The organism is Vibrio ostreicida, from assembly GCF_013074385.2.
In the GTDB taxonomy this organism is placed as follows: Bacteria; Pseudomonadota; Gammaproteobacteria; order Enterobacterales; family Vibrionaceae; genus Vibrio; species Vibrio ostreicida.
The window spans coordinates 115344-171867 of sequence record NZ_JABEYA020000005.1 but is presented as its reverse complement, the minus strand read 5'-3'; the positions used below and the strand labels follow the sequence as shown (position 1 = coordinate 171867).

The window sequence follows — 56524 nt, the reverse complement described above, 5'->3', positions numbered from 1 at the left end:
GCTGGTGTATGATGCATGCGTTGCTCCAAACCCACGGAGGTGAGCAACATCTTGGCCCGTTCAACATTTTCGTCGTCACCTTTGAGAAGGCAAGGAAGGGTCACGTTCTCAATAGCACTAAGGCTAGGAATCAATAAGAAACTCTGAAACACAAACCCGATTGATTCGCTTCGAATCACTGCACGTGCCTCATCTGACAAGGTATCAAGACGGCTACCCAAAAGTTCAATCGAACCTGAACTCGGCGTGTCTAACCCAGCCAGCAGGGTCATCAGTGTCGACTTGCCAGCACCGGAGGTACCCACTATCGCTACCGTTTCCCCTTCTTTAATATCAAGATTTACATTGTTCAGGATTGTTAAATGCTCCTGATTAGTAGAGACTAGTTTAGATAGAGATTCTGCTTTTATAATGGATGCGTGCATGATTCGAATATTTTCCTTTGTCTTGATGAGCCTCATGACTTCCCTGCCAGTCAATGCTGCTAAGCTGTTGATTATTGGTGACAGTTTGAGTGCAGGATATCAGATGCCTCTCGAAAAAGCATGGCCCACTTTGTTAGCGGGTGTCATGGAACAAAAAGGAAAATCAGTGACCGTGGTGAACGGCAGTATTTCCGGTGATACCACAGGTAACGGCATTGCCCGCTTACCCGCGTTATTATCTGAGCATACGCCTGACATAGTGCTTATCGAACTCGGAGCCAATGATGGTCTGAGAGGGTTTCCCCCGAACCACATTCAATCCAACCTGACTCAACTTATCCAATTGGTCAAGCAAGCTGACGCTGAACCCTTGCTGATGCAAATACACGTTTTGCCCAATTACGGCAAACGATATACTCAAGCCTTCTCTGCCATTTATCCTCAATTGTCTCATCAGCTTAATGTTCCTCTTATCCCTTTCTTCCTCGAAGGCGTGATCACTCGCACTGGATGGATGATGGACGACGGCCTTCATCCTAAGGCGGTGGCACAGCCTTGGATCGCTGATTTCGTTGCCAATGAATTAATCAATTATCTCTAACCCATTGATTGCCATCTGTTCAACACTGAGATCATTCACGCTCTTGGTGACCACTCCAGTGGAAAAGAGGCTACAACGGCCGTTCAAGCGTTGTTTTATACGTACTGAATCGCGATGGGGATCAATGGCACCGCGTTGCTTGTTGTTTGTCTTATAAATAAGAACCGCGGCAAGTCACCCTTCTATTTGAGAGACAAATTGCGCTTTAGCCCTTAGCATTTCCTAATAAACACTCGTTTTTGAAACACAGCGTTCAGTGGCTAGTGATCGTGCTGAACAGTCTCGGCCCAGGAAAGTGTTGACGTAACAATGACTAAGGAAATAGGGACAAAAACGTATGTCAAAAATTGATACTATGAATTTGGTCATTCCAGAAGATATCTCGAATGGCTGGCAGAACATTGTCGATTTATTGGCTGAAATTATCTCTGTCCCGGCCGCGCTGATCATGCGTGTTTACCCGCAACATATTCATGTCTTTGCGGCCAACCAAAGCAATCACCCCTACCACGTTGGCGATGCCGAGTCTCTAGGGCAAGGCTTATATTGTGAAGCTGTTATTGGTGAACAACGTCCTTTAGTGGTCAGTAATGCGCAGCTGGAGACTCAGTGGCAAAATAACCCAGATCTCAAGCATGGCATGGTGTCTTACTGTGGCATTCCGTTGAATTGGCCAAATGGCGATGTCTTTGGAACCATCTGTGTTCTCGATGATAAAGAAAACAGCTATTCCCCCGTCTACCAAAAATTGATTGAAAGTTTCAGGGCGACGATTGAAGCTCAACTCGAATCCCTCTATCAGAACGAAAAGTTGAAGCATTACAACGTTGAACTTAAATCCAGAGTGAGAACACGCACTCAAGATCTGGTCAACCTCAACTACTGCTTGAATACTGAAATTAACAAACGTAAAGCAGCGGAACAGACCATCCATTACCAAAGATCGCATGATCTTGGTACCGGTTTTTTGAATCGCGTAGCACTTGAACAACAAGCACAAGATTATATTACTGATGTGAGTGGCAATGAGACATTCAAAGCCGCTGCGGTTCACATTGGTTTTACCAATGGTTGCCGTATTCAATCCAAGTATGGGTACGCCTGTTGGGAAGAGGTATTGATTCAGTATCATCGCAGATTAGGTGACTTGAGCCACTATGAACTTAAGATTGCGAGGCCGACATCAACCGATTTAGTGTTGTTGATTGAATCACATTGTCTTGATCATGATCTCAATATTTTGTGCCAACAACTAGTGGAAATCAGCCAGTCTCAATTTGAGGTTGAAGGTGATAAGTTGCACCTCAATGCGTACATGGGGATCAGCACAACGGATGATACTGAATGTCAGACTAAATTGTTAAAATATGCCGCTGAAGCGATGCAGTCTTGTAAAGATTCTGGTCATAAATACAGTTTTTACTCGCAGGCGATATCGGAGAGCCAAAATAACTTCAATCAGTTAGAAAGCTATTTGTTGCAAGCGGTCAGAAATGATGACTTGTTGCTGTATTTCCAGCCGAAAGTCTCTCCTACCACCCACAAATGGATCGGTGCTGAAGCACTCTTAAGGTGGCGCCACCCAATTTTGGGCGATATTTCCAATGAAGCGTTAATCCATATGGCGGAACAAAATGGGTTAATATTTGAAGTCGGCAGCTTCGTGTTGCGTTCAGCCATCACCAAAGCCGCCCAATGGATGGAATACACCGATGATTTTAAGATAGCGGTCAACACTTCAGCTATTCAGCTAGCGAATCCGAATCTATCGCAACAAATCAAAGATCTGCTTATTGCCTACCAACTTCCAGCCAGATTTCTTGAATTGGAGATCACAGAAAGCGGTTTGATTGCTGATGAAGTCGCTGCTCGAAATACACTGAACTCTTTGCACGATTTAGGTGTGACGCTGTCACTTGATGATTTTGGTACGGGCTATGCGTCTTTCAATTATCTTAAGAAATACCCATTTGATGCGATAAAAGTCGATAAAAGCTTCGTTCACCAGCTCGACGAAAGCGAAGAAGATAAAGAAATCGTCCGTTCAATTATCAGCGTTGCCAAAAAGTTAAACTTAAAAGTGACGGTGGAAGGCATAGAGACTAAAACTCAGGAAAACTTTATCATCAGTCAAGGCTGTGAATATGGACAAGGCTATTTTTACGGTAAACCTATGCCTTGTGATGAATTTGAAGTTGGACTCATCAGCCAATACTCATCTGGAACGGCAAACCTGTCCTATCAGTAGTTAATTTCTTTACTCACTGGCCATGGGTTCTTATAATCTCGGCCTCAGTTTATCTCGCTTGTGAATGTCTATGGATCTATTAACCGCCACACTAAAGAAAATCGAAAAGCAAAATTATCGTGCTTATCAGCAAATCAAAGGTCAATATGACTTCAGTGATTACACCTTTTTCATTGATTACGTTCAGTCAGACCCTTTTGCATCGGCATCAAGAGTACGTGCTGTTCGCCCATGGTCTGTCACGGATTTAGCTTGGTTAAAAGACACCTCCCCTTCTTATCAGATGGCCGCCCGTGACTTCATTGCCCGTCGTTTTTCAGAACTTGCGAAACAAGACAACAACATTAGCATCGCTTTAACCGGACAAACGGTGATGGACAGCACCGCGGTGGTGTTTACTCAAGAAGGAATTGAACTCAGGTTTCGGGTTAACCTGCCTGCTGAAGGTCGTTCAGTGCTGGGTAAGAAAGCCATTAATATGCTGACTTTTCATCTCCCTAAGTTTATTCGCCGTGCGACGATCGAGCGTGAACTTGATAAACCGGCTTTAATCCATCACTGCGAAACCATTGAAGATCAAGACGCTATTCGTCGTCAGCTTGATACGCTGGGTTTGGTGGCCTTTGTGGGGAATGGCTCTGTGTTACCAAGGCTAGCGGGCAACAGCGATCTACCAATGAAGGACGCGATTGCTATGCAGGCGCCTCCGTCACTGCAAGTGTCGATCAGCACCCCGAATCAGGGTGAATTGCAAGGTTTAGGCATCCGCAGTGGGATTACTCTGATTGTCGGCGGGGGGTTTCATGGTAAGTCAACCCTGCTCAACGCGATTGAACGCTCAATCTACAATCACATTCCTGGTGATGGTCGTGAAAAAGTGGTCACGAATCCTAATGCGATTAAGATCCGCGCTGAAGACGGCCGATGTGTTCATAGCCTTGATCTGTCCAACTACATTAATCACCTCCCTATGGGCAGAGATACTCGAAATTTCTCGACGCAAGACGCGTCAGGGTCAACGTCACAAGCGGCTTGGTTACAAGAATCGATTGAAGCGGGTGCGCAGAGTATCTTGATCGATGAGGACACTTCCGCTACCAACTTTATGATCAGAGACGAGCGGATGCAGGCATTGGTTGCCAAGGGTGATGAACCGATTACCCCTTTGGTCGATCGCATTGGGCAATTGCGTGATGATCTGAATATTTCGACGCTGATTGTGATGGGCGGCTCTGGTGACTATCTTGATGTGGCTGATACTGTTATCCAAATGCATGACTATCAGGCTGTAGATGTCACAGAAAAAGCCCAGCAAGTGATCAAACGCCATCCTACGCAACGGAACAATGAATGTGAAAACACGCTCGCGACTTTTCGACCAAGGGCGTTGAACAGAGCGGTATTGCTTGCTCTTTTGTCGGAGGGGAAGTTTAGAGTGTCAGCGAAGGGACTGGACAGCTTACGATTTGGTAAAGAGTTTACGGATCTCAGTGCACTTGAACAGTTGGAATCCAGCTCAGAAATTAATGCGATTGGCTGGCTTTGGTTTCAATTGGCGCAGATACCGGGTTGGGCTAGCAAACCAGCGCAAGATATCCAAGCCATTCTTGACGGTGACTGGGCCGAGCAGATGCCTAAGCAAGGTGATCTTGCAAAACCAAGAACGGTGGATGTCATGGCCGCATTGAATCGATTGAGGAAGGCCCAATTTAAAGCCAATGCCTAAGCGTTAAAAAGCGCCCATTTGGGCGCTTTACTAAAGTTGTCTAAGTCTAATGACGCAGTACGTGCCACGCCTCGCACAGTATCCGAAAACGATCACTGTTACCATTTTCCCTATCGGGGTGCCATTTTAAAGCCAGTTTTCTCCAAGTTTTTCGGATTTCCGTCGGACTGGCATCATGGGGTAACTCAAACAGAGACAAGGCTTTCGCTCGGTCCATATCATTGCCGTTTGTACTCCCGACAAACTCCCGATAACGAGTCCAGAACTCGTTGAGTAGGCGCTTAACTTCACCTTCTTCAGCTTCGTAGTTATGCCAGTCTAGGTAATAGTCTCTCAGAGGGTCGGCCACATCGATCTCATGGCCAAACACTTGGGACTGTGGCAATAAAGCAATATCCATCGCCTGTACTTGCAACCAATTGTCCGGATAAAGGGTTTCTTGAAGTTGATACAGGGCATTCATGATTAGGAAATTACGCTTAAAGAGATCTTTATCGGGTGCGTCGTCTAGCACAGGTAAGAGCTCAAGCTCATTAAGGTGGGCGGAAAGTGTATGTACTTTCCAGCCTGAAGGTTGCTTTCTGAGGACTTCCATTATGGGCCACAGCAAAGGGTTTTCCATATACTGCTGAAACTGGGCTGCCACTTCCTGATGCTCGTTCATAGGCACTCTAATAGGGGTTTATTATTAATCAAAATCCAAAACAGGCCGTTTGTCGAGTGAATATCTCATATTTACTGATCATCGCCCAAAAAAAGAGCCAGCGATGGCTGACTCTTGTGTTGTTGCTCACTGCTTTTAAAGGACGCCTAATTCCCGTAAGCGCTCTTGTAGATAACTTTTTGCGGTGTGACGTTCAGAAAGAATGACATCAGGTTTCGGGTGCAAAAACAACGGCAGAGAGATGCGCGATTGTTCCTGACGAGCACCGGTTGGATTGATCACTCTATGGGTGGTCGACGGAAAATACCCGCCTGACGCTTCCTGAAGCATATCGCCAATATTTATAATCAGGTTACCAAAGTCACAAGGCACATCAATCCATTCGCCTTCTTTACTCTTCACTTGCAGTCCTGGCTCGTTGGCTGCAGGTAATACTGTGAGAAGATTAATATCTTCATGCGCCGCTGCTCGAATAGCACCGGGCTCTTCTTCGCCTGTCATTGGAGGGTAATGCAAAATACGAAGTAAGGTCTTATCACTGGCGTTAATCATTTCAGACAAAGCCACTGAAAACTTATCCTGTACGTCTTTGGGGGCGTAGTCTTCGACCCACCCTAACAGCTCTTGAGCGAATGCGTTGGCTTGATTGTAGTAATCAAGAATTTGCTGTTTCAACTCTTCAGGTATTTGTCCCCATGGGTAAACGTGAAAGTATTCTTTAATGTCTTTTACGTTGTGGCCTTTAGCCACTTCGGACACGCTCGGCGGAAAGTATCCATCCTGAGTATCGACGTTATACGTAAATTCGTTCTTACGTTCGGTCAAAAAAAACTGATGCCAGTTTTCATAGATAGACTCGACAAGTTGTTTTGGAATCGGGTGGTTTTTTAACACACCAAATCCAGTTTCTCGCAGAGAGGCAACAAACTGCTGGGCAGCGTCTTCAGCAAGATAATCGACAGTTTCCAGTTTCATGGCTTTACTTTATTGTTTATGTAATAACAAACCCAGATTTTAAGGCGTACCTCTAGATAAAATCAAATATACTTGTTCTGGCTCTCACGATTTGGCCACTAACTGTGCGATATTCAGGTGTTTCAACACGAATGGTTAATTTCTCTGTGACCAAGAAAGGCACATTTTTAATTGAACGTTGTTTTATTTGATGCCATGATGTGATTGATTGTTACTCAGGGAGCGCCTTATGGATTCATCGAGAACCTCGTCACTCACGCTATATGGCTTAACATTGATCTATTTGGCTGTGTTTGTTTTTTCTGCCATTTCGCCATCGTCGCATGCGGTATGGATAGCCGAAATTATTCCCGCTGTTGCGATTTTTGTTTTCATTTGGGTGGCATCACTCCGTTATCGATTTTCCAATACCGCCTACGTATTAATGTTTATTTGGTTGGGCTTACATACGATTGGTGCTAAGTACACCTTCGCTCATGTCCCATTTGACTGGTTTAATCAATTGATTAACTCGGAGCGTAATAATTTTGATCGCGTTGCTCACTTTTCAATTGGTTTGTACGCCTACCCGATTGCGGAATACTTACGCAGTAAAAAACAACTCAGTCGTGGTTTTTCGCTGGCATTTGGTTTGTTTTCAATCATGTCTTTGGCCGCGGGCTATGAGATCATTGAGTGGTGGTATGCAGTACTGGCGGGAGGAGAGCAAGGTTTGGCATTTCTCGGTTCCCAAGGTGATATCTGGGATGCACAAAAAGACATGTTGATGGACACCTTAGGCGCCATCACCGCGTTGACCTTACTGGTGATTCAGTGGCGTGCATTCCCTTCGAGCCAAGCTAAATAAGGATTAAAAGCTTCGCTAAACGGAACGTGAACCACCTGAGGGCCATCGTCGTCATGGATGGAAACAATCACGGTTTCCAGACTCTGATAGCACGAGATTTGAGTTTTTGTGAGCAGCAAGGTTTCTTTATCCCGACACACTTCACCCTATCAGACAGAGTGACTGTCAATGGGCAACGTCTGGATGTATGCGGCCAGTTTTTGCTTGAGAAGCGAGTCAATGATCTTATCGGTGATTTTACCATTGTTGGTCGTGGTGAATGCGATAAAATACTCATAATGTTCCCCTATTTACTGACGATCACTGGATAACCCTGCTCTCTCAATTCTTTGACGAAACTGGATCCGGCGCCAGTGTAGGTGACCCAAACTTTTTTCTTTGCTCGGGTAAGAGACACATAAAAAAGTCGCCTTTCTTCGGCATAGGGGAAAGCGTCGTTCGACTTCGACAGGGCACCATCAATGTGAACCGCTTTTACTCGTGCGGGAAATTGACCTTCATCTACCGAGAGAATAACAACAAAATCCGCCTCTTTACCCTTACTCGCGTGGCAGGTCATAAACGCCAGTGACAACATCGAAAATTGTTTTTTCCATTCATCAAACAGTTCGGGTTTATGATAATGGTTTCTTGCCAACAATAAGACATGTTGGACCGCTTTTGCTTTGCTGTTTAGTTCGTCGAGTATTTTTTCAACAGACTGACTTGGTGCGAGGGCCACCGCCTTCGTTTTTTGTTGTTTGGCACTGGATAACCGCTTTTCAATCTGGTTTGGGTTGGTTTGAATGAACCGATTAGCGACATCGCCAATCTGACTATTGAAACGATAAGTGGTGTCCAAATGATGGAGTGTCGAATAAGGAAAGCGATCGCTAAAGCCGGTGGTTAAGTCGACATCAGCGCCAGCAAATTCATAGATAGATTGCCAGTCATCACCGACTGCAAAAAGAACACAGCCTGGATCATGGGTTTGCTGGCAAAGTGCATCCACCAAAGCCAAACGCTGCGGGGAAATGTCTTGGTATTCATCGATCATGATGTATTTCCAAGGCGGGTTAAATTTCCCTTTAGCTACGTATTGCGTTGCTCTTGTGATCATGACATTGAAGTCGATATGGCCTTGGTTTTTTAACATTTCTTGCCAAGCTTGATAGCATGGCCAAACTAAAGACAATTCGCTGTTTAGACGAGTGTAATCTTGATGATCGACCAATTTCTGCTGGATGTCTTTTTTGGTGCACCCTAACGCCGCCAATTGGTTTAGTTGACGATTAAGCCAAGCGATAAGCTTCGCGTTTTCGACATGGCTTCCAAGTTCATCGTCGCCCGCAAGGTAGGCAATCGGCCATTTTTGCAGATGCTTTTGCCAACGCTTAAAGGCGGTCGGTGTCATCCAATGTTTTTTTAACCAGTCAATGCACCAAGCAAGCTTGAGATCCTCATTCAACGCTATGGGTGATATCGTCACGGGCTCATTCTCAACTTGATTGAGAATGAGCAGACCCAATTGGTGAAATGTATTGACGGAAACATGCTCTGCGCTAAAACCAATTTTTTGTTCAAGCCGTTGTTTCATTTCATCGGCGGCATCGCGACCGAATGCGAGCATTAGGATTTCTGGCGCCTGCGCTAGGTGGCTTTGGAGCAGATAAGCAACGCGAGCGGTCAAGACACTGGTTTTTCCAGAGCCCGCACCGGCGAGTACGAGGTTATTATCATCATTGAGCAACACCGCTTGTTGTTGAGAGAGATTTAACGGCGAGGATTCAATTTGTGAAAAAAGCACCGTCCAGTTTTCAAGTTCGGTTTTCATCCACGCTTGATTTCTCTCACGCATCGTTTCATCGGTTTGCGTTATCCACGGTAAGATGACCGACATTTTTTCCGGTAGACGCAGTACCGCATCGTCTAATGTCATTTCCATCTCGGCAAAATTACGATGGAGTTTATCGAGCCAGGTGTTGACTTTTGAATGAGTGAGGAAACAAGGTTGTCGTTGAAACCCCTGAACATCCATTTCCCATTTGGGAATAAATTGATGCAATTGAGCGCATTGATGCTGATGCCATCTTTGATAGGCGGCGACCGCTGATCTGGCAAAGTCACGGCAATGCTCCCAAGGCAGTCCTTGAATTAACCAAGCTTGTTGCTGGTTACCTTCAGGGTGAGCAAAAAACTGCAATCCTCCCCACAACAGCCCTCTTGTTAGCGTTACTTTGCCATTCCAAATATTAAAGGGAATACGTTCTTGGCTGTTTTTTGAGCATAAAATCAGGTAGTCGGCTTCCAAAGAAACCTGATGATATTCATTGTGGATAAAATACTGTGCAGTCTTATTGGCGATCAGCTGCATTGCGGCTACGTCCTTCAAGTTCGGTTGTTGATATGATAACTCAACACGATTGAAGAATGAAAATATCGTGTCAACATCTTGTCTGATCGATGTCGGGGTGACTAAAGTCTTAATGATTCCAATGTTAACCGTTATGTTGTCTTGGTACACGGGTATGTTAAGTGTTTGCCTTTCCTCGACGCTCGCTCAAGTTTAGTGAAAAATCCACTCGAAAGCTTACCTCTGCCTAGTTACAATGATAACTATCCATAACAATTAAGAATCGATAACGTGTCATTGATCAGTCAGCTCCGCCTTTATTGGGTCAATAAAACCGTCAATTACAGCGTACTTATCTTAGTGACCTTGCTAGGGATTGTCATTCCAAGCTGGTATTATCCGATGGACGTATACATTATTCCATTGATTCTGGGCGTCATTGCGGCAGCACTGGCTGAGAGTGATGATAATTTCACCGGACGCCTCAAAGCATTTATTGGGACACTGATCTGTTTCGCTACCGCGTCCTTCTCTATCGAATTCCTTTTTGATGCCCCATTGGCGTTTGCTTGTGGGTTATTTGTCTCGACGTTTGGTTTTATCATGCTTGGGGCCGTCGGTCCTCGATACGCCAGCATTGCGTTTGGCTCACTGCTGATTGCAATCTATACGATGCTCGGCGCGCCAGAGAGCACCACATTATGGCAACAACCGATGCTGCTGCTCTCGGGAGCAACTTGGTACTTTGTGGCCTCTAATCTTTGGTCGGCGATGTGGCCAACTCAGCCAGTTCAACAAAGTTTGGCGTCCGTTTTTTCGGCGCTGGCGGATTACCTCGAATCGAAAAGTGAACTGTTTCATCCAACCACCAATTTGCAGCCCCAGCCTCACCGTATCCAAGAGGCAATGCTTAACGCCAAAACCGTCACCGCTCTTAACCTGTGCAAGGGAACCTTGGTCAGCCGTTCAAGGCGAGGTCAAATAGACAGCGCCAGTGACCGATATTTAAATGGTTACTTTCTCGCTCAAGACATCCATGAACGTGTCAGCTCTAGTCACTATCGCTATCAGGAACTGGCGCAACATTTCGGCCATTCTGATGTCTTATTTCGTTTTAAATACTTGCTTGAAACACAAGCGAAAGCATGCAGAGAGGTTGCACAAACGATACGTTTGGGCAGGGTGTATCAGTACAATCAAGATTCGCAAATGGCGTTGGAAGAATTGAGGCTCTCTCTGAGTCGAATTGACAATGACAATGGCCAGCAACACAAATCTTTGCTCAATCAACTGAATTACTTGTTCAACAATCTCAGTACGGTTGAAAAACAACTCAGTAACATCAGTAACCCAGATGCCCACCGTATTGAGGATGGCATTCTTGACAATACAGAAGCGCGCACCTTGCAAGCGATGTGGTCCAGACTGACAAGTCATTTCAATAAAGACTCGATGTTATTTCGCCATGCGGTCAGGATGTCTATCGCGCTGACTGTAGGTTATGCCATTATTCAGTTATTTGAGATTGAATTTGGTTATTGGATCTTACTCACCACGCTCTTTGTCTGTCAGCCCAACTACAGTGCGACGCGACAGAAATTAGTGGCCAGAGTCATGGGAACCATTGCTGGCCTATTGATTGGGACGCCTCTGCTTACGTTATTCCCTTCTCAAGAAAGCCAACTAGCGATTATTGTTGTCAGTGGTGTTGCGTTTTTTGCCTTGCGTTTGGCCAATTACGGGTATGCGACGGGTTTTATTACGGTACTGGTGTTATTTTGTTTCCACCAACTGGGCGATGGCTACGCGGTCATCTTACCAAGATTGGCGGATACGATTATTGGTTGTAGCCTCGCTGTTGCCGCGGTTGCGTGGATTTTTCCGGATTGGCAAGCAAAGCGGCTACACAATGTGATGGCCGAAACCATTGATGCAAGCCAACAGTACCTAGGCCAGATTATCGGTCAATATCGGATTGGCAAGAAAGACAGTTTATCCTATCGCATTGCACGTCGACATGCCCACAATCAGAACGCGAATTTAGCCAATGCGATCAGCGCGATGCTCGCCGAGCCAGGTCGTTACCGATCAGCGGTGGACGAAAGCTTTCGTTTTCTGACTTTAAACCACGCACTTCTCAGTTATATCTCCGCATTAGGTGCCCATAGAAAACGCATTAATGACCCAGCGACTCATCAATTGGTGCTCGAAGCTCACAGCGTAATTCATGGCCATTTGGGTGCCCTATTTCATCAACTAAACCATCAAAATCAACCCGATAGCAGAGGAATAAACCCCGCTCTGGATCTCGAAACACGCCTAACTGATTGGCGTGATGAAGATGAAAACTCAGTCAAGATGGTCCTCCAACAGTTGTATCTAATTTATCGAATGATGCCGGAGTTACACTCACTAGCGAGTAAATTTTCAGCGCGTGTCGATCGGTCCTAGATTCACGATTCTCTTACATTACCTGACAGTGTTCGGACACAAAATGACCAGAGGATAATAAAATGCTGTTTTATTAACGATATCGAAGACAGCAAAGAATGGGAGAGGTTTGTTGTTTTTCGGACCGAGATGGGAGTTGATTCGAATGCAACCGAATGTAAGCCAGACACAATTTGAGCTTCTAATAAGCCAGATCCAAAAGTTGACGCTGCCACAATTGCGCAATCTTAAAACGAAAATAGACGAAACGTTGGACGTAACGCCTGCCGTTTCGATTTCAGAAGAGGAAAAGAGACTCATCGCAAGTTTGTTTTCATAGCATAACTTGCTCAAAATGCAAACACCGATTAGACTGAAGTTATAGGGGGGGGTCTATGTCGGTGTCATCAGTACAGTCCGGATACCAAGTGATAGAACAGTCAACTCGGTTGGCTGAAGACGCTGCGCGCGAAATAAACCAGCTTGAAGACAGAAAGCCTGTCCAAGAAAGCCCGGCCCCTACTCAAGAGAATATCGCGCCAATCCAAAAAGACGACACCTATGAATTCAACAAAGTTGAGTTTAAGGAGCCCGATTCCTCACTCGTTGAGCCCTTAGTCAAACTGACTCAAGCGGAGCAATACAGCCGTGTTGGTACTAACATGTTGCAACGCGATCAAGAGATGATCGGTACGCTGCTTGATGTCCACGTCTAACCGACTCGGAGAGCCTCAAAGGTAAACACCTGTTGTTATCTCGTGTAGAGTGGTTAGAATTCTACAATAATTTCATTTTGTGCTTTCACTATGCCCAAACTCAATTTGTCTGAACGCGACAAACGCCCACTATTCACCCGAGGGCGACACTCTGATCAATTAGAACAAAAGCTCGCCCCTAATTTTGAAAGAGCGAGCTTGCGTTTAACACCCAGTCCAAATCTGTCTGAGAAAAACATCGCCAAACGTTGGGATAAGCTTAAGAAATTAACTGAGCAAGAAGCCTTGCTTGACCCCTTTACCATCGAACAGGCACATCATTACCACAAAAATATTGAGCATTTTGTTGGTACGGTCAAAGTCCCAGTGGGTATTGCTGGACCACTGCGGGTCAACGGTTTACACGCTCATGACGACTTTTTAGTCCCGCTGGCCACGACAGAAGCCGCACTGGTTGCGTCTTACCATCGTGGCTCGCAGCTTATTACTGCAGCGGGCGGCGCCAGTGCGATGTTACTCAATGAAGGCGTCACAAGAACGCCCGTTTTTGAATTTGAAGGGCTCATCGATGTCGGTCAATTTGTTGCTTGGGTGGTCACACAGTACGATCAGTTTAAACAGTTGGCAGAGTCGACGACGTCACACGGAAAATTACACGATATCAATGTCAACATTGAAGGCAGTCGTGCCTATCTGATTTTTGAATTCCATACTGGTGATGCGTCGGGACAGAATATGGTCACGATAGCAACCAATGCGGTGTTTCAATGGGTGTTAGAGCATTCCCCTATCGACCCACTCCATGCGTATCTTGATGGTAATTTATCTGGCGATAAAAAGCCCAATAGCCATACACTGCGTCATGTTAGAGGCAAAAAAGTTACTGCAGAAGTCAATCTTAGCCGCGCTCTGATAGAGAAATACCTTCATACCACACCGGAAGAAATGGTTAAATTTGGTCAAATGACGACGACAGGTGCATCGCTCAGTGGTTCAATTGGTGTTAATGCGCATTATGCAAATGCCTTGGCTGCTCTATACATTTCATGTGGGCAAGACGCAGCGTGCGTTGCTGAATCGGCTGTTGGTATTACCCGTATGGAAATGAGTCGACAAGGTGGCCTCTACGCTTGTGTTACCTTGCCTAACCTGATGCTTGGGACCGTGGGTGGTGGGACTCATTTGCCCAGTCAAAAGTCCTGCCTAGACATTTTAGGTTTGTCCGGCTCTGGAAACGCAAGAGCGCTAGCAGAAGTCGCCGCGGCATTGTGTTTGGCGGGCGAATTGTCGATTGTCGGTGCATTTTGTGCTGGACATTTTTCTCGTGCACACCAAAAGCTCGCCCGCTAACCTTCCTCCCTACTTTTAATCATTCTCAAATGCACGCAATGCCCTACTCATCAGGGCATTGCGTGTCTATATGCGCGATTTCTCACTTTAATACCTTCGAATTACATTCAATTGAACGATCGAGATCATAGTTATCTACAAAAAAGTTCACACAATACTCATAATTAGGTTTATATTAGTACTCAAAATGCTCGTACGAACATTAGGGAACATATGAATGACCATTAGTTACTTAAAAGAAAAAAATGAACAAGCCTTGCTCGATGTCATCGTCGTTGGTGGTGGTATTAATGGTGCGGGCATTGCGGCAGACGCCGCAGGACGAGGTTTAAACGTTGGTCTGTATGAGGCGAAAGACTTTGCGGGCGCCACGTCATCCGCGAGTTCAAAATTAATTCATGGTGGGCTTAGATACCTCGAGCATTATGAGTTCCGCCTCGTAGGTGAATCATTGGCCGAGCGTGAAATACTGCTCGCAAAAGCGCCGCATATTGCTTTTCCAATGCGATTTAGGCTCCCACATCGACCTTTTCTTCGCCCAGCGTGGATGATCCGAGCCGGCCTATTTCTCTATGATCACTTGGGGAAACGTACGTCTTTACCAAGCAGTAAAAAAATCCGTCTAGATAATGACAAGGTCACACTTCCTGAGCTCAAGGTTGGTTTCGAGTACTCAGACTGTTGGGTCGATGATGCAAGATTGGTGATCCTCAATGTTATGCAGGCTCAGGATCTTGGTTCAGAGGTCAGTAACTATTGTCAGGTTACTTCGGCCAAACGCGTCGAAGGTATTTGGCATGTAGAGTTGTTTGATCAACGCTCGCAAAAAACGTTGTTTCGTAAAGCAAAAGCGCTAGTGAATGCTACGGGACCATGGGTCAAAGAGTTTGTCACTGACAATATTCAGCTCCCCTCTCCTTATGGAATTCGGTTAATTAAAGGATCGCATATCATCGTGCCGAAAGTCCACGACGAGCCTCAAGCTTACATACTGCAAAATGAAGACAACCGGATTGTCTTTGTGCTCCCTTATCTGGGTAAGTTTTCGATGATAGGGACCACCGACGTCGAATACAAAGGTGATCCACGTCAAGTCTCGATTGATGAGGATGAAAAACAGTATCTGATCGATATTGCAAACAAACACTTCCGCCATCAGCTTACTCTCAAAGACGTCATCGCTGATTTCAGCGGCGTTCGCCCACTTTGCGATGACGAATCCGATTCTCCTCAGGCGATTACCAGAGATTATACGCTGGCACTGGATCATCAGGATGGCGCAGGCCCTCTCCTATCGGTCTTTGGTGGAAAGCTCACCACTTACCGAAAGTTGGCCGAGTCCGCTATGGAGCACCTCTCTTCGTATTTGGAATTGGGTAAGCCGTGGACACGAGAAGCGCCTCTTCCTGGTGGAGAACAATTTGATAGGCAAGCCTTGAGCGCGCATTTGTCTCAGCAGGTCCCGTTTATCGATACCGACACACAACAACGTTGGATCGCTGCGTACGGTAGCCGGGTAACCCGTCTACTTGAAGGGGTTAACAGCGAGCAAGATTTGGGTATCAAGTTTTGCTGTGGTGTCTATCAAAAAGAGATTGATTACTTGGTTGAACATGAATTTGGCCGTACAGCAGAGGACTTACTTAAGCGACGGACGAAATTGCACTTGCTTTGTGACCGCCACGCCTATCAGCGCATCGAGGATTATCTGAATCTTGGGTCGTCGTCTCTTGAATCACGTTGTGCCTAATGGTGCCAAAGCGCGACCCACATGGAGGCCAAGAGCCTCCATTTTTTGTCCCCAAGCGTGTTTATACGCCAGAGTTACGTTAAAAATTCGTGCTTAAAGTGCAGAAAGGCCTGATTTAAAGCAAGCTCTTTTATCGGTTTAACAATGACGTAGTCAGCACCAACACTTAAAAATGCCCGTTTGGTATCTTGCATGCCATCGGCCGTACAGGCAAAAATGGGCGTTTTCAGTTTGAGATCTTCACGTATGATCTTGGTGGTTTCTATGCCCCCTAGGTTAGGCAACTGATTATCCATTAGGATCAGGTCAATATTGTTCGAGGCTTTTAACAGCTCTATCGCATTCAATCCATCTTCAACCCAAGTAACGGCCATTCCATATTTTTCACAAAATGCCTTGGCGATAAAGGCATTGGTTTTATTGTCCTCAACCAAGAGAACGTTCAGTGTGGTATCAAACATACTTGCAGGGTCTACCTCTAGAGCACTGGTTTCAATTTTTTCTTCCGATTCGGTCAATTCAATCGGGATAACAAGTGTAAAGGTGGTACCTTCACCAATGGCACTTTCAATTTCGATCTGTCCTTGCAACATCTCGACCAAGCTATGAACAATGGCCAAACCTAGCCCGCTGCCACCGTATTCACGAGTCGTTGTTGATTCAGCCTGAACAAAGGGTTCAAAAATATGCACTAACCGTTCTTGGTCTATGCCGATTCCTGAATCCTTAACCTTGATATTCAGGACAGATACGTCGTCTTGTGTACCACACATCAGTGAGACAGTGACTTTTCCGTGATGGGTAAATTTAACCGCATTGCTCACCAAGTTAAATAAAATCTGATTTAGCCTGACTTGATCACTGTGCGCAAACGTGATGCTATTAACATTGCTGAGCACATCAAGTTCGATGCCTTTTTCACGACAAAGTGGGCTATAAATTTTTTCTACCGCTGTGACCAACTCAATCAATCTGAAATCAGCGGCTTGGATGTGAAATTTGCCCTGCTCAATTTTAGAAAAATCGAGAATATCGTTGAGTACCGCCAAAAGATGTTCGCCACTATTGCACAACACTTCTACGTGTTCTTTATTGTCTGCATGGGTGAGTTTTCTTTTTAACAGCTGGGATACTCCGAGAATCCCGTTGAGAGGTGTTCTGAGTTCGTGACTCATTTTTGCGAGAAAATCAGCTCTGACACGCGCTGACTCTTCCGCTTCTTTACGCGCGGTGTAACTTTGTATTTCTGCTTCTATAAAACTGGTGACATCCTGCCCCTGAGCCATAATATTGTTGATGCCACTATCGATAAAGATCGGTGACAAATTCCACCGATAGGTTTTTGAACGTATGGTTATATTAATGCCTGTGAGAGTGGTGCCTCTGGCACACATCAGGATATGGGGCTTGAGCTTTTCAACCAATAACTGATAATCGTTTTGTTCGTGCTCAGGCTCTCGGCGAAAACTGCTCTCAGCGGCCGGGTTTGAGCGGACCAAATGACCATCAACATTCCACAGTGTGATGGGAGAAAGAGAAAAATTAAACAAATCAGCAAATTGCTTTTCCTGATCGCTCAAACGCAGAAAAGCCAGTTCAAAGGAGTGGCCAATTTGATTGAACTCTTCTATTTGTGAACCGCAGAAATGACCCACTTGATCTTCTTCGACAGAACGCTCGGTATATTTCATTAAATTATTCAATTCACTCGACACACGCTGTCCCAGCCATAGGCGGCTATAAACCGCAATGATCACCAATAGGCATGCGGCCACACCAACCCAAACGTAATGACTTTTAACCAACGTCATCACGGGCTCATTGTCTTGTAAGGTATAGAGACTTAAAAAGGTCGAGACATTACTGATAGTAAGATCGGTTTTCGAGACCATAAATTGATTGGCAGTCAAAGAGTTAGACGATTGTTCTAACCACTCGATGTGTCGGAAATCTTTATTTTTTGTACTCGACGCAATCACCTCTGAACCAACGGAAAGCAGTACATGGTCTGCATTACTTCCTTTCAGAATCGCGTTAATCAAAGCAAAGTTATTATTGAGTACCACTGCGATGTGCAAGAAAGCGATCACCTCGCCTGTTTCCATCTGAATGATTGGGGCTCGGCGAGCCATCAGGTAACGTGTACCCAGCAAAGAAGGCGTTTGAGACAAATACCAGCTACTCCCAGCGCGCATATCCTCACTGAGATGGGCAAGATGTTCTGGAGAGATCCCGTAAAACTGATAGTTAGAGTCATCCCAAATCATCTCTGAGTCTAACGTAATAAAGCGAAAATCGGGGGCTAATTCAGGGGTCGCTTGATCCGTGCCATTAAAAAAGCGATCCAAGCCAATAATGTCCTGATTCATTACAGCTTCAATCAAAGATTCATTACGGCTGTAACTGTCCTGTTGAATCTCTAACGTTTTCATCCGGAAATCGAATATTTGTTGGACAAGGCTTTGCGTTTGTAGCTTAGAGCGGGCGACTTCATGAGAAACCACCTGACGATTTACCTGATAGTTCTGAAAAACCATCACCATAGACAGCACGCCAATAGTGAGGAAAATAGAACGAGTAAGTAAAGTGGCAAGCCTATTTTTTCTACCGCTCTGCGCTAACAATGCCATTATTGATCCGAATACCTAAATGCTCGTTTTTTGAATTCATTCACCTTGGCTGGGCTGTCCTCTTTAGTGACTAATTCAAAGTCACCAGAGTAAACGTGAGGGACATTCTTACCTTCCAAATCCCATTTAATCCCTTCGGCCATTGCGATCCCCGTATCATCATTCATTCTCATTGCTGTGACATCCAATTCGCCATTCGCTATCGCTTTCAATTCCGCACTTCCCCCTCCCCAGCCATTGATAATAATATCGAGTCGATTCTTCTCTTTCAACGCATCGACTGCGCCAAGAGCGACATCTGTCGAGCAGGCATAGATAAAATCAATATTGGGATCTTTCTCTAACGCTTTGAGTGCGGTTCTAAACCCAGAATCACGGCTGGCGTTCGTATAATAAGACGAAGAAAGTTGATAAGAGTCGTGATGGCTCATTTCTTCAATAAACGTATCGCCTCTGGCATCACTCACGTAGCCTTCGGAAAAATACAGTACAGAATAACGGCTTTTGTTCGGTAATGTTCGTTTAAAGTAGTTTTCCAGCAAGCGTGTCCCTTTGATATGATCGAAACCAACGTACATAAAAGGCTGCTGAGTATTCCAAGCCCTTACTGGCGTCGTAATATTTTGTAGAATCAACTTGGTTTCAGTTGAGCTTAACACGTGTTCAATAAATTTTCGGTGTCTGGTCGTGTCTAAAGTAAAAATGATGTAATCTGCTTCATTTTTAATCGCGTTGAGTAAGGAAAGGCTTTGCTGACGAATATCCAAATTTGGCCGAGTAAAGACTTGATTAATTTTATAGCGAATACCTAACTTGTCCAAACGAGCTTCAAATGCGCGAATATTTCGCACCCAATAGTCCGAGACTTGTTGACCGGGATAGACGACAGCGATAGACACGGGATCTTGTTGATTGATTGCAATCGGAACTGGCTGTTTACGCACGGTTTCCGAGAGTGCGTCGGTGAGCATTTTTTGCATAGGGTTAGAATCAAGATACTCGTCATACTGCCAGTATCCATTCAGGGCTTGTGTATTGTGTGCATAGCTCATTGGTGAAACTATGAGTGATAAAGCGAACATACGTGCTGTAAACATTGCTTGTCCTTGTGACCTTTTTCGCACGAAATAGAGTAATAATTCTAACATAAAAGAATACCGTAATAGTGTCGCGTACTATCAATTTAATAGATTAAATTGAAAAAAAACATTAAGTTATAAAACTAACAATATCAGTATGGCATTATAAATTAGAACATAAAAGACAAATTGCCCGAGAGCCCAAATTGGTGATTGTCAGCATAACTGCCCGCAAAATCAACGCTAACTAAACCACCAGGACTGATTCCAATGCCTGCGGTAATCGAGTTATCCAATGTATTTTCAAGATCAATTTCATATCCAGCTCGTATCTGAGCCCAGCCCATCGCATTACCCTCTACGCCAAAACGCAGGAACTGCGTGTCATCATCTCGATCAGAAAATCGCTCCTGTTTGGTGAGATCCCAATCAACCGTAGCAGAGACATAGTCTAGGACATACGCTGTAGAGACCGTTATCTGGGTGTCAAGTTTGTAGGTACTGATGCCGCCAACATTTAAGGTTTCCAACTCTTGAGAGAAAAGGTCCTTTATCGCGATACCTGCTCGGAATTGGTGATACAACCACACGGCGCCCAAATCGAAGTTAAAGGCATTATCTTTGGTCTCACTCTTATCATAATCACTGAGGTCGAAGTCTTTAACCGTCAAGGCTTGTTTATAGGTTCTCATGGTTTGAAATTTTGGTGAGACACCTAGAGCGATATCTTGACCAGCCAATGACATGCGTTTGGCGATGGTCAGTCCAAATTCAGTAAAACCAAATGCAATCAGGTCAACGCTAGAGTTTTCATAGCGGGTTTGAGTGTCTGATGAAGTCGATATATTGGTTTGAGCAACGATATCGGCGTAACCGTGGAGAAACACGCTGGCCGAAAATGCGTCAAGTGGGAAGGCAACTGATGCCGTAATGCCTGCATCAACCCCAAGGGGTTTATCGTTAGATAATTGGTCAAGTGCGTTATTGACAGCCGTTTCTGCGTCAGACGACGAGGTATTGGCTTCGTACTGATCAATGCTATCCTGAAGCGCGTCAATCGTGCCCAAGGTGTCATCAGTATCACGTACTCTGGCTCCCAAGCCAGGCAGCAACAATCCGATGGTATCTGAATCGGTATAGACGGCACTAAGGGCAGGGTTATAAAACGGGGCTAAGACATAACCTGCCGTTGTGACGCCGGTATTGCCCATCCCATTACCTCGGCCATCCGCCACGAAACCAGCAGCACCCACTGAAAATCCCACTAGGCTTAAGTTTATTATTGATAATTTAATCAATTTTTTCATATTTATATCAACCCGATAGTCTCTCATATCAAGGTTAATACAAAATCAATTAAAGGAAGGAAAATTAGTTGAGAAGTTATGCTTTTACCACATCTGCCAGCAAAATATGACCTGTCACTAGCCTTTCTTTTTGTTTTTTACTAAGTTGTTTAAGCTGAAATTCAATTTTGGACGCCCTTCCTCGGCACGGTCCAATTCTATCGAACCATACCAAAGATAGCGGCCCCTTGCCTCTGAGCGCTTTGGCGCCTGTGCCATTGCAGTGTTGTTGATAACGGCGCTCTACATCTGTGGTGATCCCGCAATAAAGCGCGTTGGATCGTGTCCGTATAAAGTAGACGTACCAGAGTGAGCGCGGGTCACCAAGTTCCGTTTCAATCACTGTGAACTTAATTCTTCAATCTGTTGCTTTAAATGAGTAATTTCCAATTTAAGTGCAGCGACTTCATTCTCCAGCTGGTTTACCCGAGTCTGATCAGCTGTGACGGTAGTCGAACTGATATCAGCAGTGATATCCACCTCGCCACTGAATAAGTGCATATAGCGAGATTCTCGTTTACCCGCTTCTCTGGGCAATTTAACCACTAGAGCCCCCTGCGCTCGAGATGCCATCGATTCAAGTACCGCTTCAACTTCTTTCACGTCAGAAAAATCCGCGAGTCGGTTCGTACGCGTGCGCAGTTCTCCGGGCGTTTGTGCACCACGAAGAAGCAAACTGCAGACAATGCCTTTCTGTTGGGCAGAAAGTTTAAGATCACCAAATTCGGTGTTACAAAAGCGATGCTGGAATTTACTGGAACGGCTATTAAAACCGCTTTCATCGCTCACCAAACGTCGACTGACTAAAGCATCAACGGCGTTTTGAATCTCTGAATCAGTGCATGCCATTACCGGTTCACGGTTACTTTTTTGATTGCAGGCGCTGGTTAAGCTGTTTAAGGTCAGGGGGTAATAATCTGGCGTTGTGACTTCCTTTTCGATCAGGCAGCCGATGACACGGGCTTCAACAGGATTGAGTTCTATATTCATGTTTGCTTCCTCTTTGTGACCTTGTCAATTAATGTTCAGAAAAGAGAGGGACTTTCTTTATTTGGCCATTCTCATCTATCATTCTGATTCTTGTGCGATTTAATTCTAGTTCGGTGAGCTGTTGTCGCGCCATTTCTTCTTTGTAGGCTTTGATGATTTTTCCGTCTTCAGGCTCGGGCTCTACGACTTTGGGCGTTGGAATAACAATTTGCGAAAGACGCATAATCTGGATGCTGTTGTGGTCGATTTTGGAAATAATAGCCTGAACAGTGGCCATAGCTCAATAAGCGGTTGGCGAGATCGGTGATATATTGGTCAACATATTGTCTTGATTGATCTAAACACTGTCATCAGCCGATATGTTGTGCTTTAATCGAAGGCAGTTAAGGTACACAACTTTAGGGAAATAACCGATGAATGGTGTTTTTGAAATAGTCGCTCAGGCGCGGCGTAAAAATAAGCTCAAACGGGAGCTTCTTGATAACGAGAAAAAAGTCCGTGATAACCGTAAACGCGTCGATCTGCTCGATAACTTGATCGATTACATTAAGCCTGATATGTCACCTGATGAAATCGTTGTCATTATTAAGAACATGAAAGCCGATTACGAAGACCGCGTCGACGACCACATCATTAAAAGTGCAGAAATATCCAAAGAACGCCGTGATATTAGTCGCCGTATTCGTGAGTTAACAGAAGAAGATAAGCAGGTTAGTCAGGGTAAGAAAAAATAGTCTTACCCCTGTGATTTTTATGAAGCCCGCCCTAAATAGTGCGGGTTTCTTTTTATCGGGGTAATCCACCTCCCTTGTTGCAATAAAAGCGTCATTAACGTTTGCGTAATCGTTTCACTTCTCTTAATTCACAAGTGAGTCTTATACCACCTATTTATCTCTGTTATATTTACACTTTAGTTAATAGGTGAGACGCTACAGAGACGGGATTTAGGCCTTGAGCTCACGCTAAGATGCCTTGAGAGGGGCGCCGGCGGAACAACGTTAGAGAGTCAAATTATGGATGTTATTGAAATATTGGGCTATGCCGCCTCGATCATGGTCGCCATTTCATTAACCATGAAAGATATTGTTAAATTACGAGTGATTAACTTCATTGGCTGCTTACTTTTCACGGTGTATGGCCTAATGATTGATGCTTGGCCAGTGGTTGTCACCAATGGCTTTATTGCTTGTGTTAACGTTTACTTTCTCGTCAAAATGGAAAATGATAAGAAAAAGAGTGTTGACCAAACCGCGTGAAGATTGCCAAAAAAAGCCCCAGATTAAAATCTGGGGCTTTTTCATTTAGTCTTGGTCGTGCATCTCCGACCAAACTTGCGCACATTTGACTGCACGCTTCCAACCTTTGTAGCGACGATCGCGCTTCTCTTCATCATGATGAGGGACAAAAGTTTTATCGATGTTGGCTTTGTCCGCCAATTCATCGAGGTTGCCCCAGAAGCCCACCGCTAGACCAGCTAGATAGGCAGCCCCAAGCGCTGTGACTTCCGTCACTTGCGGCCGGAGTACCTGAGTATCGAGAACATCAGATTGGAACTGCATCAGGAAGTTGTTGGCGACTGCCCCACCGTCGACACGTAATGCCGCTAATTTGATGCCTGAATCTGCCTGCATTGCGTCAAGTACATCTCTGGTTTGGTATGCAATCCCTTCAAGTGTCGCACGGATAATGTGGTTAGAATTCACTCCGCGAGTCAAACCAACGATGGTACCTCGAGCATAGGCATCCCAATAAGGAGCCCCTAAACCTGTAAATGCAGGCACAACATAAACGCCATTAGAGGTGTCCACTTTAGTTGCAAAGTACTCGGAATCTTTTGCATCAGCCAGCAGTTTCATTTCATCGCGCAACCACTGAATGGAAGCGCCGCCCATAAACACTGCCCCCTCTAATGCGTACGCTGGCTCGCCAGACGGTCCACAGGCTAGCGTGGTCAGCAAACCATTTTTAGAGGTGACCTTTTCTTGTCCTGTGTTCATTAACAGAAAGCACCCGGTTCCGTAGGTGTTTTTGGCTTGGCCAGAATGGACACACATTTGACCGAACAAGGCGGCTTGTTGATCACCTGCAATCCCAGCGATTGGGATACGCGTTCCACCCTTACCACCAATATTGGTCTCTCCGTAAATTTCTGAAGACTTTCTGACCTCTGGCATCATAGACAAGGGAATGTCCATTTCTTTGAGCAGTTTCTCGTCCCACTCCAATGAGTTAATATTAAACAGCATGGTTCGGGATGCGTTAGTATAGTCGGTCACGTGGACACGTCCTTGGGTCATCTTCCAGACTAACCAAGTATCGACCGTGCCAAATAAGAGTTTCCCTGCCTCGGCCTCTTCGCGTGCACCGTCAACGTTATCGAGAATCCACTTAACTTTCGTTCCAGAAAAGTAAGGGTCCAGAACCAAGCCGGTATTATCTTTAACGTAGCTCTCTAAGCCGCGTTTTTTTAGTGTTTCACAGATCGAAGCGGTGCGACGGCATTGCCAGACAATCGCATTATACACTGGCTTACCCGTTTCTTTGTTCCAGACAATCGTCGTCTCACGTTGGTTGGTGATACCGATACCCGCAATCTCATCGCTACGAATTCCCGATTTACCCAAGACTTCGACCAACACCGAACTTTGTGTCGCGTAGATTTCCATTGGGTCATGCTCGACCCAGCCGGCTTGTGGGTAAATTTGAGTAAATTCACGCTGAGAGACACTGACAATATTGGCATCGTGGTCAAGAATAACGGCTCGTGAACTGGTTGTGCCTTGATCGAGCGCGACCATATATTTTTGCTCAGTCATGATCTTTCCTTATTTTTGAATTTTATCGTTATTTCTAGGCTTGTTTTTTTCAATTAAACAGGCGCTTGTTGTTGTTCTTCTGTTTCATCACATTGATTTGGTATCGTGCAACCAGTCCCTGTATTCGGGAGGTATTGAGCAATGCATTTGGGGTAAGCCCAAGCGCCAAAGCATGCGCCAGCAATCGGACCTAGAATCGGGACAATGAAGTAAGGTATATCCTTAGCGCCGCTCAACGCGAAATCCCATCCAGCAAGGTAAGCAAATAGCTTAGGACCAAAATCACGTGCTGGATTCATCGCAAACCCAGTTAATGGGCCTAACGAACCACCAATAACAGCAATGAGGACACCGATTAACAAAGGGTTCATCGCGCCACGCGGTGCGCCATTGTTTTCGTCACCTAAGGCTAAAATGGCGAACATTAATACCGCTGTAATCACAAACTCGACGGCTAGAGCCCCCAAAAAGCTCAGTGACGCATGTGGGTAAGTGGAAAAAATACCCGCGGTTTGCAAGCCTTCCTGACTGCTGCGGACAAAATTATGCGCAATTTCATAGTCGACAAATAAATTGCTATAGAGACTGTAGACAAGCGCCGCAGAACAAAAAGCCCCTAACATCTGGGCCGCGATATACGGAAGCACTTTCGCTTTGTCAAATCCGTGAAAGGCCGCCAACGCAATCGTTACGGCTGGGTTGATATGCGCACCCGACACCCCTGCTGTACAATAGATGGCAATCGCTACCCCGAATCCCCAAACGATACTGATTTCCCATTGACCAAACTCCGCTCCGGTGAGTACCAGAGCGGCCACACAGCCGACGCCAAAGAAAATCAAAAGGCCAGTCCCTATAAACTCAGCGATACATTCGCCAAGTAAGGTTGGTTTTCTATTAGTCATAGTAAGAGTCCTTGTTTACATTGTTATGCATAATTTTTTAGTCTTGGTTGCGCAGTGTATTTTGCACACCTGCCTTTAATAAGAAACGTCGCCACACCATTAATGAGCGTTCGAGCACATTTTGTTAATTTTATGTTCTCTATTTTGTTAATTAAATCAATTTTCTTAACGATGGGGTGCGAAAACGGTACTTTTTTGTTGTGTTGATCTGTGCTGAATTGATGTTCTACATGACGTTATTGACCCCAGTCTGGAAGAGTTAATGACGCTATTGTTTATTGTTGCTGGGTTTTTATGCGGTGTATTCAATTATGCTCGGGGAGTTTAGACGCTGAGACTTGGCCTAATATCGAGAAGGTTCGACTTTGACGACAATAAGTGAGAACGCCGCTTCAGGTTTCGTTTGAATGAATAAGGAAAGAAAACGAAAGTAGTCGGCGGAATTTCACCGCGTTGGGTAACAGGGCATTATAATGCGTTTAACTTAAGGGTTAACGATAGTTTAAATGGGCGTTTAGAATCGCTTGCAGCGTGCCATCGGCCTTGATCAGTTTTAATCCTTGGTTAAAGGTTTCCATGGTTTCCAGACTGTCGTCGCGCGCTCTAGGCAACAATAAATGTAATGAATTAATGAACAAGGGTTTAGGGTGATAGGTCAAATTACCAAGCTCAGACTCAAGCCCTTCTGATTTGAGCACATAGTTGACATAGGCAATATATAAAGGCGCGATATCGACTTGGTCGTCAAGCAGTTTCATGACATTCTCTTTTTCGTCATGGGTTCTGATCACTGTAATTTCACCTTTGCGTTCCGCCTCTTCGAAATCATCGCCATAAAAGCCGCCAAAGAGTGCACTGATGGTCAGCCCTTGAAGATCAGCGACGTTATCCCAGTTGAACTTTAACGTTTTCTTGTGATAAAAATGCGCATTAATTTTATACACAGTATCACTCACATAGAAATCTCTGAGATACGCTGGGTTAAACTCCCACAAGGCCGTTGCGTCAGCGTTGCCCTGTTTCGCATCATCAAACGCTTGTTGCCACGAATCAAGATGACGATAACTCACATCGACATTTTTTGCTTTAAAGGCGGCAGTCACAATTTGTGTATTGAGACCATAGCCGGGCAAGGATTCAGAATGATAAGGTGGATAATCCCCGCCCACCACTATGTTGATGGGCTCTTGGGCAAACGAGTGGCATGGCAACAAGAGAAAAACAAACAACGCACTTAGTGCACTGATAAACGGATGCGACATAATAAGTCCATGCTAGTAAAGACAAATGGTACCGGATGCGGCGCGAAACGACTTTGTAAGTCTAGTCTTGGCTTATGGCATGTTCAAATATGTTCGTCTAACTCAATTGTTTGAAACGATAAAAAGGACCTCGACTCGTCGGTTACAGGCTTTACCAGCACGGGTATTGTTGTTACAAGCGGGAACAGATTCGCCATAACCTCGAGTATAAATGGCATTCATTGCCACATTGTTTCGCACTAACTGCTGTTTGACCGCTGCCGCTCGGCGCATCGATAGGCCGTCATTGAACATGGTTGCACCCGTGTTGTCGGCGTGCCCGTCGATCACCACATCAATCGCCGGCTGAGTCGATAAATAGCGCCCCATCATATCGAGCCAATAGGCTGAGTTAGGCTGGACCCGAGAGGACCCAGTGGTGAATTTGATCGTGTCTGTTAGCTTGACCATGATGTGATTACCGGGCAACACTTCGTAATCCACCCCATTTTTGGTCAAGAAAGATTGCAAATCACCGTAACTGGTTGTGCGCGCTTGTCCAAGTGGTCCTTCGACGTCAGAGGTCGCAAACTTGGGAGCATCCCGCCACTGAGGATAGCGAACTTCATAATCTGTCTTCGGCGCCGTTTCTAACATATCATCGGAGAGGTAGCGCACTTCTTTGACCAGATTGCCGCACCCTGTGAGGAGCAACAAGATTGGTAGGGCGAGATATTTCATCATTCCATCGCTCATTTCTGTTTTGATACTTCCCTTGTATCGGCAATTTTACCAATACTTTAATGATAATTGACCATTTCAGTTCACAAACCTGTTTTATCCAACTCAAGAAAGATTACGTTGTTTTTTGGTGGTTTGCTATTTAGTTACGCGCCGTGAAAGAGTAAGATCTGTCGACGTTTTTTCGCTGGCCGCCCTTTTGTGTCAGCGGTGATAAAGAGTAAAAACTATGAAAGCAATCCGCGTCTGGTTTGGGTTAGGCATGATCCTCCTCTTGGCCAGTTGTACTGATGGTGATCTTCCTCAGCTGGGGAAACACTACCAAGCCTTACCTGCAGGCGTTTCTTTTGAGACCTTGCCCACCGTCACAGAAGTGTTTTCACTCAACTGTGGCCACTGCAAAAACATGGAAAGCTGGCTTCCCGAACTTGAATCTTTAACCAAGCAAGATATTGGTAAACTTCACGTGACCTTCAACCAAAGTGCTCAGATCGGCGCAATTATCTATTATGCAGCGCAGATGCAACTCGGCAAAAAGCCCGATCACGCGATGATGTCTGAATTGTTTAACGCGGTTCAGATGCCTGGTTCGCCAACAGAAGACGACATCAAAAAGGCGATTGATACCGCGTTTGATGCTCGTCAGTTACGCAGCCCATACCAGCTTTCCGCGACGCAAAAGGCGCAGCTTGTCGAGGTAATGGCGCTTCCCCAAGACGTCACTGAACAGGCACAAATTAACGCTGTACCTACTTTTATTGTTAAGGGTAAATATCAGGTACTGTTATCGGGCCATCAGGATATTCAAGGCATCGCCAACACCATTAGCTACCTAATTCAACAACCCTAATTGAACGGAACAAAATCATGTCGAAAATTATTATTCCTATCGTTGTCCTCGTGCTGGCTGGTTTTTTTATCTACCGAACATTAATGACCGGAAAAGCAGGTGAAGAAAACTTCGCTGCCGGACAAGCCTTTCTTCTCGATAATGCTAAGCAAGAGCAGGTTGTCACTACTGAAAGTGGCCTTCAATACCTAGTGCTTCATAAAGGCCATGGCACGATCAAACCGAGTGTGACCAACAAGGTGAAGGTCCATTACCACGGAACACTGATTGACGGCACTGTCTTTGATAGTTCTGTCGATCGCGGTGAGCCGATTTCATTTAAACTGAATCAAGTGATCAAAGGTTGGCAGGAAGGGTTAACCTACATGAGTGAAGGCGACAAATTTCGTTTATTTATTCCAAGTACTCTTGCGTACGGTCAGCGTGGAAGTGGCCCTATCCCGCCGGCTGCCACCCTAATTTTCGATGTGGAATTGTTGGAAATTCAGTAATTGCTATTGACAGGCACGCATCACGCGTGCCTGTGACTTCTTTTTCGTCAAGTTACATAAAGAGGCCGCCATCAATCTCGAACACCCGTGCATTGATGTAATCGTTTTCGAAGATAAACTTGGCTGTCTGAGCAATGTCTTTCGCGTCACCCATTCGACCAACGGGGACCATCGTTTCAAGGCGTTGACGGGCTTCTGGTTTCATCGCCGAAGTCATTGAAGTTTCAATCACACCTGGCGCAATCGCCGCAGAACGAATCCCATAACGAGCCAGCTCCTTACCCCATGTCGCTGCGAGTGTTGCCACGGCCGCTTTAGAGGCGGCATAGTTGGTTTGACCAATGTTGCCAGCTCTCGCGACACTTGAGATGTTAATGATCACCCCTTTGCGTTGAGTGTTGATCATCTGAGCTGCAGCTTCACGTCCACATAAAAAAGTCCCGGTGAGATTCACATCTATGACGGCGCTAAATTGCGCAAGCGACATTTTGGTCATCTCTCCGTCTTTAACCTTAATCAATAAGCCATCACGTAAAATACCCGCATTATTGATCAGCCCATCAAGCTGGCCAAAGTCAGTGACAACGTCACTAAAGGTCTGCTCAACTTCTTGTTCTTGAGTCACATTGACCTTGTAGGTCAGCGCTTTGACCCCGAGCATATTGCACTGTTCTTTGGTTTCAATCAGCCCTTCTTCATTGACGTCGAGGAGAGCCAGTTCCGCCCCCGCCTGTGCCATGGTAATTGCCATCATCTGACCCAAACCTTGACCCGCCCCAGTAATCGCGATCACACTGTTTTTCAAATCCATTGCACACCCCACTACTTGTTAGATTGATAAAACTCGAACAAACTTGAGAAGTCTAGCTCCTGATTTCCCTTTGCGTTGTGAAAAGCATACAGGTTTCTTGCTAAAGCGCCCATTGGAACGCTGGAACCACTCTTAGTTGCGGTATCTAGCACCAACCCAAGGTCTTTTTGCATCAGTTTACTCATGAATCCGGGCCGATATTCATTGCTTGCTGGCGATGACGCCATGACGCCCGGACATGGGTTGTATAACTCCAACGCCCAGTTTCTTCCTGAACTTTGCAACATAATATTGGACAGCACCTCAGGGTCGAGGCCATTATCAATACCCAGATTAAGCGCTTCACACGTCCCTGACATGATAATACCTAGCATCAAATTGTTGCAGATCTTGCCCATCTGTCCGTCACCGGCTTTGCCCGCGTGGAAAATATTTTTCGCCATAGGCTCAAGAATATCTTGCGCTTTGCGAAAAGCAGCATCCGATCCACCGACAATAAAGGTCAGCGTACCTGCCTGAGCGCCAGCAACGCCGCCGGAAACGGGCGCATCAACAAAATCAAGCCCTTTCTCTGCTGCACTTTGAGCCACCATTCTCGCCGACTCAGGATCGATGGTTGATGAATCAATCAAAAATGTTCCATCGTCAACCCATTCAAGTAACCCTTGTCCTTGATTACCTTCTCCCAAATACACGGCCTTAACATGCTGACTGGCTGGCAACATGGTCACAACCGCTTGTGCCCCTTTAACCGCATCTTCTATTGAGGCGGCGACATACGCCCCCGCCGCCGCTAATTTTTGACTGGCTTCGGGTGCCAAATCAAACACACGGATCGAGTTGTCAGCCGAGAGCAAGTTTTCGGCCATAGGGCCGCCCATATTCCCTAAACCTATAAACGCAATGGTCGTCATAATGAGATTCCTTTTCTAATACAGAAGGTTAATTGATCCATCAATATTGGCCGAGTTTGGCCAATGGGTGCTCATGCTGAGGCCAAAGCGAGCGAAACAGGGTATCGACCACCTTATCGTCTACCCCATCGACATGGTTAAATGTCCAATTTGGCTCGCCATCTTTATCAATCAGGCGTGCCCGCACCCCCTCACAAAACTCCCCCAACAAACCACAACCTACGGACAAATTCAGCTCAAGTCGAAAACACTCCGCCAATGACAAATGGTGATATTGGCGAATTTGCCGAAAGCATAAGTGGCTGGAAAGAGGGCTTCCACTCGCATGATTGTGTTTGGCAATATCGAGCCATTTACTTTGGCCCTGCATGGCGAGTATATTCTGACTGACTTCAGACACGGATGGGGCACTGCATGCTGCCTGAATCTCGTCCATCAAAGGCAACATTTGCGCATCAGGACGATGACCATTAACCTGCTCACCCAATTCGACCAGCAATTCCGTGACAACGTTGTCGGTATCATCAATGTTGGCCCAGTCTTGCGCCTGAAGTTGAGCGATGACGTTCGACCTCGCTTCTGGCATGACCATATAATCGGAGAGCCCAATACCAATGGCGTCCGAGGCATTAACCATCGCGCCAGTCATGCCTAAAAAGAGACCAACACCTTGCTTAAGACGATTGAGGAACCACGTCGCCCCTACGTCAGGGTATAAACCGATATTGACCTCTGGCATCGCCAATCGTGAAGAGGGTGTCACAACCTTGTGGCTTGCGCCCATATACAAGCCCATCCCACCGCCCATGATAATCCCTTCTCCCCACGCGATGATGGGTTTACGGTAAGTGTGGATCAGATAGTCGCATTCGTACTCAAGTTTAAAGAACGTGGTGCAGAATTGCTCGATGTCTTTTTGGGACTGGGAGCTCATCACCTGATGCATGGTACGCACATCCCCTCCGGCGCAGAACGCTTTGTCACCACGCCCTTCTAGCAGGATACAAGCAATGCGCTCATCGTTTTGCCAATGCTCTAGCTTATCTTTAAGCAGAGACAGCATATCGAATGTCAGTGCATTGAGGGAAGCGACGTTATCGAGCGTTGCTACTGCGATGTGGCATTGACCATCTCGGCAAGGGAATTCTTCAAAAACAACGGTTTCTGTCATAACGACTCCTAGCTATTTTTCCATTGCGGCTGGCGTTTTTCGAGAAAGGCATTGACCCCTTCTGCCTGATCATCCGTGTCAAACAAGCCGATGAAAAGTTCTCTTTCTTTGATCAAACCGTGGTGAATAGAGTGGTTGCGTGTATTCTGAATCAAGGTTTTACAGGCGGTAACAGAAGAAGGAGACTGCTCTGCGACCTTTTCCGCCAAACTCATTGCGGCGTCAAGGGCGTGGCCTTGGTTAACGACTTCTTCCACCAACCCGATGGTGAGGGCTTTTTCTGCCCTGACTTGTTCCCCACAAAGAATGATGCGCTTCGCCCAGCCTTCGCCAACTAACGCGGTCAGATTCTGGGTGCCTCCGGCACAAGGCAACAAGCCAACTTTTGCTTCAGGCAGCGCCAACACCGATTGTTCTTCAGTAATGCGAATGTCACAGGCTAATGCGACTTCGAGGCCTCCTCCCATCGCATACCCGTTGATCGCAGCAATCGACACGCCTCTGAAAGCAGAGAGCGTTTCAAACGCCTCACCAAATAAACGTGCCATATCGACCGCGACCGTTTTATCTCCGTCGGCGAACAGCTTTAAATCTGCGCCTGCTGAGAAGAATTTGTTGCCGTGCCCCGTTAACACTAAGGCATACACCTCTTTGTTGGCATTCAGTTCAAGGATTAACGTTTTCAGCTGGCTAAGACTTTGCGCCGTCCAAGTATTTGCGGGAGGATTGTTAATCGTTATCAACGCAACATGATGACGAATTTCGTGTTCGATGCCACTTGCTTGTGAATGACTCATGATTGAGCCTCCTTATGATTAAAGTAATTGCGAACCTTCGCTCAGTACACGTCGAGCAATGATCAGGCGCATAATTTCATTGGTCCCTTCAAGAATTTGATGAACACGGACATCTCTAAAATGGCGTTCCATCGGATATTCTTTGATGTAGCCATAGCCCCCATATAACTGAAGGGCTTGATCGCAGATCTCAAAGCCCGCATCCGTCGCAAATCGTTTCGCCATTGCACAATAAGCGGTCGCCTCTGGGTCCTGATTGTCAAGCTTGCTCGCCGCCAAACGTACCATTTGTCTGGCCGCAACCAATTCAGTCACCATGTCCGCGAGTCGGAACTGCAAACCTTGAAACTGGGCCAGTTCTTTTCCAAATTGCTTGCGTTCCTGAACATATTGCAATGCCTGATTGAGTGCTTGTTGAGCCGTACCGACTGAACAGGTCGCAATATTAATGCGTCCGCCGTCGAGCCCTTTCATCGCAAAGGTGAAACCCTGCCCTTCTTCGCCTAACAGATAGGCACTGGGCACCTTAACCTGATCGAGGGTGACGGCTCGGGTCGGTTGGCTATTCCAGCCCATTTTAGGCTCTTTGCGACCGTAGCTGACACCTTCAGCATCCGCGGGCACGATAAACGCAGAGACCCCTTTGGCGCCGTGATCACCTGTCCGTGCCATCACCACCAGAACATCGGTTTCGCCAGCACCAGATATAAACGCCTTGCCACCGTTGAGAACGTAATGCTCACCTTGTTTGACAGCGGTCGTGGTCAGTGACCCTGCATCGGACCCAGCATTGGGTTCTGTAAGGCAGTATGAACCGAGCCATTCACCGGAGACTAACGGTGGGCAGAACTGATCTTTGGCTTGTTGCGTGGCAAAGCTGGCGATCATCCATGTGACCATATTGTGAATGGTCATAAAGGCGGTGGTCGAGGTGCAGCCCATCGCCAATTGTTCAAAAATGATCGACGAATCAAGACGGCTTAGGCCAAGCCCGCCTTGTTGCTCTGGCGTATAAAGGCTAAGAAAACCAAGATCGCCTGCGGCTTTTAATACGTCCTTCGGAAAAATGTGTTTCTCATCCCATTCGGCAGCCATAGGCGCCAATACGTCGCTCGCGAACTGGCGGGCTGTCTCTGCAAAAGCGCGTTGCTCTTCGTTAAGTTCAAAATCCATTTTGCCTCCGATTATCGTAACTGAATAGTGAGGTTAGGTCCTGTTGGAATATCATCATTAAACCACCGAGCAGTAACGGTTTTGGTTTCAGTATAAAAACGAACCGCTTGCTTACCATAAGCATGTAAATCACCATAAAAACTGCCGCGCCACCCCGTAAACGAGAAGAAAGGCAATGGAACCGGAATGGGCACATTGATGCCAACTTGACCGACTTCGATTTCATGTTGATACTTGCGAGCCGCTGCGCCATTGGCGGTAAAGATAGAGGTCCCATTACCGTATGGGTTGTCATTGATCAGTTCGATGGCTTGTTCAAGAGTTTCAACTTCAACGCACAACAACACCGGACCAAATATCTCTTGCTGGTATACAGACATATCCGTCGTCACACCGCTGAACAAGGTTGGGCCGAGCCAATGACCTTGTGGCATCCCCGGGACCTGACACTGAGTACCGTCGAGCTCACAGATTGCGCCCTGTGCTTTACCTTGCTCTATTAAGTCGATCACACGGTTTTTAGCGGTATCGCTGATCAACGGACCATAGGCAGCGTTGCTGTCGTCGAACCCACCGGGCTTCATTTTGGCCATTTCCACTTTTAGATCATGCATCCATTCTTTCGAACTGCCGACAAAAACGGCCACCGAAATCGCCATACAGCGTTGACCTGCTGCTCCGACTGAGGAGCCGACCAAGCTGTTGATCACCTGTGCTTTATTGGCATCAGGCATCACTACCATATGGTTTTTGGCCCCAGCGAAGGCTTGTACCCGTTTGTTATGGTCGGTGCCTGTTTTGTATATATACTGGGCGACTGGAACCGAGCCGACAAAAGATACCGCGCGAATGGTCGGATCGACAAGCAGCCTGTCGACTTGTTCTTTCTGACCATGGACCACTTGCAAAACGCCTTTCGGCGCGCCCGCTTGCTCAAACAACTCTGCTAACCTCATCGCCGTCAAAGGCACTTGTTCTGAAGGTTTCAAAATAAAGGTATTCCCTGCGGCAATTGCGAGTGGGAACATCCATAGCGGAATCATTGCTGGAAAGTTAAACGGTGTAATACCACAACACACACCAAGAGGCTGAATCATCGAATAAGTATCAATCTCTGTGGCGACGTTTTCGACCGTCTCACCCATCATATTGCTGGCAATATTGGCTGCTTGTTCAACCACTTCGATGCCACGCCAAATATCGCCCTTAGCGTCGATGAGGATTTTTCCGGTTTCTTGAGAAAGTAACACCGCGAGGTCATCGTGATGTTCTTTTAACAAGTGTTGATAGCGAAGCATCACGCGTGCTCGATCAGAAACCGCGACATTTTTCCAAGTGTGAAACACCGCTTGAGCGTTGCTGATTGCCTGTTCCATTTCCTGCTCTGTTGCGCAGGGAACTCGGGCAATCACTTCACTGGTCGCTGGGTTCGTCACCTCGACCCATTGTTCGGTTTGTGACTGGCAGAATTCACCGCCAATGTATAAGGGAACTGACTGTATCATGATGATATCCTTTTCTTTCTAAACGGGTATTTCAATACCAATTGCAGTGGCTTCGCCGCCACCAATACAGAGTGAAGCAACACCTCGCATCACTCGCTTGTTCTGTTGCTGCGCCTGATGTTGACGCAGGCTATGTAGGAGTGTGACCAAAATCCTTGCCCCGCTCGCGCCTATCGGGTGGCCGAGTGCGCACGCGCCGCCATTGGGATTGACTTTTTCGCTATCCAGACTCAACTGCTGGACCACAATTTGTGTGACGACAGCAAACGCCTCATTGATTTCCCACCCGTCGACCTCCTCGGCAGACCACGCCAACTTAGATAAGAGATCTTCGATGGCATAAATCGGTGCGAGGGTAAATTCAGCGGGCGTCCGCGCATGAGTGGTATGCCCTTTAATCACCGCCAATGGCTCGACTCCCCGCTTTTTAGCTGACTCAGCATCCATGATCACCAAGGCAGCAGCACCATCTGAAATTGCACTCGAATTCGCAGCGGTGATGGTGCCGTCCTGAGCGAATGCGGGTTTTAGTCGTGGTATCTTTTCCGGTTTGATTGATCGCGGCTGCTCGTCATAATCCAAACATTGTTCCGACGTCGGCAAAATCGGGGCAATTTCTTGGGCAAATCGCCCCTGTTGTTGGGCTTGATTGGCGCGCGATACTGACAAGGTTGCCCATTCATCCATTTGTTCACGAGTAAAACCGAGTTTGTCAGCGGTATGCTGACCATAAACCCCCATCAACTCGCCTTCGTAGGCATCTTGTAGGCCATCTAAGAACATATGGTCGTAGGTCGATTTGTGCCCCATACGCATCCCTGATCGTGAATCTTTAAGCAAATAGGGCGCATTGGTCATACTTTCCATGCCGCCTGCAACAATACAGGTGGCGCTGCCAGCACGAATGAGATCATGCGCCAGCATGACCGCTTTCATCCCTGATCCGCAGACCTTGTTTATGGTGGTGCACCCTGTGCTTTGAGGAAGGTCGGCACCCAGAGCGGCCTGTCTCGCGGGTGCTTGTCCACAGCCTGCAGGTAACACACAACCCATGTAGACCTCATCCACCCATTGGGGAGATAACGCTCGTTCATCCAGCGCCGCTTTGATCGCGATGGCGCCGAGTTTGGGTGACGAGTAATCGGAGAGCATGCCCTGAAAGCGCCCCATTGGCGTTCTCTTGGCAGCGACGATCCAAATTTCTTTCTCTTGCATTGCCTTATCCTCAAAGCAGTTGGGTCACGGCATGATTGATTTAGTACCACACAGAAAAAGTGGACTCTTGCGGTCACTTATCAAGCCATTTGTTTTTTGTATGATATTTCTTGACGTTTACGTAAGCATAGCACTAACATTTACGTTAACGTAAAGAAACACATTCACAACCTGTAAAATCTTTTTTACCGTCGTAAGTGGAAAGTGTCATTGTCTTATCATCATTACCGATGGGGAGTTTCATCTGGTGGAAACATTCAAAATCAGCGAGCTCGCGAAAGAGTTTGATATCACTACAAGAAGCATTCGCTTTTACGAGGACATGGGCCTACTTGAACCTGAGCGCAAAGGAAGTATGCGGATTTATCAGCGTAGAGACAGGGTTCGTCTGAAGTTGATTTTAAGAGGGAAAAGGCTCGGATTTTCATTAGCCGAGATTCGTGATTTGCTAGAGCTTTACGATACAAATCAAATCGATACCCAGTTGATTAAAATGCTTAAGATCATTGATGAAAAAGAAGCGGTGCTCAGTCGTCAGTTGGAGGATATTACCATTGTTCTCGACGATTTGAGTACCGCACGTCAACGATGTGAAGAGGCGCTTAACCGCTCAAAAGCGAGTTAAGCGTCGTTAATCTACTGGGCGTCCTAACCAGCAAACTCTGCTGAACCGGAGGCGTTATGATATCTCAGTACACCCCCCTCAATTTTGGGCTTGATGAGTCCGTTAACATGTTGCGGGAACACGTAAATGCTTTTGCCCGTGAGCACATTGCTCCGATCGCCGCTAAAGTCGATGAGGACAATCAATTCCCCAACCATTTGTGGTCGCTTATGGGGGATATGGGCCTGCTTGGTGTGACCATTGATGAACAGTACGGCGGCGCAAACATGGGTTATTTGGCTCATGTTATCGCGATGGAAGAAATCAGCCGGGCTTCTGCCTCTGTCGGGCTGAGTTATGGCGCACATTCAAATCTGTGTGTTAACCAGATTTTCCGCAACGGTAATCCTGAGCAGCGGGAGAAATACCTGCCGAAATTGATTGATGGCTCGCACATTGGCGCGTTAGCCATGAGTGAACCGAACGCGGGCTCAGATGTTGTCAGCATGCAACTCAAAGCAGAAGACATTGGCGATCACTACCTGCTTAATGGGACCAAAATGTGGATCACCAATGGACCTGACGCTGATGTATTGGTGGTGTATGCGAAAACGGACCCTCAAGGTGGCTCAAGGGGTATCACCGCTTTTATCATAGAACGTGATTTCCCCGGATTCAGTACTGCACAGAAGCTAGATAAATTGGGGATGAGGGGCTCCAACACCTGTGAACTCGTCTTTAATCAGTGCAAGGTGCCGAAACAAAACATCTTAGGTGAACTTAATCAGGGCGTAAAAGTGTTGATGAGTGGCTTAGATTACGAACGCGTGGTTCTTGCTGCGGGCCCGTTGGGCATTATGCAAGCCTGTCTCGATCTGGTTGTGCCTTATGTTCATGATCGTAAACAGTTTGGTCAGTCCATTGGTGAGTTCCAATTAGTGCAGGCAAAAGTGGCCGACATGTACACCCGTGCCAATGCAGCGCGCGCTTATGTCTATACCGTGGCTGGGGCCTGTGACCGCGGTGAAACGACACGTAAAGACGCCGCTGGCGTGATTTTATATAGCGCGGAGCTTGCGACCCAATTGGCACTGGATGCCATCCAATTACTTGGCGGCAACGGTTACATTAATGAGTTCCCAGCGGGCCGTCTGCTCAGAGACGCCAAGTTGTATGAGATAGGCGCTGGCACCTCAGAAATTCGCAGGATGCTTATCGGGCGTGAACTGTTTGAAGAATCACGCTAACGAGGACGTTATGGCAATTATAAAAACAAAAATTAAGACGGATTCTCCCTTGTTTATCAAGAATCAACAGGCAATGTCAGAATTGGTCGACAAGCTCCACGCCGATGTTGAAGCGATTAAGCAAGGTGGAGGAGAAAAAGCGGTCGAAAGGCAACGTAAAAAAGGCAAATTGCCAGTACGGGAACGGATAAACTTGTTACTTGATCCTGGGTCAGAGTTTCTCGAAGTAGGTCAATTTGCCGCTTGGGAGGTCTATCAAGAATCGATTCCTTGTGCGGGCGTCGTGGCGGGTATTGGCCATGTCAAAGGCGTACCTTGCATGGTGTTGGCCAATGATCCTTCAGTTAAGGGCGGGACGTACTATCCACTCACGGTCAAAAAACACCTCCGTGCACAAGAGATAGCAGAGCGCTGTCAGCTCCCGTGCATCTATTTGGTTGATTCTGGGGGCGCCAACCTCCCCCATCAGGCGGAAGTCTTTCCTGATAAGGACCATTTCGGGCGAATATTCTTCAATCAGGCACGTATGTCGGCCAAAGGTATCCCTCAAGTCGCGGTGGTTCTTGGACCTTGTACCGCAGGTGGTGCCTACATTCCTGCGATGGCGGATGTATCCGTGATCGTCAAAAATCAAGGGACTATCTTTCTGGCAGGCCCACCTCTGGTTAAAGCGGCCACAGGGGAAATCGTGTCAGAAGAAGCGCTGGGCGGCGCAGATGTTCACTGCCGAAAATCAGGCGTTGCCGATTACTACGCGGAAAACGAACAGCAAGCAATGCACATGGCCAGACAAGCGTTGTCGAGCTGCAATCAAGCTCCTGTCGAGGTGATGAAAGAAGCCGTGCTTGAACCACGGCTGCCGGCTGATGAACTCTACGGTATCGTCAATTCGGATCTTCGCCTGTCATTCGATGTCCGAGAAGTGATCGCCAGAGTGGTCGACGATTCAGACTTTGACGAATTCAAAGCGCTTTTTGGCACGACTTTAGTGTGTGGCTTTGCTCGCATAGAAGGTAAGCTCATTGGTATCGTTGCCAACAACGGTATCTTGTTCGCAGAATCGGCGCAAAAAGGTGCCCATTTTATCGAACTGTGCGCCAAGCGCAAAATTCCACTGCTATTTTTGCAAAACATTACTGGCTTTATGGTGGGCAAGAAAGTGGAAGAAGGCGGCATTGCTAAACACGGCGCCAAACTGGTGATGGCCGTGGCTTGTGCGGATGTGCCGAAATTTACCATCATCATCGGTGGCTCCTATGGGGCTGGCAATTATGGAATGTGTGGCCGTGCCTATGATCCGACGTTGATGTGGATGTGGCCAAACGCGCGTATTTCTGTGATGGGAGGCGAACAAGCGGCTGGCGTTTTAACTCAGGTCAAACGCGAAGTATTGAAGCGCAAAGGCGAACCTTGGTCTGAATATCAGGAAGGTGAATTCAAAAAAACGATCGTGGCACAATATGAAGAGCAGGGTCATCCCTACTACGCCAGCGCACGGCTTTGGGATGATGGGATCATTGACCCGAAACACACGCGACATATCTTGGCCCAAGCCCTTGGAGCGGCCGAGCGCGCGCCGATCCCTGACAGCCAATTTGGCATCTTCAGAATGTAAGGGGCGACAATGATTGAACAAACCGATACTGAGTATGTCACTGTCGATCTCGATGCCCAAGGTGTTGCAACCTTGGTCATCGATCGCCCCAACAAGCACAACGCCTTTAACGCAGAGGTTATCGAATCCCTGATCGGAACCATTGAACGCTTAAGTCAAGATACACAAGTGCGATGCCTCGTTTTGCGCGGTGCAGGTAAACACTTCTCGACTGGGGCCGACTTGGCGTGGATGCAGTCGATGGCGTCTAAATCAGAGCGAGTCAACCAAGCCGATGCCAGTAGGCTTGCCCACTTGATGCATTGTCTTGACCACTTCCCCCACCCTACCTTAGCGTTGGTGCATGGCTGTGCTTTTGGTGGCGCGCTTGGCTTGATTTGTTGCTGTGACATTGTGATTGCAGAACCAAGTGCCCGTTTTTGCTTGAGTGAAGTCAAACTCGGGTTGGTCCCAGCGACTATTGGCCCTTATGTCCAACGTACAATCGGCGCTCGTCAAGCGCGCCGTTATATGCTGACTGCCGAAACATTCAATGGTGACACCGCACGCGACCTCGGCCTTATCCATCATCTTGTTGAGGATGGTCAGGCAACACACACCGCTAACGACACGATCGCTCAATTTCTGGCCAATAGCCCGGCGGCAATGACACGTACTAAGGGAATGATTCACCGCTGCCATGCGGCCGAGATAGACCATAACTTAAGACAGTACACAAGCGAACTCATTGCCGAGGTCAGAGTCTCGCCTCAGGGTCAAGAAGGGCTAGAGGCTTTTTTCAACAAACGGCCTCCTAACTGGCATCGTGGAGGGGAGCAATGAAGACTAAGGCATCCCTACCTGAATCGGTCCAGATTGTGGAAGTCGGGCCGCGTGACGGCCTGCAAAACGAACGGGCGATCTCCACTGAGTCTAAAGTCACCCTCATCAACCAACTGTCTGAAGCTGGGCTGACATCCATTGAATCTGGTGCATTTGTATCCCCTAAATGGGTGCCACAAATGGCTGACTCGCTTCAGGTTATGCGCCAAATCACGCGCAAACCTAACGTCAGTTACGCGGCATTAACGCCTAACCTCAAAGGGTTTGAGCAAGCACTTGCCGCTAATGCCAACGAGGTCGCCGTATTTACCTCCTCGTCACAAGGTTTTTGTCAAAAAAACATAAACTGCTCAATCGAAGACAGTTTGGCGAGATTTGCGCCAGTGATTGACCAAGCTCGTCAGCATGACATACCGGTACGTGGGTACTTGTCGTGCATCATCGATTGTCCTTACGATGGCCCGACCGAGCCCGAGCAGGTCGCTGACGTAGCCAGAGCCTTACTTGACCTCGGTTGCCATCAAATCTCGCTTGGCGACACAATAGGTACTGGCACACCTTCACGCGTGTCCAAAATGCTTGCGAGCGTTGCGGAAAAGGTGCCAGTCGATTCCCTCGCGGTACACTTTCATGATACGTGGGGTCAGGCGCTGGCCAATATTTATCAAGCGTTATTGCAAGGTATAAGCGTCATCGACAGCAGCGTTGCGGGGCTTGGTGGTTGCCCTTATGCGACTGGCGCTGCCGGAAACGTTGCTACCGAAGATGTGCTCTATCTGTGCCAAGGGTTGGGCATTGATACTGGGGTTGATCTCACCAGTGTCGCCAGAGCTGGTTGGGAAATCAGTGACGCACTTGGCCGTCAACCGACATCCAAAGTGTCATTGGCCCTGCGTGGCTAACTCGGCGATGGTTTGGGCTGATAGGACTGAAGGAATAAGCACAGCATAATCAGCCCAACGCCCAACCAACCTGAGGCACCAATACGCTCATTGACTACCGCCAGCGCAAATACGGCCGCCACCGCAGGTTCAAACAAGGTCAAAAGACTGGCCTTGCTTGCAGAGACGCTCTTCAGTCCATAGCCAAAGCAAACATAGCCAATAAACATAGGAATTAATGCCAGATACAAGGCAATTGAAGTCGTGCGTATGGACTCAAACAAATGATCGCCCGTGATCCATAATGATGGCAACAACAGCAAAGCACCCAATCCAAATATACTTCCCATTGCCGATTTTGAATCAACACCTTGATCAATAAGTGCTTTTGCGGCCCAAGCATAAATGGCATAACTGAAGCCAGCAACCACACCGAGTAACACCCCAAGGTATTGGTTGACCTCGGCTTCGGGCTCAATGTCACCTTTACCTAACGTGAGTATAGTCATGCCTATTGTGCCCAAGATAACACTGAAAACCCAACGACGGTCAATCGTATTATTTTTGTTAAAAAGGCGCTCTAGTAGGGCAACGAAAAATGGCGCTGTTGCTATAGAAATCATGGTGCCAATCGCGATTCCAGCAATACGCATCGACGTATAAAAGGCTAATGGATATACCGCGAGTGCCATCGCCCCTCCCAATACAACAAGCCTGTTTTTCGTGAGGATACGCCAGTCTTTAATCATGGTTTGACAGGCAAAAACTGCGAGCATAATCCCGCCAACCCCCATAGAAAAAGCGCCAATCGCTAAAGGGCTGACTTGAGGAATCAAGGCGGCGGCTGTTCCAGTGGTCCCCCATAATAAAGAGGCAAATAAAATGACACTTACGCCAAAACGTTCTGTGTTTATCTTTAGATTTTTAGTCGTCATTGTCGGTCTTTCCGTTCTGGTTATCATGCGCAAAGAATAAATGAGAACCACCACAATAACTTTGCTAAAAAGACGTTAAAGTTGATTGGAAAGACTGATTGAAGTGTGGCTTTAACTAACCCCGCATTTGTCTTGGTGAAAGACCAAACCAAACGGAGAAACGCCGACTGAACGCCGACAAGTCACTGTAGCCGACCTGATCCGCGATCAATTGAACTGGAATGTCAGTATGAGTTAACAGGGCTTTTGCTTTCTCCATACGTTGCCGAGTTACGTATTGGAGGACCGTTTCCCCTGTGGATTGTTTAAACCGTTTTTTAAATTGAGTGGGACTTAAACACGCAACGGTGGCCAAACTGTCAATGGAAAACGATCGCGCTAAATCATCGTCAATAGACCTCAATACTGCGCGAATGCGATGATCATATCTCTGGCCTGACTGCTGCTCGGCCAATAATTGCATAAATAAGGCGACGAGGGGCTTTTCAATCTCCGGCGCAACCCGATGCTCAAGCTGCGATTCAACAAAAGAAAGGTAGGACTGAAGTGGGGCTGAAATCGGAAACACAAGCGAATCAATTGTGAGTAAATTGTCCGGCAGTGGATCCAAATCAGCGACAATAAAGCGCGCCGCTTCATTCGCGCGAAAGTGATGGAAGGCTTGAGCTGGAATCACGACACATTCACCGACAGAGACTTTCCCTTGGTAACCTTCCAGTTCAATCAAAATCGTCCCAGCAATGGGCAAGACTAACTGAGGGTGACAATGAGCATGGCCCCGGCGCTGACGGGTATAAGTTCGAATAGTCAGAGTATTTTGCATAGCGGCGACGTTTCTCCGTCAACATTAATGGCCTCGGCGACCAGCAGACCCCTTGTTCTGATTGCCCGTTTTACCTGCGGCTTTCTCATTAACTCAAGGCCCGTGCATCAATGGCGTAAACTCAATTGACGTCACCCCGATATCTTATTCAATTTATTTGAACATAAACGTCAAATCCTTGCGATTTTATCTCACCAGTATCCGCCCTACACTGCTGATAAATCCACTGACAAGCGCGGGTAACTAGCCCCGCCTACTTTACAGGAACACCGTTATGAAAACACGAGTTAAAACATTGCTCGAATCCCAAGCGCATTACAGCACGCTGGCCCTGCGTATTCCGCTCGGTATTATCTTTATGGCTCATGGCGCTCAGAAGCTATTTGGTTGGTTTGGTGGCTACGGACTTGACGGCACTGGCCAATGGATGGCGTCGATAGGTTTAGGGCCAGGTTATTTGATGGCCCTCTTAGCCGGTAGCGCTGAATTTTTTGGCGGCCTTCTGATTCTATTGGGGCTACTGACCCGTCCGGCGTCTTTTGTTTTGGCTCTGACTATGATCGTCGCCATCGTCAGTGTCCACATTAATAACGGTTTATTTATGGCAAATAATGGCTACGAATTTGGCTTGGCGCTTCTGGCCGCGAGTGTTTCCCTGCTGTTGTCAGGCTCAGGAAACATCGCGATCGACCGCGTTATCGCCAAGAAACTTGCTTAGTCAGTGCTCAACGGAGGAGATCGCTATGATCACGGTTCGCAAATCGCATCAACGAGGGACCGCCCATTTGGGCTGGCTGGATAGCCAACATACCTTTTCGTTCGGCCACTATTATGATTCGCAGCAGATGGGTTTTTCCGTACTGCGCGTACTCAATGATGATAGGGTTAAGCCTGGCGCAGGTTTCGATACCCATGGCCATCAGGATATGGAAATCATTAGCTTAGTGCTTCAAGGAACCATTGAACACCAAGACAGTGAAGGTAACATCAAAACCTTGCCAGCTGGCGAATTTCAGCTGATGTCAGCGGGAAAAGGCATCCGCCATAGTGAATACAATCGGTCTGACCATGAACCTTTGCGCTTTTTGCAAATCTGGATCCAGCCTGAGATGGTCGGTGGCTCGCCAAACTATCAACAGAAAGACTTCGGCCAACAAACTGGTCTCACAACCATTATTACTCCTGATGGTGCCCACGGTACCTTGCAAATAAAACAGGACGTTAAGATGCATCAATTGATTGTGCCTGCGGGGGAGTCACTGCAACTGGCGATCACAGAAGGGCGTCGAGTCTATGTTCATCAAATTTCGCAGTCGCTGCAATTGAACCAAACGCTCTTGGAATCTGGTGATGGCGCTAAAGTCGACAATCTGCTTAACGTGACGTTTACAAATATGGGTGCCTCTAACGCCAAAGCTTTGGTGTTTGATTTGCCCTAACCTTGCGACACTGGGGGGAGTCGTCACCCGACTCCATTCGGTGAAGTGTGAAAGAGCAAACCATGTCAGGGGCGATTTTTGGACAAAGCCCCTTTGCTTATGACCATCGAGTACTGACGATTGTGGCTCGACATTCTGTGCGTTCATTATGGCTGCTTGGAGAACGAGCATTGTTAACAGATGTCTCTCGCTTTTTATGTCTAAATTCTACATGAATGCTTTATCCCACTTACTTATGCATAAATAATGAGGGTTCTCAGATATAGCTAAACTCATGACAACGGATGTATCGTACAATGGCAGTTAAAATAGAAACGAGACTGAACGTTTACCACGAATGAGAGAATGAATTTGGAAGACCATCAAGTCACGCTTAGACGCTATGAATCCTACTACTCGGGTAGTGTTCACACTCATGATTTTGCACACTTAGTTTATATCCACCAAGGTTGCCAAATTGTCGCCACTGACCAGAATAGCTTACTGTCTATGCCCGGTACTTTGATTTATATTCCCCCATCAGTGCCCCATCGGGCTGATTTTCTTAAGCAATCGTGTGTTTCCTTATTGCGTTTGCCCCTAATGTCTACCCCTAATAAAGACACTATATGCACACTTGAAGTGTTACCCATCGTCACTCAACTATTTAGCCTCTGGGAGCAAGGCGGTCCGGACAAAAAGCTTGTTGACCATTACGTGCAGGTTCTTGTTGATCAATGTCTCCAATGCCGGCCAGCAAACAATCCGTTAGTTGCAAAGGGCTATATGGACAGGCGGCTGCTGTTGGTCATCGAAGCACTCTCCGACCAACCGAACATTAAAATGTCTATTTCAGACTTGTCTCAACAGACAGGCGCTTCCGTTCGTACCTTAAATCGGCTTTTTCTCACACATTTCAACGCGTCTTTCAAAGAGGTCCGCAGTAAAGTCATTATGGAACGTGCTGAAAAATTGCTGAATCAAGGCCTGAGCGCAACCGACGTTGCTTTTGATCTAAAGTATTCAAGCCTATCCTCCTTCTCAACTGCCTTTAAAGAACATCAAAAAAAATCACGAAACAAGGAAGGTTGGCGCGATTTGTAAAGCCCTTGTCGCTTTAGCCAAAACCTTAATCAGAAGAACGATCTAGTATGGTGCTCTGTTCTTAACCTTATAGGTAGACGAGTGTCCAAATTAACCACTATCTTGATCAGCCTTTTGATGGCATCTAGCTATTTTTTTGCCGCGAGCATGTATACGCCAAGCTTTCCCGAAATTCAGGCTCAGTTACACACTTCTGAGGCATTCGTTCAACAGTCCTTAAGCCTCTTTTTTATTGCTCTAGCCTCTAGCCAACTTATCTGCGGACCTTTATCCGAACGCTATGGAAGAAAGCCCGTTGCCTTAGTCGCCTCTGGGGTGTTTGTCATCGGTTCCATGGCGTGCCTGATTTCAAACAGCATAGAGACTCTGTTACTGGGTCGAGTCATACAAGGGTTAGGTGTCGGAGGTCTTTATTTGCTGTGCCGAACAATATTGCAAGACACGTTCGACAAAACCCAGCTTATTGGGATACTGGCTTGGTATGGGATTTTATTTATGAGCTTACCTGGTCTAACGCTCATTTTAGGGGGCTATCTCACTCACCATTTTAGCTGGAAAGGCAATTTTGTCTTTATGGCAGGCCTTGCCATCGCGACGCTATTCGTGATCACTTTTATCAAGCGTGAAACCATCAGTCACAAAAACCCCAATGCGATTAAACCGAAACAGATAATAAAAGATTATGTGTTTATATCATCGAACCCAACATTTTTGTGCTATCTATCGATGATGTTTAGCGGCACCAGTTGCCTGTTACTGTTCCAAGTTACGGGATCGTTTGTTGCTCAGAATCAATTTGATTTAAGCGCTGCGGATTATGCCATAGGGTCAATGGCTTTGATTGTCAGTAGCGTGGTATCACGGTTATTTTGGAGCCAGTATTTGAGGCAACGAATCAGCGAAAACATGACGCTAGTCGTTGGCTGTTTGGTTCAGGTTTTGGGTTGTATTTTGACTACGGTAAGTTTGTTCTTAAACAGCTATTTATTAATGTTAGTTGGCTTTGCAGCGATGGCCTTCGGATGCGCATTTTTAATTGCGATCGCGGGCGTCTCTGCCCTGTACATGTTTCCAAACCATAAGGGACAAGTGGGTGCGCTTTATGGAGCACTGCAAATGGTTGGCGCATTTGGCTTTACGTTTGGTTTATCGTTCGTGCCCGCCACACACCAAACCATGGTTCTAGCAAGCTGGATATTGTCTTTTATCAGCATTAGCGCATTTATCATCATGTTTTTACGTCAACGAGCCCAAGTTGAACTGCAATCTGCTTAGTCGAGGGGAAGATCGGTGACGCCCTAGAGAAATAGAGTTCAACATGATTCATCGTTATGTCGAGAATGTCCCAGTACAATCTTGATGATTTTTGTAAGAAGGCGTGTGTTTGCTGGTTTAGGTCGTTTGACTGCTTTCTTGCACCAATTTGATTTCGATTAAGTGTCTACGGTATAGTGAGCGAGCTTTGGAATGCCACCTCGCTCATCATTTAGCATGGGTTTCATGCGTGAACCACCAACACCGTATTGACCAAGGAAGGAATCGCTTTGTTTATCGTCTCTCTTACCTACACTAAATCTCTCGAACTTGTTGATAAGTTTATTCCGGAACATGTTGAATTCTTAAAGAAGCAATATCTAGCGGGTCATTTCCAGTTATCTGGGCGTAAAGAACCAAGAACGGGTGGGATTATTATTGCGACCGTTAGCAGTCGAAATAAATTAAACGAAATTCTCGCTTTAGACCCGTTTTATCGTGAAAGTCTAGCGACCTACGACGTCACTGAAATGATGCCGACCATGTCATCAAAAGCATTGCAGTTTCTCGTTGCATCAACAGCACAATGCCCTCCATGAAAACTTGGCGGTTACCGATATGGTCACCAACCTAACGTTATAAGTACAAATGAGTGATGAACGCTATCACCCATGAAACTTTCGTTAGGCTTGTCGACCTTGTTGAGGCCAAATAATGAAATTTGGCACCAGAGTATTTAGCAACCTTTAATGCATCGATGAGAACCCATGCTTCCCTTTTTATTTATTGTCGCGTCACTTGTTTGATGTCCTTCTTCCAATGCTCTAACAAAAAATCGATAAAGCATCGCACCAGCGGTTGCTGATAGCTGCGCGAAAGGTAAAGCGCCCACAGCGCATAATTTGAGTAGTGGTACTGATTAAGAATTGGCACCAATGCACCTGAGTGTATTAACGGGTTGGCGAGATCGCATGGCAAACGAATGATGCCATGGCCTTGAGTCGCGGCGCTCACCAATATTCTGGGGAGGCACAAATGGCGGTATCAATCGCCATTAGACGGCGCGCGATAAGGTTTTCATCTGGGCTGTCGGTATATCTCAACGCAATATCCACTCTCTCATCAACCATCTCAGCGTATTGATCAGAGGCAATAATATCAATCGACGCTTTGGGGTGTTGTTGGGTAAACGCCACTACCTGCTCAATCAACAGATTCTGCGCCAAGCCTTAACGTGCTTTCGTGAATCCGACAGCCCATTGAATTGGACATTTATCAGCCCAGCAGCAGAGATCTTCTCTGGAGAAACACAAGGACCTTACCGGATTGGGTCTGAGGCGCTGTTAACTGATGAGCAAGGGAACAGCCGAATTTCAGTGACGGATTATGTCATCGCAATGATCGATGAACTTGAAAGCGGCCACTATCCTCAGCAGCGGATTGGTGTGGCTTACTAAGCATAACTTGTGGGCCCCAAAAGGAACCGGAGCTGTTCCTTTTTGGGTTCATTAACTTAGTTTGTTTGGCTAAAACTTGGGGCCGTGTACTTGTGCCATCAATAACTGGCAAAATGCACTGCGTTTTTTTGCCCAGTGACTCAAAGTACACATCAGCTTTTTTTTCCTTTGTCGTTGTTTGTCTTCTATCGAACACAAAATCTCAATATAAACAAACAGTTTCTTTTGTGACCAACGGTGTTTATTGCCTGTTTCGACCGCCTTAGCTAAGATCATACCCGACAGGTCATTCTCTGATTCAACCACATAAAGAAAAGTATGTTTGTCTTTCCTCCGGTGATGAAACTGACGAGGGGTTGGCGTTGCCAAGAAATTGTTCCGGCACAAATCACAGACCAACGCGTAATCTGATTTTTTCGCCTGTCTGATCACCTCAGCCGAGGAATCCATACTAATTACCTTACTGACCTGAGTTCTTGCCTTAACTAACCCTAGTGCTCTGCGCTGGAACCTAGTGTATAAATTATGATAATTCATTGTGGCGTTTGCGATCTCGCCTTTGCTTCAAGAGGCGACACTCGGGCCGAAAATCCACCCAGTGCAGAAGATGTCACACTGCAAACTTGAGGATGAAACTTCAAGGCGTTACTCTAAAAAATAAATCAAAATATTATTCAAACATATTATTGTAATTATTCCGATCAGAACTTTCCTAGCGAAAATAATATCAATCCCTATTCTCAACTTAGTCCCTACATATGAGCCAATAATGGCAAAAATAGACATGATTATCACGTGAAACACAAAGTCATGAAACACAAATCCTAAATAGATAAAAACAGCTATTTTGAAAACATTGATAAGCGTATTGATGGCCGCATTTGTAACAATAACTACCCTTGGTTCGTATCCGTCTCTGATTAGGATAGAGGTACTTAACGGACCTGTAGCCCCAACATATAAAGCCAATGATGTTTGAACGATACCGAGGGAGAAGTACTTACCCGGAATCTTTGACATAACCTTTTCAATGGGAAACCATAGGACGAAAAGGATAAACGCACTAACAAGCAGAGGAATGATGGAAAAGTCGATGTCATTGAACAATTGAGCACCAAAGTATGCCCCAATCATCGAACCAATAAAAAATTGCCCCAGGGCAGTGAAGCATGTACTTCTAATATCAAAGATGAATCGACTGACATTACTAGATAATTGGACAGCCCCGTGAACGGGGATTAGGGCATATGGAGGAATAAAGCTCGGCAATACCGCTAGCAAGAGAACTCCTCCTCCCATCCCGACAACCGCCGTAATGAGAGATGTCACAAACGCCAAACCGGCTAGACCAGCGTACAAGAACTCAATACTCAATTTTTCAATCTCATATGGTAAATGTGGAGTATAAGAACATGAATTAAATTTTGCTTAAAATCCTAGTTCCAATGGATATTCACTGTGGCTTGGTTTTCCATCGAGTGTCAAACGCAGCAACTTCCGGTCTTCGTCCTGAGGAAATTTTGTTCGAGCATGCATGACCGCTGAGTTATCCGCAATTAGGATTTGATTTTCTTTCAGTCTGAGGCGTACTTGATTCTCTGGCAGGTCTATAAAGTTCTTTATCTTTGCAAGTGTCGTGATTAGAGTCGAGGGGCTAACCTCATATTCAACTACATCGTCACATCGAAATGAGAACATGTAAGATCCATTGCCAAGATATTTATCATCAAAAACAGCCCTCGAAGCTTTAGCATCCCCTCTTTTCATCGTTAGAGCACCCGAGAACTTAAGTAAGCCAAGACCGTGAGGATCTTCTTTAGAAAGGAAGTCATGAATCTTCTTCGAAGACACCAAGATCGAATCACCACCTTGACTCGATGGCTTGATGCACTGAAGAAGAAGAACAATTGGAGGCTCGTCAGAATAAACTCCGCAAGTGTGAAGGGGATGTTCCGTATAGCTTGCCCCCAGATAACCTTCAAAACCGTTCAAGTTTGAGATAACGGTAATCCCATTCGAATCCGAACGGTCGTGCCCAACTGGGTTGCCAAAAAAGCGTCCAAGTTTGAGTAATAAACCCTCGGGAGTATGCGTTTGGTAATGCTCGACTAAAGCTACACCATATCTGTTGAACTTTTCGACTATATTTCGAATCGTAATTTCGTTTAGACTATTATCGACAGGTAGACGTACTGACAGTTCTTCTCGATCAGTCTGACTGTCAAATGTAGTTCTGATGGTTTGGTTCATTTCATTAATACCTTATTTTTCCGTAACATATTTGTAGTGGTTGTTAACCTTTTCTATCTTGCCCGTCATTGCGCTGCGCTTGGCAAGGACAAGAATTCGATCACACTCTCTAACTCCGTCGAGCACGCGATACAAACCCTAGCGCTCTGCACCGGAACTTAGCGCGTAAATTATGATAATTCATTGTGGCGTTTGGGATCTCGCCTTCAGTTCAAGAGGCGACACTCGGGCCTAACCCCCCCCCATTCCACACTATTTTTTTCGATTGAATAGCCTCTAGAAAACCATCGATTTTCCGATCGGCTTCTCAATTTATTATTCTTTTATGACAGTTTTCTTTAACCTGTGAAGACAATCAGTTTTTTATTCTTCTAAACATTCCAATATGCATAAAATTTCGCAAGGAAGTGAAAATATGACTAAATTCCAGTTGGGAATGAGCACATTGTTGGATGAAAATGCACCAGAATACCTATGGATAGGTCAACAACTTAACCAACAGATCCCTAAGCAAGATATCGCCACCATGATAAATCGTTGTTTTGGCGGTAACCGAGAAATCGCCGAGGCCATGATTTCAGTGGTCGAAGGACGATTGTCGAAATTCTACTTAGCAGAAATGCTGGAGAAAGCCCCTTATTCTTCCCTTCAGTAACCTGCCCCTGTTATGGCCTGTTCTTAAACAGGCCTTATGTTCCCTTCTGTGTCTGAAATGTGTGCTCGCGATCCTCAGCAACCGCGGAATAAGTCCGACGAACTCAGCCAATACGTTCTGTTGAAGATAATGCAACGTTTGCTTGCGCTCTGCGATGAAAACTTGCTTAAATCAAACGTGTCAGTTATTTTGTACTTATATTGGTCAATTAGCATGACATTTAAGGAGGGAGCGATGAGGACTTCTATTTTGGACAACGTGATCAATGCGCAGGGAATCGTTGAACCCGGTAAGATGGCGTCATTTTTCCATACCAACATTAAAGAGATTGCCTCGGTATCCGGCGTGCCCTTCTCAACCTTAAGCCGCAGTGACCGTTATACCTCCATGAAAACTCAGCAAGTATTGCGTAACTGCACTGAGGTCATCAACCGTATTTTGCCTTGGACGGGTGACCCGATTTACGCTTATGCTTGGTATCGCAGCGAAAGCTTACCCGAATTCGGTGGTTTGACCGCCGAGCAACTGGTAAAACAAGATAGAATGGACGCCGTACGCCTTTATTTGAACCACGTGTCCGAAGGTGGTTATGCGTAAAGATAAGTTCAGCCAGCATTTTATTCACTTTCAAGGCGCCGTATTTCGTGGTCATGATCCGAGATGGTCATTTTCACCAGAAAGTGGCGAAGGCGCCAAACGTTATGGTGGGCGTTTTAACCCTGTGGGTACCGCGGCCCTTTACACGGCTTGCAGTCAGGCAGGTGCTTGGGTTGAGGCCCAACAAGGCTTTCGGTTTAAGGCTCAACCTTTGACCATTTGCCAATACGAGGTCGATTGCCAAAATGTCCTCGACCTCACCGATGAAATGGTGTTGCTAAACTGTGGCATTAAGCCCTCAACATTGAGTTGTGCTTGGATGGACAGTGTCAGCCGCAATGACACACCAGAGAGCTGGTTATTGACAAAGGCGCTCTTATCCGCTGGGGTGCGGGCGATTATCGTCCCGAGCTTTGCCCGCTCAGCGACACCGGAGATGCGTAATGTCGTGTTTTGGGATTGGGGCAATGCGCCACCTAAACAAGTCAAGGTGGTCGATGACTTTGGTCGCTTACCCAAAAAACCTTTCTAAAATCGTGATAAAAATCACGACGAATCGCACTATCGGCATCGATCTAATATTCACATAATTTGTGGATAAGAACTCAGAAATCCATTAAATCAATAAATTAATGGACTGTTGATTCGTCAAGTCGATTTTTTATCGTGGGTTTGGTGGACACCCTGTGGAAAACCCTCTCCCGATTGCCGCGCGTCTCGCAAGGTTTAATCCCCTTCATTTTGACGTTGAACCGATCCGCCGTATTGTGCCCTTTTTCAGCGTATCTGTGCAACGATTCGGCCGCTCAATCGGATACAGCCTGAATGTGAAGGTACGTCAATGCTCGATTGGCTTTGGCAACAAACCACAGCAAGGCAAACCCAGTAATGGCGGGCATTGAATCATAAAGGCCGTACTCGATGGCGGCCTGAACCAGCGTTAGAACCAGCATCAGACTAGCCGCCCATTGACGTTGCTTGAAGATCAGCACCCCAAACACGGGGAAAACTAAATAAAGCGCTATATTCGCGTACATTAGGACATCGTGTTGAGCAAAATTCAGCGGCCACCAATGGGTGGTGTAAACAAGCCCAAATAGGTTAGCGACAGACGCCAGTAAACACACAAGCAAGGCCTGAGTTAAGGCTTTTCTCGCCTGATTTTGATCGGAAAACTCTTTCTTGTTGCGAGCTAACCACAAAGGTTGGATGCGTTTTGTCATAAGCATAATCATTAAATTGAAAAAGAGGATAGTAACTCAATTGACCGTAAAAACATGCATAGAATCAACATAATGGCGGTTTTTGCATCGAGCTGGAACCCACACCACATTGATAACGGATGGTCATCGTTCTTGGACTCGGGTTGCTATTAATGGCTGAAGGCTGGTGATGGTTCGCAATCACCCGTTTTCAAGGGCTAGAGTCCGGTTGATTGGGTACCAATTGGGCTTGATTCGCCCCAATAATGGCAGCAATCTCATCATACACGGCTCGGACCCTCGGGGTTGTCATATTAGCATGCGTCACCAGCCACAGCGGTTCTAGTGGGATGGGATAAGCACTCATTTCACTAAGCCCCTCACTTAAAAAATGGGGAAGTATACCAGCCCCTAAGCCACTACGAATCGCCGCCTGCTGAGCAGCCAGTGTATTGAATCGCAAGATGGGCTCACGGTCTGTGATCTTTTTCAGCCATTGAACCGCGGGCAATTGAGTGTGTCTATCCCAACCAATCAAGGGCACGCTATCCAATGGCTGGTCGCGGAGTGAGTGTGAAACAAACAACCCAGAAGACATTAATCCTATCTTACGCACGGTTAACGCGCCTTTATTCGGTCGCTTTAAACGCAATGCAATGTCGGCATCACCTTTGGCGATGCCAACCGTGTGAATACCCGTCACCATCTGTAACTCTAGATCTGGGTAGCGTTGCAGAAAAGGCTGGATCTGGGGGATCACACATTGTAACGCAATCATCTCAGGCAACGCGACGCGCACCACACCAGAAAACGAGGTATTTTGGGTGCTAAAGTTCGCTTTGAAGGCCGCCAGAACCTCTTCGATCTCTTGTGCTTGCTTGTGCAATGATAACCCATCCACCGTCGGTTGATAGCCGGTCGGATGCCGAACAAACAGCTGACAGCCTATTTGTGATTCTAATTGTGCAATCTTACGGCCAACCGTTTGTGGGCTAACGCCTAATTTGGTCGCGGCTTTGGTTAAACTGCCTTGTTGTACCACGGCAGTAAAAAAATACAGATGTTCGATATTCATGCCTATTCCAGTTTTGGAAAACCAACTTCCAGCCCTTTCCATTCTAACCTGTATAGGAGACTTGTACAGTGTCTGTCTGTTTTGATTAACGACACAGAGGACACGATCTTAATGAACACAATAAACACAAAAGATGTCGTCAACGCCTATCTTTCAGCCTTCGCTCAACAGGATTACGAAGAAGCCCTGCGTTACGTAACTGAGGATGCCGTCTGGCACGTCGACGGCGATCCGATACTAAGTACCGTTGGTATTATTCAGGGAAAATCGGCAATTCGGCGCTGGTTAGAGCATTTCCTTCATGGCTTTGAACCCTTGGAATTTCACCTAGAGCCTTTAATCAGTGAGGGGGAGGATGTGCTGGCAATTGGCCATTTTCGTCACCGCATTGTAACCACGTCAGCCATCGTTGATGGTCACTTCGTGATTCGGTTCACCATCAAAAATAATCAAATTAGCCACTATCAAATTTTTGAGGATTCTCTCGGCTTGTCGCACGCGCACTACGGTGTGAGCCCTGAGCGCCGCCAGCGGATCAATGGCGTCATTTATGAGTATGAGGATCATGGTCACGGTGAGGTTAGAATGTGTTTGCATGGTCTTGACCATGACGGCTCCTTTTGGTCTCCAGTGCTCGCCGACCTATGTCGCGACGGGCGCTGTGTCGTGTTTGACTTGCCTAGTCATGAAAAAAGTCGCGGAAACCAAGAGTTGGATGATACTGTCATCGCCAATGACATCACGTTATGGATGGTCGAGAATGCTGTCGATAAGGCGACCTTGATCGGGCATCAACAAGGTGCCTCAATCGCTTTAAATATTGCCAACAACGCCCCCCATTTGGTCACTAAACTGGTGTTGATCAGCCCCATTGGAGACCCGCAACTAGCCAAGTATGAGCCGAAGAGCGACCAAAGGCCTCCCAAGATGATAGAAGTCGAGGCGATCGTGCTTTCTCCCCACAACGACTACAATACCCCTCAACTGACATCGTTAACCTATGCCCGCTACTCAACATTTGACACCCACGAAGGGCCGTTAACTCAAGCCCCTCGCGCTATGGTCGAGCATATCTAGGCTAGCGACATAAAAAATCCCCCGGCGTTGCGGCTCGGGGGATGCATTTTATTCGCTTAAACGACGTTTATTTTGACTGTCTTTGCTGCTCTTTGCGCGCCAGTTTTTCTTGACGTCGCTGAGAGATGACGTCATCCGCCGCTCCACCAACATGGGTTTCCCCACGTTGATTGGCAAGCTGAACTTGTTTTTCACGCTCACGAAAGCGTGCTTTTTGTTCGTCAGTATGTTTGTCGACACACTTAGGGCAACTGACCCCTTTTTCAAACTTGGGGGAGTGCATATCTTGCTCGGTGATGGGCAATCGACACGCATTACACATTTCATAGCCACTGTTTTCGAGTTGATGATTAACGGCGACACGGCCATCAAAAACGTAACAGTCCCCTTCCCACAAACTCTCTTCCTGAGGCACTTCTTCAAGGTATTTAAGAATCCCGCCTTCAAGATGGTAGACCTCGTCGAACCCTTGTTCTTTCATATACGCTGTTGATTTCTCGCAGCGTATGCCGCCCGTACAGAACATGGCCACCTTCTTATGTTTTGCTGGGTCCATATTTTGCTCAACGTACTGAGGAAAGTCACGGAAGGTGTCCGTTTTAGGGTTGACCGCATGTTTGAAGGTACCAATCTCGATTTCATAATCGTTACGAGTATCGACAACAAACACCTCAGGGTCCGAGATCAAGTCATTCCACTCGTTAGGTTTGACGTAGGTCCCAACCACGTGTCGAGGGTCGATGCCCTCGACGCCCAGCGTGACAATCTC

The 56524-nt window shown here is 46.5% G+C and carries 61 protein-coding genes and 1 pseudogene (2 of these 62 only partly in view); 30 read left to right on the top strand and 32 right to left on the bottom strand.

What is annotated here, in order from left to right; translation table 11 throughout:
* Positions 1-425 carry the 5' portion of an ABC transporter ATP-binding protein gene (locus HLM86_RS09990; RefSeq protein ID WP_170882665.1) on the bottom strand. The gene continues 250 nt to the left of window position 1, outside the view, so 425 of the gene's 675 nt are visible here — the first part of the coding sequence; it begins with the start codon at positions 423-425; the stop codon falls past the left edge of the window.
* Here HLM86_RS09990 and tesA point away from each other — a divergent pair.
* The 3 genes from tesA to HLM86_RS09975 all read left to right on the top strand — a co-directional run bounded on the left by tesA (position 424) and on the right by HLM86_RS09975 (position 5000).
* Positions 424-1026 (top strand): multifunctional acyl-CoA thioesterase I/protease I/lysophospholipase L1, encoded by a 603-nt coding sequence (tesA, locus tag HLM86_RS09985; RefSeq protein WP_170882666.1) that lies wholly within the window; start codon positions 424-426, stop codon positions 1024-1026. The two genes, HLM86_RS09990 and tesA, sit on opposite strands and share 2 nt — an antisense overlap.
* 337 nt (positions 1027-1363) lie before the next feature.
* A complete protein-coding gene (locus HLM86_RS09980; RefSeq protein ID WP_076588775.1) occupies positions 1364-3274 on the top strand; it encodes a sensor domain-containing phosphodiesterase in 1911 nt (636 codons plus the stop codon).
* 70 nt (positions 3275-3344) lie between these two features.
* A complete protein-coding gene (locus HLM86_RS09975) occupies positions 3345-5000 on the top strand; it encodes an ABC-ATPase domain-containing protein (protein ID WP_170882667.1) in 1656 nt (551 codons plus the stop codon).
* A 46-nt stretch (positions 5001-5046) separates the two neighbouring features.
* On the opposite strand, the gene HLM86_RS09970 is transcribed toward HLM86_RS09975, so the two are convergent.
* Together HLM86_RS09970 and HLM86_RS09965 are read right to left on the bottom strand one after the other, a co-directional pair.
* Complete coding sequence (locus tag HLM86_RS09970) at positions 5047-5664, bottom strand: DNA-J related domain-containing protein (RefSeq protein WP_076588777.1); 618 nt, start codon at positions 5662-5664, stop codon at positions 5047-5049.
* A 135-nt stretch (positions 5665-5799) separates the two neighbouring features.
* Complete coding sequence (locus HLM86_RS09965) at positions 5800-6639, bottom strand: isopenicillin N synthase family dioxygenase (RefSeq protein ID WP_076588778.1); 840 nt, start codon at positions 6637-6639, stop codon at positions 5800-5802.
* A gap of 229 nt (positions 6640-6868) precedes the next feature.
* Between HLM86_RS09965 and HLM86_RS09960 the strand changes: the two genes are divergently transcribed.
* Positions 6869-7486, top strand: a complete 618-nt coding sequence (locus HLM86_RS09960; RefSeq protein WP_170882668.1) for a DUF2238 domain-containing protein — start codon at positions 6869-6871, stop codon at positions 7484-7486.
* On the opposite strand, the gene cutA is transcribed toward HLM86_RS09960, so the two are convergent.
* Entirely contained in the window at positions 7450-7605 is a 156-nt protein-coding gene (cutA, locus tag HLM86_RS20435; protein ID WP_367947044.1) for a divalent cation tolerance protein CutA, read from the bottom strand. The genes HLM86_RS09960 and cutA overlap by 37 nt on opposite strands.
* Here cutA and HLM86_RS20430 point away from each other — a divergent pair.
* Entirely contained in the window at positions 7540-7797 is a 258-nt protein-coding gene (locus HLM86_RS20430; protein WP_367947045.1) for a hypothetical protein, read from the top strand. The genes cutA and HLM86_RS20430 overlap by 66 nt on opposite strands.
* Here the strand turns inward: HLM86_RS20430 and helD are convergent.
* A complete protein-coding gene (helD, locus tag HLM86_RS09950; RefSeq protein WP_170882669.1) occupies positions 7773-9839 on the bottom strand; it encodes a DNA helicase IV in 2067 nt (688 codons plus the stop codon). The genes HLM86_RS20430 and helD overlap by 25 nt on opposite strands.
* Before the next feature lie 67 nt (positions 9840-9906).
* Between helD and HLM86_RS20325 the strand changes: the two genes are divergently transcribed.
* The 6 genes from HLM86_RS20325 (at position 9907) to glpD (ending at position 16064) form a co-directional block, all read left to right on the top strand.
* Positions 9907-10035: a hypothetical protein gene (locus HLM86_RS20325; protein WP_281249507.1), complete on the top strand. Its 129-nt coding sequence runs from the start codon at positions 9907-9909 to the stop codon at positions 10033-10035.
* Between the two features lie 74 nt (positions 10036-10109).
* Complete coding sequence (gene yccS, locus HLM86_RS09945) at positions 10110-12269, top strand: YccS family putative transporter (protein WP_076588780.1); 2160 nt, start codon at positions 10110-10112, stop codon at positions 12267-12269.
* 145 nt (positions 12270-12414) lie between these two features.
* Positions 12415-12588 carry a hypothetical protein gene (locus tag HLM86_RS09940; RefSeq protein WP_170882670.1) on the top strand — a complete coding sequence of 58 codons (174 nt, stop codon included), beginning with the start codon at positions 12415-12417 and terminating at the stop codon, positions 12586-12588.
* 55 nt (positions 12589-12643) lie between these two features.
* Positions 12644-12964 carry a hypothetical protein gene (locus HLM86_RS09935; RefSeq protein ID WP_170882671.1) on the top strand — a complete coding sequence of 107 codons (321 nt, stop codon included), beginning with the start codon at positions 12644-12646 and terminating at the stop codon, positions 12962-12964.
* Positions 12965-13054: 90 nt separating this feature from the next.
* Positions 13055-14314 carry a hydroxymethylglutaryl-CoA reductase gene (locus HLM86_RS09930; protein WP_170882672.1) on the top strand — a complete coding sequence of 420 codons (1260 nt, stop codon included), beginning with the start codon at positions 13055-13057 and terminating at the stop codon, positions 14312-14314.
* A gap of 217 nt (positions 14315-14531) precedes the next feature.
* Positions 14532-16064 (top strand): glycerol-3-phosphate dehydrogenase, encoded by a 1533-nt coding sequence (glpD, locus tag HLM86_RS09925; protein ID WP_170882673.1) that lies wholly within the window; start codon positions 14532-14534, stop codon positions 16062-16064.
* Positions 16065-16138: 74 nt separating this feature from the next.
* Here glpD and luxQ read toward each other — a convergent pair whose 3' ends face one another.
* From luxQ to HLM86_RS09895, 6 genes are all read right to left on the bottom strand, one after another.
* Positions 16139-18694 carry a quorum-sensing autoinducer 2 sensor kinase/phosphatase LuxQ gene (gene luxQ / locus HLM86_RS09920; RefSeq protein ID WP_076588784.1) on the bottom strand — a complete coding sequence of 852 codons (2556 nt, stop codon included), beginning with the start codon at positions 18692-18694 and terminating at the stop codon, positions 16139-16141.
* Positions 18694-19791 carry an autoinducer 2-binding periplasmic protein LuxP gene (locus tag HLM86_RS09915; RefSeq protein WP_170882674.1) on the bottom strand — a complete coding sequence of 366 codons (1098 nt, stop codon included), beginning with the start codon at positions 19789-19791 and terminating at the stop codon, positions 18694-18696. Before HLM86_RS09915 ends, luxQ begins: the two co-directional genes overlap by 1 nt.
* A 152-nt stretch (positions 19792-19943) precedes the next feature.
* Positions 19944-21080: a conjugal transfer protein TraF gene (locus tag HLM86_RS09910; protein WP_170882675.1), complete on the bottom strand. Its 1137-nt coding sequence runs from the start codon at positions 21078-21080 to the stop codon at positions 19944-19946.
* Between the two features lie 76 nt (positions 21081-21156).
* Positions 21157-21459, bottom strand: coding sequence for a GIY-YIG nuclease family protein (locus tag HLM86_RS09905; RefSeq protein WP_076588903.1), 303 nt, complete (start codon positions 21457-21459; stop codon positions 21157-21159).
* Positions 21459-22109: a YceH family protein gene (locus tag HLM86_RS09900; protein WP_076588787.1), complete on the bottom strand. Its 651-nt coding sequence runs from the start codon at positions 22107-22109 to the stop codon at positions 21459-21461. Before HLM86_RS09900 ends, HLM86_RS09905 begins: the two co-directional genes overlap by 1 nt.
* A gap of 28 nt (positions 22110-22137) precedes the next feature.
* Positions 22138-22332, bottom strand: a complete 195-nt coding sequence (locus tag HLM86_RS09895; RefSeq protein WP_076588904.1) for a hypothetical protein — start codon at positions 22330-22332, stop codon at positions 22138-22140.
* A gap of 190 nt (positions 22333-22522) precedes the next feature.
* Between HLM86_RS09895 and HLM86_RS09890 the strand changes: the two genes are divergently transcribed.
* Both HLM86_RS09890 and HLM86_RS09885 read left to right on the top strand, forming a co-directional pair.
* Positions 22523-22843, top strand: coding sequence for a DUF496 family protein (locus HLM86_RS09890; RefSeq protein ID WP_076588788.1), 321 nt, complete (start codon positions 22523-22525; stop codon positions 22841-22843).
* Positions 22844-23122: 279 nt separating this feature from the next.
* Positions 23123-23365: a YgjV family protein gene (locus tag HLM86_RS09885; RefSeq protein ID WP_076588789.1), complete on the top strand. Its 243-nt coding sequence runs from the start codon at positions 23123-23125 to the stop codon at positions 23363-23365.
* Positions 23366-23410: 45 nt separating this feature from the next.
* On the opposite strand, the gene glpK is transcribed toward HLM86_RS09885, so the two are convergent.
* The 4 genes from glpK to HLM86_RS09865 all read right to left on the bottom strand — a co-directional run bounded on the left by glpK (position 23411) and on the right by HLM86_RS09865 (position 27812).
* On the bottom strand, positions 23411-24925 hold the full coding sequence (gene glpK, locus HLM86_RS09880; RefSeq protein ID WP_076588790.1) for a glycerol kinase GlpK: 1515 nt from the start codon (positions 24923-24925) through the stop codon (positions 23411-23413).
* Between the two features lie 53 nt (positions 24926-24978).
* Positions 24979-25830, bottom strand: coding sequence for an MIP/aquaporin family protein (locus HLM86_RS09875; RefSeq protein WP_170882676.1), 852 nt, complete (start codon positions 25828-25830; stop codon positions 24979-24981).
* Between the two features lie 491 nt (positions 25831-26321).
* Positions 26322-27092 carry a transporter substrate-binding domain-containing protein gene (locus HLM86_RS09870; RefSeq protein WP_076588792.1) on the bottom strand — a complete coding sequence of 257 codons (771 nt, stop codon included), beginning with the start codon at positions 27090-27092 and terminating at the stop codon, positions 26322-26324.
* Between the two features lie 102 nt (positions 27093-27194).
* Positions 27195-27812 carry an OmpA family protein gene (locus tag HLM86_RS09865; protein ID WP_170882754.1) on the bottom strand — a complete coding sequence of 206 codons (618 nt, stop codon included), beginning with the start codon at positions 27810-27812 and terminating at the stop codon, positions 27195-27197.
* Between the two features lie 229 nt (positions 27813-28041).
* On the opposite strand from HLM86_RS09865, the gene HLM86_RS09860 reads away from it, so the two are divergent.
* Positions 28042-28662, top strand: a complete 621-nt coding sequence (locus tag HLM86_RS09860; protein ID WP_076588793.1) for a thioredoxin domain-containing protein — start codon at positions 28042-28044, stop codon at positions 28660-28662.
* A gap of 17 nt (positions 28663-28679) precedes the next feature.
* Positions 28680-29153, top strand: a complete 474-nt coding sequence (bamJ, locus tag HLM86_RS09855; RefSeq protein ID WP_170882677.1) for a BamJ family beta-barrel-assembly machinery protein — start codon at positions 28680-28682, stop codon at positions 29151-29153.
* Between the two features lie 52 nt (positions 29154-29205).
* On the opposite strand, the gene HLM86_RS09850 is transcribed toward bamJ, so the two are convergent.
* Genes HLM86_RS09850 through HLM86_RS09820 form a run of 7 tightly spaced genes read right to left on the bottom strand, consistent with a single transcriptional unit; the run spans position 29206 to position 36739 of the window.
* Positions 29206-29964 carry an SDR family oxidoreductase gene (locus HLM86_RS09850; protein WP_170882678.1) on the bottom strand — a complete coding sequence of 253 codons (759 nt, stop codon included), beginning with the start codon at positions 29962-29964 and terminating at the stop codon, positions 29206-29208.
* 11 nt (positions 29965-29975) lie between these two features.
* Positions 29976-30878, bottom strand: coding sequence for a 3-hydroxyisobutyrate dehydrogenase (mmsB, locus tag HLM86_RS09845; RefSeq protein WP_170882679.1), 903 nt, complete (start codon positions 30876-30878; stop codon positions 29976-29978).
* A 40-nt stretch (positions 30879-30918) separates the two neighbouring features.
* Entirely contained in the window at positions 30919-32049 is a 1131-nt protein-coding gene (locus HLM86_RS09840) for an enoyl-CoA hydratase/isomerase family protein (protein WP_170882680.1), read from the bottom strand.
* A gap of 8 nt (positions 32050-32057) precedes the next feature.
* On the bottom strand, positions 32058-32846 hold the full coding sequence (locus HLM86_RS09835; RefSeq protein ID WP_170882681.1) for an enoyl-CoA hydratase: 789 nt from the start codon (positions 32844-32846) through the stop codon (positions 32058-32060).
* 18 nt (positions 32847-32864) lie between these two features.
* Positions 32865-34019, bottom strand: a complete 1155-nt coding sequence (locus HLM86_RS09830) for an acyl-CoA dehydrogenase family protein (RefSeq protein ID WP_170882682.1) — start codon at positions 34017-34019, stop codon at positions 32865-32867.
* Between the two features lie 11 nt (positions 34020-34030).
* Complete coding sequence (locus tag HLM86_RS09825) at positions 34031-35524, bottom strand: CoA-acylating methylmalonate-semialdehyde dehydrogenase (protein WP_143678192.1); 1494 nt, start codon at positions 35522-35524, stop codon at positions 34031-34033.
* 18 nt (positions 35525-35542) lie between these two features.
* Positions 35543-36739: an acetyl-CoA C-acyltransferase gene (locus tag HLM86_RS09820; RefSeq protein WP_170882683.1), complete on the bottom strand. Its 1197-nt coding sequence runs from the start codon at positions 36737-36739 to the stop codon at positions 35543-35545.
* A 247-nt stretch (positions 36740-36986) separates the two neighbouring features.
* Here HLM86_RS09820 and HLM86_RS09815 point away from each other — a divergent pair, with 247 nt between their 5' ends.
* The 5 genes from HLM86_RS09815 to HLM86_RS09795 are packed head-to-tail and all read left to right on the top strand — an operon-like array spanning position 36987 to position 41929.
* Positions 36987-37364, top strand: a complete 378-nt coding sequence (locus HLM86_RS09815; protein ID WP_076588800.1) for a MerR family transcriptional regulator — start codon at positions 36987-36989, stop codon at positions 37362-37364.
* Between the two features lie 56 nt (positions 37365-37420).
* The gene (locus HLM86_RS09810) at positions 37421-38590 is read left to right on the top strand and encodes an isovaleryl-CoA dehydrogenase (RefSeq protein WP_076588801.1); all 1170 of its coding nucleotides are present in this window, start codon (positions 37421-37423) and stop codon (positions 38588-38590) included.
* A 10-nt stretch (positions 38591-38600) separates the two neighbouring features.
* Complete coding sequence (locus HLM86_RS09805; RefSeq protein WP_076588802.1) at positions 38601-40205, top strand: carboxyl transferase domain-containing protein; 1605 nt, start codon at positions 38601-38603, stop codon at positions 40203-40205.
* A gap of 9 nt (positions 40206-40214) precedes the next feature.
* Positions 40215-41027 carry an enoyl-CoA hydratase-related protein gene (locus tag HLM86_RS09800; RefSeq protein ID WP_170882684.1) on the top strand — a complete coding sequence of 271 codons (813 nt, stop codon included), beginning with the start codon at positions 40215-40217 and terminating at the stop codon, positions 41025-41027.
* On the top strand, positions 41024-41929 hold the full coding sequence (locus tag HLM86_RS09795; RefSeq protein WP_170882685.1) for a hydroxymethylglutaryl-CoA lyase: 906 nt from the start codon (positions 41024-41026) through the stop codon (positions 41927-41929). The genes HLM86_RS09800 and HLM86_RS09795 overlap by 4 nt, the downstream gene beginning before the upstream one ends.
* Here the strand turns inward: HLM86_RS09795 and HLM86_RS09790 are convergent.
* Positions 41926-42843, bottom strand: coding sequence for a DMT family transporter (locus tag HLM86_RS09790; RefSeq protein WP_254868787.1), 918 nt, complete (start codon positions 42841-42843; stop codon positions 41926-41928). The genes HLM86_RS09795 and HLM86_RS09790 overlap by 4 nt on opposite strands.
* Before the next feature lie 115 nt (positions 42844-42958).
* Positions 42959-43666: an AraC family transcriptional regulator gene (locus tag HLM86_RS09785; protein ID WP_076588806.1), complete on the bottom strand. Its 708-nt coding sequence runs from the start codon at positions 43664-43666 to the stop codon at positions 42959-42961.
* Between the two features lie 274 nt (positions 43667-43940).
* On the opposite strand from HLM86_RS09785, the gene HLM86_RS09780 reads away from it, so the two are divergent.
* The 5 genes from HLM86_RS09780 (at position 43941) to HLM86_RS09760 (ending at position 48041) form a co-directional block, all read left to right on the top strand.
* Complete coding sequence (locus HLM86_RS09780) at positions 43941-44384, top strand: DoxX family protein (protein ID WP_170882687.1); 444 nt, start codon at positions 43941-43943, stop codon at positions 44382-44384.
* Positions 44385-44409: 25 nt separating this feature from the next.
* Positions 44410-45105, top strand: a complete 696-nt coding sequence (locus HLM86_RS09775) for a pirin family protein (protein ID WP_076588808.1) — start codon at positions 44410-44412, stop codon at positions 45103-45105.
* 345 nt (positions 45106-45450) lie between these two features.
* Entirely contained in the window at positions 45451-46188 is a 738-nt protein-coding gene (locus tag HLM86_RS09770) for a helix-turn-helix domain-containing protein (RefSeq protein ID WP_170882688.1), read from the top strand.
* An 81-nt stretch (positions 46189-46269) separates the two neighbouring features.
* Entirely contained in the window at positions 46270-47463 is a 1194-nt protein-coding gene (locus tag HLM86_RS09765; RefSeq protein ID WP_170882689.1) for an MFS transporter, read from the top strand.
* Between the two features lie 269 nt (positions 47464-47732).
* Positions 47733-48041: a YciI family protein gene (locus HLM86_RS09760; protein ID WP_076588811.1), complete on the top strand. Its 309-nt coding sequence runs from the start codon at positions 47733-47735 to the stop codon at positions 48039-48041.
* 184 nt (positions 48042-48225) lie between these two features.
* On the opposite strand, the gene HLM86_RS20230 is transcribed toward HLM86_RS09760, so the two are convergent.
* On the bottom strand, positions 48226-48456 hold the full coding sequence (locus tag HLM86_RS20230) for a LysR substrate-binding domain-containing protein (protein ID WP_290313035.1): 231 nt from the start codon (positions 48454-48456) through the stop codon (positions 48226-48228).
* Positions 48453-48638: a LysR substrate-binding domain-containing protein gene (locus HLM86_RS20225; protein WP_290313033.1), complete on the bottom strand. Its 186-nt coding sequence runs from the start codon at positions 48636-48638 to the stop codon at positions 48453-48455. The genes HLM86_RS20230 and HLM86_RS20225 overlap by 4 nt, the downstream gene beginning before the upstream one ends.
* Before the next feature lie 27 nt (positions 48639-48665).
* Here HLM86_RS20225 and HLM86_RS09750 point away from each other — a divergent pair.
* Positions 48666-48899: pseudogene (locus HLM86_RS09750) on the top strand (NAD(P)-dependent oxidoreductase); the annotation flags it as partial.
* A gap of 69 nt (positions 48900-48968) precedes the next feature.
* On the opposite strand, the gene HLM86_RS09745 reads toward HLM86_RS09750, so the two are convergent.
* The 3 genes from HLM86_RS09745 to HLM86_RS09735 all read right to left on the bottom strand — a co-directional run bounded on the left by HLM86_RS09745 (position 48969) and on the right by HLM86_RS09735 (position 51149).
* Positions 48969-49349, bottom strand: a complete 381-nt coding sequence (locus HLM86_RS09745) for a hypothetical protein (RefSeq protein WP_170882690.1) — start codon at positions 49347-49349, stop codon at positions 48969-48971.
* 195 nt (positions 49350-49544) lie between these two features.
* Positions 49545-50273: a sulfite exporter TauE/SafE family protein gene (locus HLM86_RS09740; protein WP_170882691.1), complete on the bottom strand. Its 729-nt coding sequence runs from the start codon at positions 50271-50273 to the stop codon at positions 49545-49547.
* Between the two features lie 54 nt (positions 50274-50327).
* Complete coding sequence (locus HLM86_RS09735) at positions 50328-51149, bottom strand: TauD/TfdA family dioxygenase (protein WP_170882692.1); 822 nt, start codon at positions 51147-51149, stop codon at positions 50328-50330.
* Between the two features lie 415 nt (positions 51150-51564).
* Between HLM86_RS09735 and HLM86_RS09730 the strand changes: the two genes are divergently transcribed.
* The 3 genes from HLM86_RS09730 (at position 51565) to HLM86_RS09720 (ending at position 52933) form a co-directional block, all read left to right on the top strand.
* On the top strand, positions 51565-51804 hold the full coding sequence (locus tag HLM86_RS09730; protein ID WP_076588815.1) for a hypothetical protein: 240 nt from the start codon (positions 51565-51567) through the stop codon (positions 51802-51804).
* 234 nt (positions 51805-52038) lie between these two features.
* A complete protein-coding gene (locus tag HLM86_RS09725; protein ID WP_076588816.1) occupies positions 52039-52401 on the top strand; it encodes a hypothetical protein in 363 nt (120 codons plus the stop codon).
* Positions 52394-52933: an RES family NAD+ phosphorylase gene (locus HLM86_RS09720; RefSeq protein ID WP_170882693.1), complete on the top strand. Its 540-nt coding sequence runs from the start codon at positions 52394-52396 to the stop codon at positions 52931-52933. The genes HLM86_RS09725 and HLM86_RS09720 overlap by 8 nt, the downstream gene beginning before the upstream one ends.
* Positions 52934-53207: 274 nt before the next feature.
* Here HLM86_RS09720 and HLM86_RS09715 read toward each other — a convergent pair whose 3' ends face one another.
* Positions 53208-53624: a hypothetical protein gene (locus HLM86_RS09715; protein ID WP_170882694.1), complete on the bottom strand. Its 417-nt coding sequence runs from the start codon at positions 53622-53624 to the stop codon at positions 53208-53210.
* Between the two features lie 190 nt (positions 53625-53814).
* Positions 53815-54678, bottom strand: a complete 864-nt coding sequence (locus HLM86_RS09710) for a LysR family transcriptional regulator (protein WP_170882695.1) — start codon at positions 54676-54678, stop codon at positions 53815-53817.
* Positions 54679-54789: 111 nt separating this feature from the next.
* Between HLM86_RS09710 and HLM86_RS09705 the strand changes: the two genes are divergently transcribed.
* Positions 54790-55755, top strand: coding sequence for an alpha/beta fold hydrolase (locus HLM86_RS09705; protein ID WP_170882696.1), 966 nt, complete (start codon positions 54790-54792; stop codon positions 55753-55755).
* Positions 55756-55822: 67 nt separating this feature from the next.
* On the opposite strand, the gene trhO is transcribed toward HLM86_RS09705, so the two are convergent.
* Positions 55823-56524, bottom strand: the 3' portion of a protein-coding gene (gene trhO, locus HLM86_RS09700; RefSeq protein WP_076588821.1) for an oxygen-dependent tRNA uridine(34) hydroxylase TrhO. It continues 279 nt past the right edge of the window; only the last 702 of its 981 coding nucleotides appear in the window; its start codon lies off the right edge, out of view; it ends in the stop codon at positions 55823-55825.

What these genes read in the sequence shown, in the direction of transcription:
- tesA (WP_170882666.1), top strand. Translation starts at nt 424, where the DNA reads ATGATTCGAATATTTTCCTTTGTCTTGATGAGCCTCATGACTTCCCTG.
- HLM86_RS09980 (WP_076588775.1), top strand. Translation starts at nt 1,364, where the DNA reads ATGTCAAAAATTGATACTATGAATTTGGTCATTCCAGAAGATATCTCG.
- HLM86_RS09975 (WP_170882667.1), top strand. Translation starts at nt 3,345, where the DNA reads ATGGATCTATTAACCGCCACACTAAAGAAAATCGAAAAGCAAAATTAT.
- HLM86_RS09970 (WP_076588777.1), bottom strand. Translation starts at nt 5,664, where the DNA reads ATGAACGAGCATCAGGAAGTGGCAGCCCAGTTTCAGCAGTATATGGAA.
- HLM86_RS09965 (WP_076588778.1), bottom strand. Translation starts at nt 6,639, where the DNA reads ATGAAACTGGAAACTGTCGATTATCTTGCTGAAGACGCTGCCCAGCAG.
- HLM86_RS09960 (WP_170882668.1), top strand. Translation starts at nt 6,869, where the DNA reads ATGGATTCATCGAGAACCTCGTCACTCACGCTATATGGCTTAACATTG.
- HLM86_RS20430 (WP_367947045.1), top strand. Translation starts at nt 7,540, where the DNA reads ATGGATGGAAACAATCACGGTTTCCAGACTCTGATAGCACGAGATTTG.
- helD (WP_170882669.1), bottom strand. Translation starts at nt 9,839, where the DNA reads ATGCAGCTGATCGCCAATAAGACTGCACAGTATTTTATCCACAATGAA.
- HLM86_RS09940 (WP_170882670.1), top strand. Translation starts at nt 12,415, where the DNA reads ATGCAACCGAATGTAAGCCAGACACAATTTGAGCTTCTAATAAGCCAG.
- HLM86_RS09935 (WP_170882671.1), top strand. Translation starts at nt 12,644, where the DNA reads ATGTCGGTGTCATCAGTACAGTCCGGATACCAAGTGATAGAACAGTCA.
- HLM86_RS09930 (WP_170882672.1), top strand. Translation starts at nt 13,055, where the DNA reads ATGCCCAAACTCAATTTGTCTGAACGCGACAAACGCCCACTATTCACC.
- glpD (WP_170882673.1), top strand. Translation starts at nt 14,532, where the DNA reads ATGACCATTAGTTACTTAAAAGAAAAAAATGAACAAGCCTTGCTCGAT.
- luxQ (WP_076588784.1), bottom strand. Translation starts at nt 18,694, where the DNA reads ATGGCATTGTTAGCGCAGAGCGGTAGAAAAAATAGGCTTGCCACTTTA.
- HLM86_RS09915 (WP_170882674.1), bottom strand. Translation starts at nt 19,791, where the DNA reads ATGTTTACAGCACGTATGTTCGCTTTATCACTCATAGTTTCACCAATG.
- HLM86_RS09910 (WP_170882675.1), bottom strand. Translation starts at nt 21,080, where the DNA reads ATGAAAAAATTGATTAAATTATCAATAATAAACTTAAGCCTAGTGGGA.
- HLM86_RS09900 (WP_076588787.1), bottom strand. Translation starts at nt 22,109, where the DNA reads ATGAATATAGAACTCAATCCTGTTGAAGCCCGTGTCATCGGCTGCCTG.
- HLM86_RS09895 (WP_076588904.1), bottom strand. Translation starts at nt 22,332, where the DNA reads ATGCGTCTTTCGCAAATTGTTATTCCAACGCCCAAAGTCGTAGAGCCC.
- HLM86_RS09890 (WP_076588788.1), top strand. Translation starts at nt 22,523, where the DNA reads ATGAATGGTGTTTTTGAAATAGTCGCTCAGGCGCGGCGTAAAAATAAG.
- HLM86_RS09885 (WP_076588789.1), top strand. Translation starts at nt 23,123, where the DNA reads ATGGATGTTATTGAAATATTGGGCTATGCCGCCTCGATCATGGTCGCC.
- glpK (WP_076588790.1), bottom strand. Translation starts at nt 24,925, where the DNA reads ATGACTGAGCAAAAATATATGGTCGCGCTCGATCAAGGCACAACCAGT.
- HLM86_RS09875 (WP_170882676.1), bottom strand. Translation starts at nt 25,830, where the DNA reads ATGACTAATAGAAAACCAACCTTACTTGGCGAATGTATCGCTGAGTTT.
- HLM86_RS09870 (WP_076588792.1), bottom strand. Translation starts at nt 27,092, where the DNA reads ATGTCGCATCCGTTTATCAGTGCACTAAGTGCGTTGTTTGTTTTTCTC.
- HLM86_RS09865 (WP_170882754.1), bottom strand. Translation starts at nt 27,812, where the DNA reads ATGAAATATCTCGCCCTACCAATCTTGTTGCTCCTCACAGGGTGCGGC.
- HLM86_RS09860 (WP_076588793.1), top strand. Translation starts at nt 28,042, where the DNA reads ATGAAAGCAATCCGCGTCTGGTTTGGGTTAGGCATGATCCTCCTCTTG.
- bamJ (WP_170882677.1), top strand. Translation starts at nt 28,680, where the DNA reads ATGTCGAAAATTATTATTCCTATCGTTGTCCTCGTGCTGGCTGGTTTT.
- HLM86_RS09850 (WP_170882678.1), bottom strand. Translation starts at nt 29,964, where the DNA reads ATGGATTTGAAAAACAGTGTGATCGCGATTACTGGGGCGGGTCAAGGT.
- mmsB (WP_170882679.1), bottom strand. Translation starts at nt 30,878, where the DNA reads ATGACGACCATTGCGTTTATAGGTTTAGGGAATATGGGCGGCCCTATG.
- HLM86_RS09840 (WP_170882680.1), bottom strand. Translation starts at nt 32,049, where the DNA reads ATGACAGAAACCGTTGTTTTTGAAGAATTCCCTTGCCGAGATGGTCAA.
- HLM86_RS09835 (WP_170882681.1), bottom strand. Translation starts at nt 32,846, where the DNA reads ATGAGTCATTCACAAGCAAGTGGCATCGAACACGAAATTCGTCATCAT.
- HLM86_RS09830 (WP_170882682.1), bottom strand. Translation starts at nt 34,019, where the DNA reads ATGGATTTTGAACTTAACGAAGAGCAACGCGCTTTTGCAGAGACAGCC.
- HLM86_RS09825 (WP_143678192.1), bottom strand. Translation starts at nt 35,524, where the DNA reads ATGATACAGTCAGTTCCCTTATACATTGGCGGTGAATTCTGCCAGTCA.
- HLM86_RS09820 (WP_170882683.1), bottom strand. Translation starts at nt 36,739, where the DNA reads ATGCAAGAGAAAGAAATTTGGATCGTCGCTGCCAAGAGAACGCCAATG.
- HLM86_RS09810 (WP_076588801.1), top strand. Translation starts at nt 37,421, where the DNA reads ATGATATCTCAGTACACCCCCCTCAATTTTGGGCTTGATGAGTCCGTT.
- HLM86_RS09805 (WP_076588802.1), top strand. Translation starts at nt 38,601, where the DNA reads ATGGCAATTATAAAAACAAAAATTAAGACGGATTCTCCCTTGTTTATC.
- HLM86_RS09800 (WP_170882684.1), top strand. Translation starts at nt 40,215, where the DNA reads ATGATTGAACAAACCGATACTGAGTATGTCACTGTCGATCTCGATGCC.
- HLM86_RS09795 (WP_170882685.1), top strand. Translation starts at nt 41,024, where the DNA reads ATGAAGACTAAGGCATCCCTACCTGAATCGGTCCAGATTGTGGAAGTC.
- HLM86_RS09790 (WP_254868787.1), bottom strand. Translation starts at nt 42,843, where the DNA reads ATGACGACTAAAAATCTAAAGATAAACACAGAACGTTTTGGCGTAAGT.
- HLM86_RS09785 (WP_076588806.1), bottom strand. Translation starts at nt 43,666, where the DNA reads ATGCAAAATACTCTGACTATTCGAACTTATACCCGTCAGCGCCGGGGC.
- HLM86_RS09780 (WP_170882687.1), top strand. Translation starts at nt 43,941, where the DNA reads ATGAAAACACGAGTTAAAACATTGCTCGAATCCCAAGCGCATTACAGC.
- HLM86_RS09775 (WP_076588808.1), top strand. Translation starts at nt 44,410, where the DNA reads ATGATCACGGTTCGCAAATCGCATCAACGAGGGACCGCCCATTTGGGC.
- HLM86_RS09770 (WP_170882688.1), top strand. Translation starts at nt 45,451, where the DNA reads ATGAATTTGGAAGACCATCAAGTCACGCTTAGACGCTATGAATCCTAC.
- HLM86_RS09745 (WP_170882690.1), bottom strand. Translation starts at nt 49,349, where the DNA reads ATGGATTCCTCGGCTGAGGTGATCAGACAGGCGAAAAAATCAGATTAC.
- HLM86_RS09735 (WP_170882692.1), bottom strand. Translation starts at nt 51,149, where the DNA reads ATGAACCAAACCATCAGAACTACATTTGACAGTCAGACTGATCGAGAA.
- HLM86_RS09730 (WP_076588815.1), top strand. Translation starts at nt 51,565, where the DNA reads ATGACTAAATTCCAGTTGGGAATGAGCACATTGTTGGATGAAAATGCA.
- HLM86_RS09725 (WP_076588816.1), top strand. Translation starts at nt 52,039, where the DNA reads ATGAGGACTTCTATTTTGGACAACGTGATCAATGCGCAGGGAATCGTT.
- HLM86_RS09720 (WP_170882693.1), top strand. Translation starts at nt 52,394, where the DNA reads ATGCGTAAAGATAAGTTCAGCCAGCATTTTATTCACTTTCAAGGCGCC.
- HLM86_RS09715 (WP_170882694.1), bottom strand. Translation starts at nt 53,624, where the DNA reads ATGACAAAACGCATCCAACCTTTGTGGTTAGCTCGCAACAAGAAAGAG.
- HLM86_RS09710 (WP_170882695.1), bottom strand. Translation starts at nt 54,678, where the DNA reads ATGAATATCGAACATCTGTATTTTTTTACTGCCGTGGTACAACAAGGC.
- HLM86_RS09705 (WP_170882696.1), top strand. Translation starts at nt 54,790, where the DNA reads ATGAACACAATAAACACAAAAGATGTCGTCAACGCCTATCTTTCAGCC.